The organism is Pseudoalteromonas sp. MTN2-4 (assembly GCF_042848605.1).
Lineage (GTDB): Bacteria > Pseudomonadota > Gammaproteobacteria > Enterobacterales > Alteromonadaceae > Pseudoalteromonas.
Genome location: NZ_BTGK01000003.1, coordinates 403,700 through 461,370 on the forward strand (window position 1 = coordinate 403,700; position 57,671 = coordinate 461,370).

A 57,671-nucleotide genomic window follows, 5' to 3' on the forward strand; every position below is an offset into this window, starting at 1 on the left:
AGCAATCGCAGTCTTACCAACGCCAGCTTCGCCCACAAGTAAAGGGTTATTCTTTTTACGACGACATAACACCTGTACTGTGCGTTCAACTTCTTGATCTCGGCCTACTAATGGGTCTAACTGTCCCGCTTGTGCCATCGCGTTCAGGTTAGTAGTGAAGTTTTCAAGTTTAGTCTTCTCTTCACCTTGTATGTCATTTGAGTCTTCACTATTAATATCTTCATGTTCATCTTCATGATGCTCGTCATCTGACTTAGCTACACCGTGAGAAATGTAGTTCACTATGTCTAAGCGGCTAATATCACTTTTTTTCAGTAAATAGACAGCCTGACTTTCTTGTTCAGAAAAAATTGCGACTAATACGTTCACACCTGTAACTTCGGTGCGCCCAGATGATTGCACATGAAAGACAGCTCTTTGTAAAACACGCTGAAAGCCCAGTGTAGGCTGCGTTTCTCTGTCATTTTCACTTTCTGGTAATAATGGTGTTGTTTCATCGATAAACTCAGAAAGCTCTCGTTTGAGCGTTTCTGTATCAACACCGCATGCGCCTAATGCTTCACCTGCTGATGGGTTATCTATTAATGCAAGTAATAAATGCTCAACAGTCATAAATTCGTGACGACGTGTTCTTGCCTCACGAAATGCTGCATTTAAGGTAATTTCAAGATCTTTGTTTAGCATAAGCAACCCCCAAACGAGATTTATATCGGTTATTCCTGCTCACAACTACATAGCAGTGGATGTTCATGGTCGCGAGCGTAACGATTTACTTGTTCCGCCTTAGTATGTGCAATATCGGAAGGATATAAGCCACATACTGCCTTTCCCTCGTGATGCACGCGCAGCATCACGTCAGTTGCTTTTTCGCTATCCATATTAAAAAACGTCATTAATACTTCGATTACAAAGTCCATTGGAGTGTAATCATCATTATTTAAAATGACTTTATACTTGCGAGGTGGGCTTAGCTTTTGCCTTTGCTTCTCTCTAACTGTATCGATTACACCAGAATCTTTAATACCACTCATAATAAAATATAGTCTTGTGTTGTTAACTCAAGCAAACTTGAATTGAAAAATAAATTTTTTGTTAAAAATTTGTCTAAAAGCCTTGACTGATTGCTCATTTAAACTACAGTCGTTATTAGATTGTCTAATCTATGGGCAGTCTAGCAAATTATAAAGTTTAGATTAACTAAATTAGTCAACTTATAGAAGGATGTGGAAGTATGGCTTGCGGAAAAGTCAAATGGTTCAATAACGCCAAAGGGTTTGGTTTCATCGTAGAAGACGGCAGTGAAGAAGATATCTTCGCCCATTACTCAACGATTGTGATGGATGGATACAAAACACTTAAAGCCGGTCAAGATGTAACCTTCGAGTTGCAACAAGGTCCAAAAGGGCTTCATGCAACGAACATCGCTCCTAGAGAGACTGAACTCGCTTGATGTTATTATCTCATTAATAAAGCGGGTTTTAACTCGCTTCACCCCCTTCTCATTTATTTTCTCTTTCCAACTTTAAATTTTTAAATTAGCCCATATATAAATTGCTTGTTAAACTAGTGTCTATTTTCAGGCTTGTTAGTTATGCCTATTTAGGTTTACCCAATTACTTTGATTAACCTTTAAGATGTCACCGCCAATGGTGCATATAGACTTTTAGAGTAGTTATAACTATCAAACTTGCTATATAAAGTTGCCTTAGGCAACATAGCATTCCCATTGCGTTTTGATAGGCACTCTGTGCCCCTGATCTAGGAATGATAATGACATCTAAAATTATATATACAAAAACTGACGAAGCACCGGCTTTAGCTACATACTCGTTGCTTCCAATCATTCAAGCTTACACTAATGCTGCAGGCGTGGAAGTTGAAACTCGTGATATTTCACTTGCAGGTCGTGTAATTGCAAACTTCCCTGAGTTTTTAACTGAAGAGCAGCGCATCGGCGATGCACTTGCAGAACTTGGTGAATTAGCTAAAACGCCAGAAGCTAATATCATCAAGCTTCCAAACATCTCTGCGTCAGTACCGCAATTAAAAGCAACAATCAAAGAGCTTCAAGAGAAAGGTTACGCACTACCTAACTACCCTGAAGAACCAAAGTCAGATGAAGAAGCTGCTATTAAAGCAACTTACGACAAAATCAAAGGTTCTGCGGTAAACCCTGTTTTACGTGAAGGTAACTCTGACCGTCGTGCGCCAGCTTCTGTAAAAGCATATGCGCGTAAAAACCCTCACTCAATGGGTGCATGGGCAACTGATTCACAATCGTATGTTGCTAGCATGACTGACGGTGACTTCTTTGGTTCTGAGCTATCTACAACTGTAGAAAATGCAACTGACGTTCGCATCGAGCACATTGCAGAAAATGGCGACGTTACTGTACTTAAAGCAAGCACACCTCTACTTGCTGGAGAAATCATCGATGCATCTCGCATGCGCGCCGCTGACTTACAAGCTTTCCTAGAACAAGAAATCAATGCTGCTAAAGAGAAAGGCGTACTTTTCTCTCTACACATGAAAGCAACGATGATGAAAGTGTCTGATCCAATCATCTTTGGCCACGCTGTAAAAGTATTCTACAAAGATGTATTTGCTAAGCATGGCGAATTATTTGAAGAGTTAGGCGTTGATGTTAACAACGGTCTTGGTGACGTTTACACTAAAATCGGGCAATTAGACGACGCAAAGCGTGCTGAAGTTGAAGCTGATATTCAAGCGGCATACGCTGAGCGCCCTAGCATTGCTATGGTTGATTCTGATCGTGGTATCACAAACCTACATGTACCAAGTGATGTGATCATCGATGCGTCTATGCCTGCTGCTATCCGTACAAGCGGTCAGATGTGGAATGCTGAAGGTAAACAACAAGACACTAGCTTTGTTATTCCGGACCGTTGTTACTCTGGTGTTTACCAAGCAACTATCGACTTCTGTAAGAAAAATGGTGCTTTCGACCCTCGTACTATGGGTACAATTCCTAACGTTGGTCTTATGGCTCAAAAAGCAGAAGAGTATGGTTCGCATGATAAGACATTCGAAGCTGCTTCTGCTGGTACTATTAGAGTTGTTGATACTGACGGCAATGTTCTTCTTCAGCATGACGTTGCAGAAGGTGATATCTGGCGTATGTGTCAGGTTAAAGATGCACCAATCAAAGATTGGGTAAAACTTGCTGTTAACCGTGCTCGCGCTACAAACACACCTGCTGTTTTCTGGTTGAATGAAGCTCGTGCGCACGACGCTCAGCTTATCAAAAAGGTAAATACATACCTTGCTGACCACGACACAGCAGGTCTTGAAATTCTTATCAAAGCACCAATTGAAGCAACTGAATACTCACTTGCTCGTATGAAAGACGGTCAAGATACGATTTCAGTAACAGGTAACGTATTACGTGACTACCTAACTGACTTATTCCCAATTCTTGAACTGGGTACAAGTGCGAAAATGCTTTCAATCGTTCCTCTAATGAACGGTGGTGGCTTATTCGAAACAGGTGCTGGTGGTTCTGCACCTAAGCACGTTCAACAGTTCGAAAAAGAAAACCACTTACGTTGGGATTCTTTAGGTGAGTTCTTAGCACTTGCGGCATCACTAGAGCACTTAAGCCAAGTGAACGGTAATGCTAAAGCACAAGTGCTTGCTGATACACTAGACGCAGCGACTGGTAAATTCCTAGATGAAAACAAGTCACCGTCTCGTAAAGTAAACGAACTTGATAACCGTGGTAGCCACTTCTACCTATCTCTGTACTGGGCACAAGCTCTTGCAGCGCAATCAGACGATGCTGAACTACAAGCGTTGTTCGCGCCAATCGCTGAAGAGTTAACAGCTCAAGAGCAAACAATTGTTGAAGAACTTAACGCTGCGCAAGGCGTAAGCAAAGATGTTGGCGGTTATTTCCAGCCAAATGACGAGCTTGCTTTTGCTGCTATGCGTCCTAGTGAAACTTTCAATGCAGTGTTAGCAAAACTAGCTTAATACTAATTTGTATGATTAAGGGCATCGTTTGATGCCCTTTTTTATAGGTATTTTACTTAGTAGCAAAGTTATAATTTGCTACTATGCACACATCAATGTTTTTAACTCTTATAAACAATGCAAAATCGCGCACCTAATCGCAATAACAAAACATTCCAAAAAAAATCTCATAACAAAAAACCATTTAATAAAAAACGCGTGGTTAAAGAAGCGCTTCCTGCAGATCAAGTTAAAATTGTCCTGTTTAATAAACCTTTTGATGTACTTTGCCAGTTCACCGATGATCAAAACCGTGCGACTTTGGCAGACTTCGTCAGAGAAAAAGGCGTATACGCTGCAGGTCGGTTAGACCGGGACAGCGAAGGGTTATTACTCTTAACAAATTGCGGAAAATTACAACACACTCTGACGAATCCGAAAAAAGACACAGATAAAACCTACTGGGTGCAAGTTGAAGGTGTGCCAAGCGATGAGTCAATTTATGCACTTAATAAAGGTGTCGAATTAAAAGATGGCCTTACAAAGCCTGCAAAAGTCAGAATTATTAATGAGCCTAATATTTGGCCTCGTAACCCTCCAATACGAGAACGCAAAAATATTCCGACTACTTGGCTTGAAATAACCATTTCTGAAGGAAAAAACCGCCAGGTTCGTAGAATGACAGCCCATATTGGCCACCCTACACTTCGCTTGATACGCTATCGTATTGGAAAATACACTCTTGATGGCATTCATAATGGCGAATATAAAGTGCTTTAGCGTTAAACGCTAACTTGGGATTCAGCCTCTTAAAATATCGTGCTATACTCACGCCTTTCAAAATCATAGAGATTAACAGCAAAAAATATGAGCGATAATAGTCAGATTAAAGTCATCGTTGGTATGTCCGGCGGTGTAGATTCTTCAGTTTCAGCTTACTTATTAAAACAACAAGGCTATCAGGTAGAAGGTCTGTTCATGAAGAACTGGGAAGAAGATGACAATGACGAATATTGTGCTGCTGCTGAAGATCTTAAAGATGCACAAGCTGTCTGCGACAAATTAGGTATTGAACTTCATACCGTAAACTTTGCAGCTGAGTACTGGGACAACGTTTTTGAATATTTCTTAGAGGAATACAAAGCCGGCCGCACGCCAAACCCAGACATCATGTGTAATAAAGAAATCAAATTCAAAGCTTTCCTAGAATTCGCTGCACAAGCACTCGGTGCAGATTACATTGCAACTGGTCACTATGTTCGTCGTGAAGAGCGCGATGGTAAATTTGTGATGCAACGTGGCCTTGATGACAATAAAGATCAAAGCTACTTCCTTTATACACTTAGCCATGAGCATATTGCACAAACACTATTCCCTGTAGGTCAAGTTGAAAAGCCTGAAGTACGTCGTATTGCTGAAGAGCAAGGTTTAATTACACACGATAAAAAAGACAGTACAGGCATCTGCTTTATTGGTGAGCGCAAGTTCAAAGACTTCCTGCAAAAATTCCTACCTGCGCAACCAGGAAAAATTGAAGACACTGATGGTCATGAAGTGGGTGAACATGAAGGTTTAATGTACCACACACTTGGTCAGAGAAAAGGCCTATTGATCGGTGGCATGAAAGAAGGCAGTGGCGAGCCTTGGTATGTGGTTGACAAAGACTTAGAGCGTAACGTGTTAATTGTTGGTCAAGGCAAAAACCACCCTCGCCTATTTAGTAACGGCCTTAACGCAAATCAATTACATTGGGTTGACCGAGTTGGACCAAAAGGCACAACACGTTGCACAGTAAAAACCCGTTATAGACAAACTGACATTCCATGTACTTTGTTGGTTGGTGAAGACGGTATGGCAAGGGTTTTATTTGATGAGCCTCAAAAAGCAGTAACCCCTGGTCAGTCAGCAGTATTTTATGCTGATGACGTCTGCTTAGGTGGCGGTATCATCGACTCGGTGATCAAATAATGTCGACAAGTTATGTTTTACCGCTGGCGGCCATGTGTCAGATCAGCAAACTTGTTCAAAAAACAGCAAAATACGGCCAGTTTAATGAAGCTGAAGTCAGTACTTTTCTAAAAAGTATCGTTAACCTGAACCCAGCTCACCCAGAAGACGTCTATGACGATAAATGGGTGATCAAAGACGGTTATAAAACGCTTATTCAACAGCTCTCCCCAGAAGGCGAAAAAGATGTTGAGCTGGTTAAATATGTTGGCAGTTTGATGCAATTAGAACGTGCACTTTCAGCAAACTCAAAAGCGTTAGATGAGCTGGCAAGTCGCTTGAATCAAGTTGAAAGACAACTATTACATTTTGATATTTGCGACAGCACCATCGTTGCTGCTTTTGCTGATATTTACAGCCAAGTATTGAGTCCCCTTGGACAAAAAATTCAAGTATTTGGTCAACCAGATTTATTAAAACAACCAAGTTACCAACATAAGATCCGAGCGCTGTTACTAGCTGGCATTCGTAGTGCCGTGCTTTGGCGCCAACTTGGTGGTAAGCGACGTCAATTTTTCTTTGGCAAAAAGAAAATTATCGAAATCGCTAAAAATAGTATTTAAAAAAATCGTTCAAACAAACCAATTAGTTTAGGAGAAATTATGGAGCTTTCAGCGTTAACCGCTATCTCTCCAGTGGATGGCCGCTATGGTAGTAAAACTACTGAATTGCGTGGCATTTTCAGTGAGTTCGGCCTTATCAAGTACCGCGTAACTGTTGAAGTACGTTGGTTACAAGCCCTAGCTAAAGCACAAGGTATTGATGAAGTACCAGCTTTCAGTGACGAAGCAAATGCGCTTTTAGACAGCATTGTTGACAACTTTAGTGAAGCAGATGCTGCGCGCGTTAAAGAAATCGAGCGTACAACGAACCATGACGTTAAAGCGGTTGAGTATCTTCTAAAAGAAAAAGTTGCAAATAATGCAGAATTAAATGCAATCAATGAATTCATTCACTTTGCATGTACGTCTGAAGATATCAATAACCTGTCTCACGGTTTAATGTTAGCAGAAGCGCGTGACAAAGTACTTTTACCTTACTGTGATGAGCTACTTGCGGCAATCAAAGCAAAAGCTGTTGAGTACAAAAGCGTACCTATGATGACTCGTACACACGGTCAGCCAGCTTCTCCTTCAACAATGGGTAAAGAGTTTGCAAACGTGTATGTTCGTTTACAACGTCAACGTCAGCAAATCGCAAACGTAGAATTACTAGGTAAAATCAATGGTGCTGTAGGTAACTACAATGCGCACTTGAGCGCGTACCCTGATTACGACTGGCATGCACATGCAGAGCAATTCGTAACTAGCCTTGGCTTAACTTGGAATGCATTCACAACTCAAATCGAACCACACGATTACATTGCTGAGCTATTCGATGCAATCGCGCGTTTCAACACGATCTTATTAGACTTCGACCGTGACGTTTGGGGTTACATTGCACTAAATCACTTCAAGCAAAAAACAGTTGCTGGTGAGATCGGTTCATCAACTATGCCGCACAAAGTTAACCCTATCGACTTTGAAAACTCAGAAGGTAACCTAGGCCTAGCTAATGCAATTTTTGCACACTTAGCACAAAAACTTCCAGTATCTCGCTGGCAGCGTGACCTAACTGATTCAACAGTTCTTCGTAACCTTGGCGTTGGTATGGGCTATACACTAATTGCGTATCAAGCAACATTAAAAGGTGTTAGCAAACTAGAAGTAAACGCTGATCGACTTCTTGAAGAGCTAGATCAAAACTGGGAACTGCTTGCAGAACCAATTCAAACAGTTATGCGCAAATACGGTATCGAAAAGCCTTACGAGAAGCTTAAAGAGCTAACGCGTGGTAAACGTGTAAACCAAGAAATCATGGCTGATTTTATTGATGGTTTAGAATTACCAGATACTGTAAAAGCTGAAATGAAGCTAATGACACCGGCTAATTACATCGGCCGTGCTGAAGCATTCATTGACGAATTAGTGTAATTACACACAAATTTAGTTTATAAAGCGAAAGGGTTTCCTTTCGCTTTTTTTATGGAAAAAATATGTTTGATTTAAAAATTAAAGCATTAACTCACGCCGAGTTTCTAAAAGAATATTGGCAAAAAAAGCCGTTATTAATCAAAGGTGGTTTTACTGATTTCGAAGATCCGATTGAGCCAGAAGAATTAGCGGGTCTTGCCATGGAAGATGACATTGAGTCTCGTCTTATCACAAACCATGACGATAAATGGGAATCTTACCATGGCCCATTCGAAGACTTTTCATTATTAACAGAAACTAATAGTACCCTACTTGTTCAAGCAGTAGACCACTGGCACCCTGTTGCTGCTGAATTGTTGGAGCCATTTCGATTTATTCCTAACTGGCGAATTGATGACTTGATGATTAGCTATTCAACGCCTGGCGGCGGTGTTGGACCTCATTTAGATCAGTATGATGTGTTCATTATTCAAGGTGAAGGTAAAAGACATTGGCGAGTGGGTATGCCTGACCCAAACCTTAAAGAGGTTGCACAAAATAAGAGTCTCCTGCAAGTTGAACAATTCAATGCAATCATTGACGAGGTCCTTGAACCTGGTGACATTCTTTATATCCCACCAGGTTGCCCGCACGAAGGCTATGCTGTTGAGAATGCATTAAACTACTCTGTTGGTTTTAGAGCGCCTGACACAAAGGATTTCTTAAGTAATTTTGCCGATTATTTGATTGATAATGAGCTTGGTAAAACGCGCTATTCAGACAAAACACTTACACTCAGAGAGTCATCTGGCGAACTCAATACTGGTGAAGTTGAAAAAATACAATCTCTCATGCTTGATGCGATTCAAGACAAAGAAGTAATCAAGCGTTGGCTTGGTAATTATTTAAGCCAGCCTAAACATGATATGGATTTATTACCATTAGGTGAACCAATCTCATCAGATGAGTTAGCTAACTACTTATCATCACATGTAATTAACAGAGCGGGTGGTGTTAGAACCTTTTACCAATTGTTTGAAGACTCGATACTTCTAAGTATAAACAGTGAAACTTTCTCACTACCAATCAACATGTTAGATGCGGCCAAATTACTCACAGACTTAACCTATTTTGAAGCTAGCAAAATTATTCCTTCAGTCACATGTTTGGAGTTTGCTGAAATGTTAACTAAGCTTATCAATGAAGGTTACTATTTTATCCAACAAGAAGAATAAAGATCCTGTATGTGCAAGCAAGCCTGACAATTAATTACTTTGAGTGCCTAGGCTTGCACATTTGATTTGAATCTTACTGGAGGACACATGGTTTACCATGTAACTAAAGTTAATTGGTTTGAGCATCAAACGCTATTAACTGAGCTAAGAGAAAAAGTGTTTGTTTATGAACTAAACTTACCTAAGAAAGTTGAGTTTGATTCACTCGATAAAAAATCTGAACACGCAATCATTTACGATGACAGTGAAACACCCGTTGGAACTGGTAGGCTATGCCCTAATGGCTTAATAAGTCGCGTTGCCATTATTAGCCAGCATAGGAACAAAGACGCCTTTTATTCTATTCTAAATTACTTAGTTGTTATTGCGAAAGAAAAAGGCTTGAATAATATTTTCATTAATTCGGTACTTGATGAAGTACCTGCTTTTGTTGAGTATGGTTTTTCAAAAAAAGGAGGGGTATTCATGGAGGCAGGAATACCAAGGCAGCAGTTATGCTGCCCTGTAAATAACTTCAATGCAGAACCTTTTACGATGCTACATTAGCCCAAAGCTGTTCGTTCTCAAATAACTCGTATAAGCCATGTGCTCTGTTAACAAGCAAGTTTGCGAAGTCTACTTGAGTCTTGTCGATAGGTTTACTTGCCATAATCCCATCAGCCTTCAGTTGCCACTGAAATGAAAAATGACGTAACACATCTCTTGCATTTTCTGCTGCACTAATTTGTACTGCATCAGTCGGCAAACGACCAGTGATAACCCAATAGGTGTTGCCATCATTGCCTTTTATTTTCCATACGGCGCACAGTGGTGGAAGAATCCTACATTCCTTCTCTAGAATGCTAACAGGGAGTACACCTTTGTCTGCTAAAAACTTTTGTGCATTACCTAAACATTCTCTTTGCCATTGATTAATTTGCGCTTCGGTCAGTTCAACCGGTGCTTTTTTTTCTTCAGACATGTTGTTTTCTCATAATTTTTCTTGCAGTCACTCTACTTCCTAACAACATCTTGTCAACATATGCGGGCAGAAAAATTTATTTATTGATTTAGTTGCACAAAAAGCATTCATTGCAGAGCTTGTCTATCATCAAATTATATTGCTTCTTGCAGCCAAACTTTTATTATTAACCATTGCCTAAGACTTTCGCTGGATCAGTTTTTGTTGCTTGCCATGCAGGGTAAATACTGGCTAAAAGTGCGAGTATTAACGTTACGCCTAAAGTGATGGCAATGTCGGTCCAAATCAGTTTTGATGGAAGAAATTCGACAAAATAGACACCTGAAAGTGGATTTTGTGTTCCCTCACCATAAAACCAGATAAAAAATTCAGGCAGATAAAGAGAGATTAAAACACCTAGCGCACTGCCAACTAGTGAACCTAGTAACGCATTACCAACACCTTTGAAGGCAAAAGTAGAAAAAATAGTACTATCTTTGGCGCCCATTGTTTTGAGTATTGCGATATCCGACTGCTTATCTTTAACTTCCATCACCATAGACGAAACAATGTTAAAACTCGCAACAGCAATAATCAAAATCACTACTAAAAATACAATAGTACGAACCATTTGAATATCTTGATATAGACTGCCTTGTGTTCTAAACCAACTATTTACATAAACTAAATCAGGTAAACTTCTGCCTGCAGACATAGCGATAGTATGAGCTTCAAATACATCCGTCACTTTGACTCTCAAGCTTGTAACTTGATCTGGTTCTAAGCTTAATACCGTTTGTAAGGACTCTAAGCTAATAAGCGCCATAGATTGATCTATCGGGCCACCCATTTTAACCATGCCAACTAAGGTCACTTTTAAGCGTTTAGGTGCTGACAGCATTGATTTCGCATTTTTGTTGGCGATTAATAAAGTAAAACTATCACCAACCGAAAGGTTCAAGCTTTCAGCAATTTGAGCACCTAAAATTACTTCATTTTGTGCCAAGTTCTTTATACTGACATCTTTTATAAACTTACCGACGCTTGAAACATCTTCATGTGACCGAACATCAACCCCTTTAATTTGAGCAGCTTTTAACTTACCTTTAAATTGAACCATACCAGTCACGTTTATTTCTGGTACAGCTGCAAAAACGCCCTGTTGCTGCTCTAGTATATTAACTTTTGATTGCCAATCATTGATTGGTTCATATGGCGCGTCATAGGTAACATGAGAAACGACAGATAAAAGCCGCTTTTCAAGTTGCTCTTCAAAGCCATTAATGACCGACAAGGCCACGATTAAAACACTCACCCCAAGTAAAACGCCTATAGTAGACGCTTTGTTTAGGATTGAAGCGAAACCCTTCTGCCTAGATTGACTAAAGCGCTTTGATAAAAACAGGCTAAGCATGACTAACCTCAGTCAACACGCCGTCATTTAACTGCACACTTCTGCCAAGTTTTTCTGCAAGCTCCAAGTCATGTGTAACAATGACAAAACTAGTCTGAAGTTGTTGGTTAAGCTCATTTAACAAATCATAAATTTTAATGGCATTTTGCTTGTCTAGATTACCTGTGGGCTCATCAGCCAAAACTAATGCAGGTTTTGTAACGAGTGCGCGAGCGATAGCCACGCGTTGACGCTCACCGCCAGATAACTCAGATGGTTTATGCTCAGCCCTATGCCCCAAGCCCACTTTCTCTAGCATACTTAACGCTTCAGAATGCGCACAATTTACTTTGACACCTTGAATGAGTAGCGGCATAGCAACATTTTCAAGTGCAGTAAATTCCATCAATAAATGGTGGAATTGGTAGATAAACCCCATGTGTTTATTTCTAAATTTAGCTTGCTGATTTCTTGATAGGTCAGCAACATTTGTACTTTTAATTTTTGCATAGCCAGTTGTTGCATGATCTAGGGTACCAAGAATATGTAATAGGGTACTTTTACCCGAACCAGAGCTGCCAACTATTGCAAGCATTTGTCCTTGCTCTAACTGTAAGTTTACACCTTTCAAAACTTCAACTTTGTTCTTTCCATCTTGGTAAACTTTGCCTAAGTTTTGACAATCAATTACTAAATTACTCATATCTTAAAACCTCAGCAGGCATTACTTTCGCAGCTTGTTTTGCTGGATAAAGGGTAGCTATAAAACTTAATAAAACACTCAATGTGGCCATGATAATTAGACCTGTTATTTCGAACTTAACGGGTAAAGTCATCCCCCCCAATAAAGACAAGCCGACCAGTGACATCACTTCGTTGATATAATTTGCCAGTAATAAACCAGCAAATAGTCCCAATAATGTACCGATAACCCCATTGTAAAGTCCTTGAACCATAAACACTTTCGATATCATCACGGGTGTAAAACCTATGGTTTGTAATATTGCTACTTCACCCTGTTTTTCTTTGACCATCATTGAAAGGCCCGAAATAATATTGAAAATTGCGACTAATACAATAAGACCTAGCAACAGAGACATCACTCTTTTTTCCATTGCAACGGCCGCAAACAAAGCCCCCTGTTGCACTTGCCAGTCAATGCTGATGTAATTTGATGTATCTAGACTAGAAAGCTCTTTATAAAAGTCTTCAAGAGAAAAAGCATCATGTAGTGAGACACTGATATCTAATTGAGATTTAGACTTTTTCCGCATTAACCTTGCTAGGCTTTTACCATTTGCGAAGGCAAGTTGTGTATCGGCTTCACTTCTTGAATTATAAATTAGGGCAACAGTAAATAGTCTTTGTGAAGGCACTCTCCCCATAGGCGAGTAAGTTGTCACCTCAGGCATTATGACTCGAATCTGGCTACCGACCTGAGCTTTTAAACTATTTGCCAAATATCGGCTAATAGCTAATTGATACTTACCCGATTGAAACTGCTTCACACTACCAGACTCAATATGACTCTCTAACTGTGAGGTCCCGCCTTCAAAAACCCCCTGTAATCTAACGCCTAAAAGTTCTTCATTGGTTTGTAGAATGACATCTGAGGTCAGATAAGATTGAACACGCTTAACTGTACTTAAATCGGCTAATTGGGTCTTTAAACTATTAGAGGCCTTTATTTCATCTTCAGGCTTTAGCTGCACATGGGGGATCATATCCAGCATGGCATTTTTAAGTGTTTGCTCAAAGCCGTTCATCACAGAGCTCACTGTTATCAAGGACATAAGTCCTAATGCGATACCTGCAATAGAAAAAAAAGAAATGAATGAAATAAACGCATTTCCTTTGCTCGCTTTGGCATACCGAAGCCCAACAAAAAGGCTAACTGGTTGAAACATATATAATAAATTAAACTTTCATTTTCTACATGTCTGCATACTACCACAAAGTCACATGACATATATAAATACTAACTTGTAAAAAAGTTTGTAAATCCGATAGTTAAAAAGAAAATTTGGTGTAAAATGCGTGAAATCTCGCGGTATGGAAGTTCTATGTTATCTCTATCTCGATATAAGCATATGAATTTAAAGGGCGATTTATTTGGTGGTGTGACCACTGCCATAATATCTCTCCCGCTTGCCCTCGCGTTTGGTGTTGCTTCAGGAGCCGGTGCTGAAGCAGGTATGTGGGGTGCAATTTTAGTCGGTCTTTTCGCTGCCTTATTTGGTGGTTCTACTTCCCTGATTTCTGAGCCAACTGGTCCAATGACGGTTATTATGACCGCAGTTTTGACCGCAATGATGGCTAAATATCCTGAATCGGGCCTGGCTATGGGCTTCACAGTAGTGATGATGGCCGGTGCTTTTCAAGTGTTACTAGGTACCTTAAAGCTCGGTAAATACGTAACACTAATGCCCTACTCTGTTATCTCGGGGTTTATGTCAGGTATTGGTGTTATCCTCATCATATTACAGCTTGCACCTTTATTAGGCCACCAAGCTCCCGCTGGAGGCGTCACTGGCACTTTAGGTCACCTTCCTGAACTCTTACTAAATATTCAGTTTTCAGAGTTGTTATTAGGCGCGGCCACATTAGCAATATTGTTTTATTTCCCTAAAAAATATCGACAATATGTGCCAGCTCAATTAGTCGCACTCGTTGCAGTGACCTTAGTTTCAGTAATCATTTTTGATACTGATAGCATTCGTAGGATCGGTGAGATACCAAGTGGCCTACCCTCTATAGTTATCCCGACTTTTACTGCTGATCAATTTCAATCAATGGTAATTGATGCCCTAGTGCTGGGTACTCTGGGTTGCATTGATACTTTATTAACAGCCGTTATCGGAGACAGTTTAACTCGAACTGAGCACGATTCTGATAAAGAGTTAAGAGGTCAAGGTGTTGCAAATATCATCTCTGGCTTATTTGGTGCGTTACCTGGTGCAGGTGCAACTATGGGCACAGTGGTAAATATCCAAGTCGGTGCGCGTTCTCCTTTGGCGGGTATTTTCCGAGCACTGATTTTAATGACGGTTGTCTTTGTAGCCGGAGGCTTGACCGAACCAATTCCCTTGGCTGTTTTAGCGGGTATTGCCGTATATGTTGGTATAAATATTCTTGATTGGAGCTTTATTCAAAGAGCACACAAATTAAGTATATCTCAAATGGCAATTATGTATGGTGTAATGTTACTCACTGTATTTGTAGACCTCATTGCCGCTGTAGGCTTAGGTGTCTTTATTTCAAATATTATGGTGATTGAACGACTTAGCCGTGTGCAATCAGAACAAGTTAAAGCCATTAGTGACTCTGATGACGATGTTCCAATGAATAAATCAGAACAAGCATTATTTGAACAAGCGAACGGTCAACTGCTCTATTTTTACTTATCGGGTCCCATGATATTCAGTGTCTCTAAAGCCATTGCGCGTCAACATCGCGATATAAGTAAATATAAAGCCATGGTTTTAGACTTGAGTGATGTGCCAATGCTTGATGTCACTGTAAGTCTAGCGCTTGAAAATGCGATTACTGATGCGTTAGATGCAGACTGTAAAGTCTTTATCTACTCTCCAAACTCAGAAACTTCTGATCAACTCCATCGTTTTCAAATTAACGAAAAACTTGGTGAAAATGCATTTTGCAACTCTAGAAGTGATGCATTAGAACGCGCGTTGGAATCAATGTAGATTTAAACGTTTTGGCACAAAATAGATTCTTTGTGTCAAAACGACTTTCAAAAACCTCTTCTCTTATAAATTAAAATCAAAAACCTTCTAACTGGCATTTGCTTTGCTTGTATAAGTCTTTGGAATATTAAATTACTGCACAAAACGAATTATTGACTTAATTGTTTATTAATTGTTGACGAAACCGACGTAAAATACGACAATAGGATTAATTTCGCTTTCAAAGTTTGTTGTAAGCAGTTTTTAAACTTGGAGAACAACTATATGAAGTTATCTTTATTAGCAATGTCGACGCTTTTTGCAACGCAATTTGCAATGGCTGATAATTTAGTTACAAACGGCTCGTTTGAAGAAAATGTGATCAACTCTAAATGGACATTGTTGAATTCAGTTAACGGATGGGAGCGTGAAGGCGCACGTTTTGAAATTCAAACTTCAAGACTGGGCATCATTAATGCGCAAGACGGCAATCAGTACATTGAGTTAGACTCAACGGCTAACCACAGTGTATATCAAAATATTGCAACTGAAGCTGGTCAAAGTTACGAAGTTTCTTTCTATTATTCTCCTCGTATCCAAGGTAATAGTTCAACAAACAAAGCTGAAGTTAAATGGAATGGTCAAACTGTACTAAGCCTTAATTCTACAACTCGCGGTTGGCAGTCATTTAACGTCACTGTATCCGCTGACTCTGATTCATCTGAGTTGCGTTTTGTTGGTACAGGCAAGAACGATAGCCTTGGCGCATTTATCGACAACGTAAGTGTGACTAAAAAGCAAGCATGCCACACAGGTATTTTCGGTATTAATAACTATGGTGACCTAGAAACAGGATACGTATACAAATTCGATCTTGAATCTAAAACTTATAGTGTAGTTGCTGGCGCACAAAACACTGCATCTAACATTGCAAGCCACAACGGCAAGTTATATTTCATGGAACAATTAGATTCAGATACTAAAGCATCTAAGCTTTGGTCACTAGATCTTGAAACAGGTTCTCAAACCGCTGAAGCAGATGCCACTTCATGGCCTATCTATCGTTCTGCAGTTACAGCTGATGGTCAATCTCTGCGTGCTACCAGCAAAACATACATGTACGACTACGACTTGCAAACTGGCGAGAAAACCGTTTTAGGTAAAATGCGTTATTCTGGTGACAAATTCTCACACGGTGATGTTGCCTATTCTGCTGATAACAACACACTTTATGTGTTAACTGGTAAGTCTCTTTACACGATAGATGACAGTACTATGGCGCTGACATTAATCGGCCATCACGGAATTAATTGGGCATCTGGTTTGGCAATTTCTGACAACGGTGCTCTATACGTATCAGGTCGTGTGTCAGGAGAAAACGCAAAAATTTACAGTGTAAATCCTCAGACAGCGGTTGCAACCTATGTGATGGATGCACCTGAACACATTAATGACTTAACGTTTGTAGACAACTACTGCAACTAAATATTCATTAGAAAATAGCCAGTTTTTACTGGCTATTTTTTTGCGCCAAATCTACCTTAAAATTCCTTTCAAAACCCTATCTATCGAGCATAAAGAGTTTGTTAATTATGTAAAAAGGCCCTAATTATCCTTAAAGGTTGATAAACTGCAACTCGTAGCTTTAACTTCAGTTCCACAAAGAAGCCTATTACTTTTGGTTCTGCTAACAGCAGTTTAAACTCCTCTACACTTGGATCAGTTTCAACCTCAATCTATTTGAAATAAACCCAGTAACATTGCTTAAAAAGAAATCTACGCCATCAGACTATAATCTTCAGAAAAATAAAGAGAATTTACAGATCTATTTTGTGTGAGTGCAAGCCGTTTTAATTAAGATTAGCCGCTGTCATTTAATTTTTTATTTACAGCTTAGGTTATTCAAGTTTGGGCTTAACATTCTTAATTGGTTACTTTAATGAATTAATAAACATAAAAAAGCCCCAACAAATGTCAGGGCTGAATTATAAATTTTTATGTTTAAGGGCTTTGTGATTAATACAAACTTGCTTGGCTTTACTTAATCGTATTACCTATTTCAAAGCTACATTTACAAATACCGCAGTCATTAATACAGGGCATACAAAACGAACATATTGCGCAAAGTAATAATGGAAACCGCTACTTGCTTCTAAAAGCTTATTGCCTCTTTGCCACATCCAGCCGACTGTCAAAAAGTAGAACAGTCCCATTAAAGGTAATTGATATTGTGTGAACACACTGATAATCAAACCAAATAGCCATTCAAAATTAAGTATAATCGTCGTTGAAACCAACATAATCACTAGAGTTACCCAAATTGTGGCACTTTTTCGTTTCAAACCATGGTTTTCCACTAAAAAAGAAACGGGTATCTCAGTAGAAGATATTGTAGAAGTTAATGAAGCAATAGACATAAGTACGAAAAAGGTTAGACCTACAAATAGGCCTATTTGCCCCATATTCATAAATAGCTCTGGCAATACAGCAAAAATCAAGCGGCCTTCCCCGATCAGTTTACCATCTTGAAAAACCTCAACGCCACTTTGCTGCGCAACAAATATTGCAGGAATGATTAATAAACCTGCAAGAAAAGCAACACCAGTATCAAGCAAGGCAACACTCGCAGTTAATTTAGGTAAATTTTCATTTGGTTTTAAATACGAGCCATAGATCATCATGCAGCCAACCCCTAATGAAAGTGAGAAGAAAGCTTGACCCATAGCAGCAATAACCAAATCAGGATCTGTTACTTTTGAAAAATCTAGTACTAAATAAGCCTTAAAGCCTTCTATAGCACCGTCAAGCGTTGCCATATAACCAATTAAACCTATAAGTAATAACAATAATAAGGGCATTAATCTTCTCGACCATGCCTCTATACCAGACTTAACACCTTGCAAAATGATACTGGCAGTAAGCAACAACATAAGCGGGGTGAAAATGAAATTCCGCAATGTTGAGTCACCTTTTAAGAATTCTGCGAGTTTATTTAGTTCTAATAGCCTTGCAAGTGGTTCAAGTGAAAAGGACAGCATCCAACCAGCAACGATCGAATAAAAACTTAACATCACAATGGCACCACATAGGCCAACATAACCTGCAGCAGCACCCACTTTAGGATTGCTATCCTGCCATGCTTGTTTAAGTGCTTTAACTGGATTAGATTGTGCTTGGTGACCTATGTACAACTCAGTGTACAAAGCTGGTAATGCCAAAAGAAATATAACCACAAAGTACACTAATAAAAATGCACCACCACCATGGTTTGCAGCTTGGGTAGGAAAGCCCCAAATATTTCCAAGCCCTACAGCAGCACCAGCTGCTGCCAAAACAAAGCCTAGGCGACTTTGAAAGCCATCACGCAATTGAGCCATTTTGATATCTTTATGTTTTTGTTATAGACACGTGAGTATACGCAAGTTAAAACCCTTTGCGAAGCAACTGAGTTTAATAACATAGAGTTTATAGTTATGGTACTGACACTTTCTATCAAAAATTTGCATTAAAAAAGCGAGCTGAGTATTAATGCTCAGCTCGCTTGATAGAATTTAACAATGAAACGCCTTCTTAACACGCTTCTAGCAGTTGCGCATGTATCGACTGAACAACGTTATCTGATTCACTTTGTTCAACTAAAAAGCACAAATTGTGTTTACTTGCACCATGGCAAATTAATCGAATGTTAAAGTTTTTAAGTACATTCATAAAATTCACTTCGTGTTGACGAAGCTGGATCTCAGAACCAATCAGGGCAACCAAGGTCAGATTTGTCTCTACAGTTACATGACAGAATTCACTCAACTCTTCTAAACACGCTTGATCAAGTTCAGGTCTAGATGAACTCAATGCATTATCAAGTGTGATGGCAACACTGATCTCAGAAGTAGTGACCAAATCCACCGAGATATTATATTTACTTAAAATGGTAAAAATGCGTGCCAAAAAACCACTCGCCAACAACATTTCTGGGCTTTTAAGTGTCAACAGTATTTGGTTCTTTCGTTGTGTTACAGCTCTGATCCCAGCTTTTGATTCGGTTTCTTTTTCAATCCAAGTACCACCGGCTTGAGGTTCGCGACTAGAACCAACAAAGACCGCTATACCGCTTCGACTCGCAGGCAAAATGGTTGCTGGGTGTAATACCTTTGCACCGAATGTGGCCATTTCAGCCGCTTCATCAAAGCTCAATCGAGCAATCGGTGACGCTTTTTTACATAAACGAGGATCTGTGCTGAATATGCCTACAACATCTGTCCATATCTGTACGCTTTGTGCACCTATCGCTTCCGCCAATAATGCGGCGCTGTAATCTGAACCACCTCTGCCTAGCGTGGTTGTTTGCCCATACGTATCACTGCCAATAAAACCTTGTGTTACTAATACTTTGTCTGCAAGTTGTGGCAATAAATGCTGCTCTGCTGCGTTTGCAGTTGCACTCACGTCAGGCGTCGCTTTCCCAAACTGGTTATCAGTTTTAAGTACTTGGCGTACATCAAACCTATCAGCAGCAACCCCTTGATTACGTAATACTTGAGTGAATAGAAAAGAGGATAGTCGCTCACCGAAGCTAAGCATTTCATCACATTGCTGTGCACTTAACGCAGGTAGTTCAGCAAGCTGTTCAAACTCGCTAATTGTCTGAGAGAAGCCGATTGCTAAGTCTGCATCTAGTGTCAGTTTTTCTAAAATGGCGTCCTGGATATCAAGTACAGCTTTAACCAGAGTTTTACGCTCTGCTAAATCAGCTTTTTGCTGAGTTAGTGTCACTAGGTGATTAGTAACACCTGCACTGGCACTCACTACTACAATACGTACTTGATTATCATCATGAATAATTTGTGCACAGCGATGCATTGCTTCAAAATTGGCGACACTTGTACCACCAAACTTAGCAACTGTGAACTGGGAAGTCATTTTATCTCCTTTATGAACACTGTGTGTTCAACATCAATAAGGAGAACTCGGCAAGAATATACGGATAGATTTGATATGCTCATTGCCAGAAGCTCTCCACCATAAATCGGTGACAGTTCCGAGGATTCAGCCTCGTAAACCGAAAAATAACAGCGACGTACTGAAATTCTTCTCGGCGAACACTTCCCTCACTGACTGTCATCGGTATACGTCACCTCAAACCAGCTACCTAAGTTTCGCGCCTCTTCTGTTTATTTTGCGTAATCTAAGCTGAACTTAGGCAAAATAAAACCCGCACAAACGCAAGTTTGTGCGGGTTTTTAAAAAGTAACTTTTAGACGTCTAGGTGTCAAGTACTGTTTTAACTAATTTGTACTTAAAGCTTCTAAATCATCATGCCTGCGTAATAAGCACCTACATAACCTACTGAATAAGCTATAAGTAGATAAAAGAACATACGTAAGTAGCTAACAAATGTAAGAGCTTTAACCTTGTTCATTGCAATAATGCCTGCGGCAGAGCCGATGATTAGCATTGAACCACCAACCCCCGTTGCATAGGTAAACATTAGCCACTGCTGTGTAGACATAGTGATATCAGCTTTTAAAAGTGCCGCAGTTAAAGGCACGTTATCTACTGCTGCAGACATAATACCAACAATATAATTCGCATACTCGGGTTTAAGGTAATCATACAACTGAGTGAATTTAACTAAGAAACCCACTTCTTTTAGTGCACCTACCACAAGTAAAATACCAACGAAGAACAGCAGCGTGTCGTATTCTATCTCGCGAATGTAGTCAATAATTTTACGGTTTACGTCTTTTTTACGCATTAAGAACTGAGCAACTAAGAACATCAGAGACAAGCCAAATAACATGGTTAATAAAGGTGGCACTTGATACTCAACACTCAAGAATAAAGTTGAAAAGACCGTTAATGCAAAAATACACGCTATTGTTACATCCGTTTTCTCAATCCGACGTGTTTGTTCTTTTTCAAACACAATCGTTTCATTCATGCCAAAAGACAGCAATGTAGCCAACACGACTACGCTCACAATCGCTGGAGTCACGAGCAATAATAAGTCTGGAATGGTTACTTTATCGGCAAGAAATATCATAAGTGTTGTCACATCGCCTGTGATCAATGATACTCCTCCTGAGTTGACACTAAATATGATTAAAGTTGCATATTTAATAAGCTTCTTTGGGTCTAATTTCAGCGACATAACAACAGCTAATGAAATGAGCGTTGCTGTAATATTGTCTGAAATTGACGAAAATACAAAAGCGGCAATGCCAACCAGGAACATGAGTTTACGTTCGCTGATTTGTGATGGCATGACACGGTGCACGATATTTTGTATAAAGCCTTTAGAGTTTAGATAAGCAACGAAAGTCATGGTGGCCATTAAAAATAGCCACAAGGTTGCTATCTCTAATATGTTGTGGTTTAGCTCATGTTGCACATTTTCTGGGCTTTGACCATGTATCGGAGAGATAAAGGCGATAATCCAACATAAAGTACCAAAAAAAAGTGTAGTTTTGGCCTTGTTTACATGGATTATATCCTCTATAACGATGAGCACAAAAGCTATCGCTATCAGTGTTAGGATTATAGTAGTAACCATAATGCGTAAACAACCTGTGTTTAAAAATTAACAAAAATGGTGGGTAACGTAAGTCGGCGCAGATTCTAGCATTATAGGTATATGTAAGCTATCAATATAAGTATAAAATACGGTCTTTTTTCACAAAAAAGACACAAAGTGGAAAAATATGATCCCAGCGAATAAAGTTTTAAATACGCTCACTGAACACTGGTCTGCCATTGAGCTTTTGTTTAAACGTTTCAAAATGACTGATTTCAGCATCAAAGACGTTCAAAACATCATAAAAAACAAAAATCCTCATTGGAAAAGTGACAAAATATTCAAGGAAACTAATAAATTATTAAATCAGGAAATAATCATACCACTGGCTAAATCGTCACAATTAGAAATCAACAGAGCGATTGCAGAGTTCATCAGTTTTTTATTGCAAGAAGAAGACTTAGGACTCGCTGCAGAAATAACGGTTTTGGTTACTGATCTGGAACGACTCGGTAACCGCCTAGCACAATCCGGTGAAGATGGAGACTTTACTGAGTTACGTCGCTTTAGCCGCATTATGGACGAGCGAGTGCGTAAAATCGTCAAGCTGTTTAAACACAATGAAAACGCCATCTTTAACATTGTAGAGCAAGCAAAGTCTGATACTAGCCATGTTTCACTTCAAAAACGTTATAAAGCCGTGATAGAGGCATTCGACGAATATATTGAGCCTATGCTGGAAATGGTCGATATTCGAGGTGACTTTCATCGCTGCTTTAACCGCATAGAAATGCAAATTAGTGCTCAGATAGAACACATTGAACTCTTTGGCCGTGGAAGTGTTGATAAGCGCATGCTAGAACAACTTCGTACTCGTATTCTTGATATGCACCTAGTTGGTCGAGAAAGTCTGCGTAAGAGTGCTGATATGCTGATGCCATTGCGAGAAGAACTAAGACGTAACAACCTGATTACCCGTCAGGCATCTAAAGTTCTAGGTCTTATTCGTAAAAACGGCGTTGATCGAACAATTAGTGCCGTACAGCCTGAGTTTGTCTCTGATATTCAACGTTTTTCATTAGGCCAACAACGCCACATGGTTGCCTATATGGCAAGCCTAGTAGAATTTGAGCATGACGAATACGAACTCCCTGATCAAACCGACGTACCAGCCTATCAAAGCCCAAATATTCCAGATTACAATAATGTAAGAACAACTTTCGCAAAAACAGGCAAAAAACGAACGGCGATTTTAGGTTTCTTATCTGAACAGTACCCAGATCTCGAAGCCGATGAAATGCTGTTTTTATATCAAAAGTTAATCAACGATACAGATCTCGAATTACAACAGGACGAACAGCGTACAAGCGTTTCTATTTCGGGACAGACATTCAAACTGTATCCATTTAATGCCGCCAACAAGCAAGAACAAAAGAATGACAAACATTAATTTAACTGATTTATCAGAATTACAAGCCATCAATAAAAAATTGGTTAGCGGGTATCACATCAGCGAGCAAGACACCACCTTATGGCAGCAACTAGACCAAAACATTGATGCTTACCAAGCCTTATTTACTGCGCTAGGCCATGACCTTATTCATGATCCCCGAGGCTTTTACTATTTAGGTAGTGACGAGAGCACTCCAAACATGGGGAAGATTTCTCGTGCCATTGCATTAACTATCTATATTCTTATCGAGCATTATGCTAACCAAGGTAAAGATCCCCTTCGTGCCCTATTTAATAACATCGGCGACTTAGAGCTAATGCAAACGTTGGTACAAATGAATAAACATCTGTTTGACCAGCTCGAAATTTTTTCAGGCTCAGAACTTCGCAAAGACGTGTATTTACGCATGGTGCGCTTAGGGCTGGCTAAAGAAGTTGAGCAAGGCTTTATATTACTCGCGCCAGTTTATAGATATATAGATGCATTAATGGAAGTAAATGATAATAACTTTGACGAACTCGAGGAAGAAGTATGAGTAAGTTATATGGATTAAGTAAGCTTGCACTGTTAAATACGGCGGGCTATGCAAAATGTGTGATCCCGCTAAATAAGAGTGCCTCTATTTGTGCGCCGAACAATACTGGTAAAAGCTCGGTGATTAATGCGCTGCAATTTCCGTTGATCAACGACCTGCGTTTAACTGAATGGGATGGTCACGATTTAGAAGAAACACGTAAATTCTACTTCTCAAGCGATCAAAGTTACATTTTACTTGAAGCCAATCTACCCCACGGTGATGTCGTCATCGGTGTTGCAGGTTTAGGCAAGATTGCAGGTTATGCCCACCAGTTTTTCTGCTACCCGGGTAAGCTAGATTTAAACGACTTCACGCAAGACAAAAGTATTATTAAATATACCAAGCTGTTCAATCACCTTGAGAGCAAAGGCAAAAAAGCGGTCGAGTTAAAAGCACAAGAGCTAAATGCCCTACTCATTGGTGGCGCAACGCAATTTGATGGTGATATTAACTTGAAAATGATCCCATTAAATAACGTGCAGGATGCGTCTATTTATAAAGAGATTTTCAGACGAATTTTGAACTTGCATAAGTTAGGTGCTCAAGACGTAAAACGCTTTATGCTGCGTGTATTTGAACGTCATATGTCAAACTCAAAAGTCGATTTTTATGAAGTATGGCGTCGCGCTTTTGATAAAGTAAACCACTCTCGTCGCGAACTTGCTGCCCTTGAGTCAATGCAAGAGCCCATTGCAGCCCTTGAACAAATGCTAGATAGCGAGAGCGGTATAAAAGGTAAACTTGCCGCCTACGCCCCTAAAATTGATATGTCACTGGTTGAATTTGCCGATTATCAAGAATCACAAATGAGTGAGCTTGAAGCTCAACTAGAAGACATAGAGCAAGAAAAACACGACTTCGAACAAAAACAACAACTTTACTTACAACAGTCAGGCGACATTGCCCGCCGCCAAGCACAAATTGAGCAGTGGTTTATTGACTACTCGGCCCTTAAAACTGAGTTTGAATTAACCAATCACGCGACCTTAAAAACCAATCTGCAATTACTTAAAAAAGAATACGAGCAGTTGTCGTTTTCTATTAATAGCGCTCAAGGGCAAAGCTTACATACCCTTGATTATCGTATTAACGAGAACAACAAGCAGATCAAGAGTCTGAAGCTGCAACTTAAAAACCTTGAGTTCAATTTGTTTACTCGTATGCGTGAAGATCTGTCTTTAAAAGAAGTAGAAGAAATTTCTCGTATTTTGAATCCAGATATTCTGAGCTTTGCGACGACTAGCCAAGGTGAAGTTGACATTCATGACGAAGACGCCTTCGGTGAGTTCTTAGCCAACTTATCTAACAGCGTAAAAGGTGGTGAATTAAAACTGCCTGGTGCAACCATTAAGCTTAAAAAGCTCAGCCCTGTGCAAATGCAAAGTGGCGAGAACAAAGCGCAATTAAAAGCGCAGTTAGAGTCTTTACAGCAATCGTTAGTCGAGCTCAAACAACAGCGTGAAGTTGCAGCAAACGTTGTACAAAAGCAGCAAGAGCGTGATGCCTTATATGACGAACTAATGGCGCTAGAAGCAACACTTAAACGCTTTGAACAATACCAAACCATGCTGCAATCTGTTGAAGCACAATCACTTCTCAAAGAGCAATTAGATGCTGAGCGAGAGCAAGTAGACAGCTACCTTCAAGATATTCAACGCAACGCCAGCTCAATCTCAGATAGGCGTTCAATTATCTTATCGAAGCAAGACTTAATTAAACGTCAAGGGGACCGATTAAAACAGGTTAAATCTGAGCGTATTGATCACACACTAGACATAGTGAGCGCGCAACAAACGCCTTACCCTGTTGAGATAAATCTCGATTTCGATAACTTGGCTGATGTGATCCATCAGTTCAATAAAGATTGCCATGAGCTGCGTAACCTAGCTGTCAACGTGCGTAATACCTATTTGCATATTTACAATGCGGGTATCACTAAGTTTGATAATGAATCCGATGAATTTACTAAGTATCAGAAACTTATCAGCGCATATCATAATATTGACAATGAACGTGACGCGGTTGAGAAACAAGCACGTGTTGCCCTGACTGAGGTTGCTGCAACCATTAAAGGCCTTCGTGAAGATTTAGATCGTTTACGTCGTGAAATGAACAGCTTTAACAAAGGGATCAGTCAACATAGGATCTCAAACTTACAAGCGTTTAAGATCAACGTGATCCCTCGTAAGATGCTGGTTGATTCTATCGATACCATTATTAGCACGTCTGACAGTTATGAAAAAGGTGACAACCTTGATCTGTTAAGTGACTCACCTACTGACGAAAAAGCTGTCAATGCAGCAAAAGATCATTTAATCAAGCTCGCAAGCGAAAAAGCCGGTTTAACACTTACCGACCTATTCGATATCCGTTTTGAGGTGGTTAATCGCGCCGGTGAGACTGAGCATTTCGATAAAATCGATTCTGCTGGTTCTAACGGAACACGTATTACAATCAAGCTGTTATGTGGTATGTTGTTCATTCGTTATCTATTATCAGATCAGGAACAGACTTTGTATCGTATTCCTATCTATATAGATGAAGCGGCAGATATCGACCCGCAAAACCAGAAAGCCATTATAGAAACTGCATTGAGTTTCGGCTTTGTACCAATTTTTGCTTCGGTTAAACCGCAAATCAGTTGTGACTACTTAGTGCCAATCCGTAGTGTAAAAGATGGCAGTCAGAACTGGGTTGACGAAAAAGATTGGATTGAAGTGGAACATTCTGAGGCCAGTTAGGTCTCAGAAAGCAAATAACATTATCAACTGGGATGGAAGCCAGAAACTAGGAGAACGCTATGTTAAAGCATTTATTTATTGCAGTATTACTCACACTCGTTGCGGCTTGTGGAAGCACACCGGATTGGGATTATGACACCTCGGTTGAGTTTGCTAACTACAGAACATTTTCATGGTCAGAACATGCTGATATTAAAAATCACAGCAGTGACTATCAAATTAATGACTTAATGGAAAAACGCATTCGTAAAGCCATTGTTGACAATTTATCTTCACAAGGCTTCAAGTTTGTGGAAGCTAAAAACGCCGATGTATTAGTAAATTATCATGCGTCTGTCGATCAAAAATTAGAGTCAGACACAATGCAAACCACCTACTCTGCTCGTTGGAATTACTGGGGCTGGGGTTATCAAACTCAAACTACAACACGTGAATATGATATCGGCACTCTTGTAGTTGATATTGTTGATGCTAAATCAAATCAACTGGTTTGGCGTGGTGCAAAAGAAGGTCGCTTACGTAACAAACAAACGCCAGAGCAACGCACTGAAGCGATTAACAAAACGATAGCTGAGATTTTAAAGAACTTTCCACCAAAAACTCAGTATTGAAATAAAATATAAGTAAATAATTTCGAAAAACCACAATGTTACATTGTGGTTTTTTTATGATTATTAGCAGCCGTTTCTAGAAGGTAATAGCTGAGGTATACAAAAAGCATCACATTGGTCACTTGGTTGATTAGGGTCAAAAAAAGTTAAAATAGTACCGCCATTGATTTGAGGCGTCTGTGCTTTTGCAATGCTCTTTTCGTTAAAAGAAAGGTTTTTTACTTTTTTCTTTGATAATTTTAATTTCATCTATTTATCCTTAATAGTTATTATTTTGCTTGAAAGCAAATTTAAGATAACTTATTTAGGAACAAGCTTCAACAGCATTTAAATATTATCGTTTTGTCATTTTAAATAACAAAGCCAGCATGGCTGGCTTAAAATATCGTAAGCTTTCGAACCGCTTTGATTATTTTAGTTTGTTTTTATACTTCTCAAACCACGCAAGAATATTGCCGACCTTTTGAATTAAATTACTTGGTCTCGCTGCGATACCATGGGATGCCTTTGGTATCCTTACCATTGCTGAGTCAACTCCTCGAAGCTGAAGCGCTTGATAATACTGCTCAGTTTCACTCATGGGTGTCCTATAATCAACTTCACCCGTCAACAACATGGTTGGCGTCTTCACATTCCCTACTAATGATAGAGGCGAATGTTTCCATAAATGATCTGCCTGCTCCCAGGGCACGCCTGGCATCCAATACTCTGCAAAGTAAGGATATGCATCAGCTGTCAAAGCAAAACTCAACCAATTAATGACAGGCTTAGCAACAACCGCAGCTCTGAATCTGTCTGTATTTCCTATCATCCATGCTGTTAAAACACCACCACCAGAACCACCCGTTACGAACAAGTTATTTTTATCAATAAACTCTTTACGAACCATTCCATCAACAACATCCATTAAGTCATTATGATCTTCAGATGGATATTTATGGTGAATTAAGTTTGCAAAGTCTTCACCATATGAAGTACTTCCTCTTGGATTTGACCAAACAACTACATACCCTTTAGCAGCCATTAATTGCACCTCGGTACTAAAGTTTGGACCGTATGCAGTGTGAGGACCACCATGGATCTCTAGTATTAATGGGTATTTTTTACTGCTGTCGAAATGAGGCGGTAACGCATACCAAGCTTGTATTTCACGACCATCAACAGACGATTTAACTGTTAAAGCTTTAATGTTGGCTGTTTTTTTGTGACCCAGTAAATCCTCGTTTAAATTCGTGAGCTTTGTAAGTCTTCCACGTTTAGAAAGCAATGCAAGATCAGCGGGTCTATGTGAATTAGCTTGTGTAAAAACAAGCTGATTATCATTAGTTACAGCGAACTCACCTGATGTGTAAGGCCGACCTAGAGATTGGCCACCTAATTTTGCCAATTTGGTCTTTATTTTTCCTTTAACTGACACATAACCAATATATTTCTGACCATGGTCATCGTAACTAAAGTAGACTCCTTTGCCTTTACTATCCCACTTTGGAGCGTTAATTGGCCTATCTAAGGATTTTGTTATATTTTTTTGCCTTGTACCATCTATATTCATGATGAATATATCGTAATTTTGACTCGACATTTTTTTATCATTAAAGCCGAGAAACGCAACGCGCTTGCCGTCAGGACTTATTAAAGGACGTGTCTCCAGTCCTGGTTTAGATGTGATATTAACTGTCTCACCAGTCTCGATGTTGATTCGATAAATATCAGACTCTCTCGACCTAGACTGCCAATCTTCATGCCTATCAGCTGAGAAAAGGATATTTTTACTGTCAGGTGTCCAGCTTAAAATGCCTTCGTGATTATATTGACCCTTTGATATTTGTCGGACTGTGCCACCTTCTGAAGGCACAACAAATATATGTCTATTACCCTTTGGTAATATGCCTACGCCATCGCTTCTATAGCGTTTCTGATCAATATAAGTTGCTGTACCAGCCCATTTTGCACCTTTTGGCTGCCTTGGCATCTCATTGAAAATACCTTTGGAAGGCATTTTTTTAAACATTGTAAAAGCAATCCACTGTCCATTTGGGGACCAGCTAATATTGCTAATACCACTTTGAACCTCTGACACTCTAGCTATATCACCTGTGTCTAACCACTTTACATAAAGCTGGTTATCTCCTTCAGAGTTGCTGACATATGCAACACGTTTACCATCAGGAGAAAATTCTAAAGATCTATATTGAGACTTACCTGATAAAAAAGGTCTATGAGATCCATCTTTTATATCGAGTGACCATAAGTTAGTTCTGATCCCATCGCTCATGATATCCATTGCACGGCGTTCATATATAATCATACTGTTATCAGGGCTCGTTTTAGGTGACGCTGCATACTCAATATTAAATACGTCTTCATATTGCCACACTGACTTATCATCTGTTTTAGCTGACATTTCAATGCTAAATGTACTTGCTAAAAAAAGTGTCACTGGGAGTGTGATTTTTGACTGCATTTCAATTCCTTAAATTAACATCTCAAATAATTTGTTTCGCTTCATACGTAATTCACAAAGTGTAATCCTCAAATGAATATACTTCATTGCATTTTGCAATGAGAACGATAGACTCAACAAATACAATTGATAACTAATATCATTTAAAGAGTTAGTTACATATTTTTACTTTTTATAGGTGAAAATGAAAATGTTACAATATAACATAATGAAAGTTTTTCAATCTAATCTCGTCAAGGATCCATAATTAATGGCATTACTATTTCCAACGCTAGCTGTTTTAGCGTCTACAGCATCAGTACCAATTTCTGAACAACAAGAAGTAGAAAAAATAGAAGTTAAAGGTGTAAGGTCTCGGCTAATAGAGTCTGGCGCTTTAAAAGATGATATTTCTAAAACTGAACTCTTATCAGAAGATTATATTAAAAATACACAATCATCGAGCTTGGCTGATGCGATTAAAAATGCCATTGGTATTCGTGTTTCAAATGAATGTGCTATGTGTGGTGCCAAACGTATCATGATTAATGGCCTCAAAGGTGAGCATACCAACGTACTTGTTGACGGCATACCTATGCACACCATGATCTCTGGATTCTATGGTATGGATTCTGTTGCAGCAGCGGGTATCGGTCGCATTGAAATTGCTCGAGGTGCTGGTGCTTCTCTTACTTCACCAGAGGCAATTGGTGGTACTGTAAATCTAGTAACCAGTGATCCGAGTGAAGAAAAGGTAGAACTAGACATTGCCACTGGCAGTAATGGCTATCGACTCGTGTCTGGCATGGCAACGGGCATTAGTGAAGATGGTCGCACTAAAACTATTTTGATTGGGCAATACGACAATAAAGACCAATTCGATGGCGACAAAAATGGCGTTAGTGAAAATCCAGCCCTAACAAATCAATCTCTAACTTTGAGTTTGTCTCATGATATAGATTATTCAAATAATATCCGAGTTCGTTTAAATCAAACTCAATCTGAGGTATTTGGCGGTCCAGTATTAGGAGATACAGCAACCAGCGTTTCTGCAACTTTAGCGAGTGTCAACCTTGGCGAAGCTGATAGCCTATTTGAAGGCAATGATGTAAGAAATCGCTATGTTGGTAATGCATGGGAAACCGCTGAATGGGTAAAGACAGATCGTGAAGAAGCAAGCATTAGCTGGCTACATGAGATTTCTTCTCGATTAAATATAACCTCAAGCCTTGCCTATGTCGATCATACGCAAGACTCATTTTATGAAAGCACAGATTATTATGCTGAAGATACGATGTTCTATACGTCAATTCGCTTTAATTATGACTTAAACGACAAGCATTTATTAACGTTTGGTATCGATCAGCGCAAAGAAGAAATGCGCTCGGCTTCTGCTGCGCTTGAAGGGACTGAAAACTATGTCTCTGATAGTTTTGACTACGATACAACAGGTTTATACATCCAAGATACTTGGTTACCAAACGAATATTTTGAAGCTTCGGCCGCCATCCGCCTTGATCAAATAAAGGCTGATTTTGTTGACTCTAGCAAGCCAGGTGTTGAAATTGACAAAACCATTATTTCTCCGCGTGTTGATATGCGTTATTTCCATAATGAAACATTAACTTCACGCTTATCATTTGGTCAAGGGTACCGTGCTCCCCTCTCATTCTTTGAAAGCGATCACGGAATTTTAGATTCTGGTAAAGGTTTCTTGGTCGAAGTGAATCAGCCTGAGCGCTCAAAATCAGCTACTTATTCACTGAGCTACGAAAAAGAAACATTGACTGTTACTGCCTCTGCAGCACATACAAAAGTCGATCATCTAGCAACACTCTCTGAGAATGAAGAAGGTACGCCGCTTCTTACTCAGCTAGCAGAAACAGCGGCCGTCACTGCAATAGATATCTCTGCTAATTATCAGGTAAATGATGATCTGACTATTTACGCAATTGCAGAGCAATATCACTATGACGATACATTCAAAGCATCATTCGGTATTGCACCAATAGAGAAAAGAGCGTCGATTAGTTCTGACCTACACTTTAAAGGTTGGGAGATTATCTCAAGTGCAACCTGGGTAGCGAGTAGAGACCTCACTGAGTACGGCTATGAGGGTTTTAACGACACACGAGCGCAGTTTGCAAAACCAACTACGGCTGAAAGTTACATCACTGTAGACATGAAAGTATCAAAAGCAATGTCTGAAACATTCACATTATATTTTGGTGCCAGTAATTTATTTGACTATAACCAAGCAGAGGATATGGGCAGCCCGCTTATGTTTGACGCCGAAGGTGGCTACGATGTTGTTTACATTCACGGCCCACTTCGCGGAAGAATGGCATACGCTGGTTTAACCTATGAATTTTAAAACAGCCTCTGTACTGTTTTTACTGTTTTTTGTTCATAAAGCTCATGCATTTGAGTTTTATGAACTGGCTATGCTGCGTCTGAATGACGCAGCATACGGTAAGCAAGAAACATTATCTCAATTTAAAAACCAGCCCATCATTGCGTCATTTTTTATGCCAAACTGTAGTTGGTGCGAAAAACAGCACAAAGCTTTAAAATTGCTCAAGACTCAATGCCCCGAAGTCAGAAGTATAATGATAGGTATCAATGGTAATAACAGAGACCTGAAGCGCGCTTTAAGAAAGAAGCATAATGATTTTCCGGCGTTTGTTGGTCACCCTGAAATAGTTAAGGCTCTAGGAGGAAAACCACCAGTTCCAATGGCTTTAGTTTTTAATAAACGCGGAAAATTAACTTTTTATACCCAAGGTTACAACTCTGCAAGCACGCTTGAAAACCTAGTGAAAGAAAACCATGTCTCATCGTGTAAAAATGAAAGGAGAACCAAATTACTTTGATTTTACTTTCATATTAAAAAGAATTCAGGTTTGTTTTATCTTCTTAAATAAGGTTACTATGAGCTGCCTTACACCACAGTCAACGTGAGTTTGGGTTGTAGCAAAAATAAAAGGTTATTAGGTAAAGATAAGCGCAAAAGCAATACTCAGAGTCTATAAACAAAATCATTGCTGAGATTTTGACAAATTTCCCGCCAAAACCTCAACATTGCTTTAAAAAAGTGAAAGAGCCCTTTAAGCTTCTTTAATCTTCCTTTTGACAAGTACTCGGTCCAACTACAGATTTGTTGAACTGAAACTTATCTCCAATATTTTTGTATCTTAATTCGGCCATTTTTTTCGTCTTTTCAAAATTATCTTCTACCTTGTATGAAGAACCATGTGTTGAGAAGATGATGTAATTGTTAGCTGGTGAAATATCGAAGTACAAATCACCAATATAATTAATCATGCCCGCTTTAATTTCAAACTCACCCATACACTCTAAATCAGGTTTTACCAACCCTGAGCCTTGCATATAAATTGCCTCATCAAAAAGGTGGGTGCCAGCTGACATTGGGAATAAGAAGAAATTATCTTCTAACCTCATGACAAAACTATAATTATCGAGTATTTTGTTTTTATTCTTCGTTAAAAACTGGGCGGTGCTTGCATGCCCAGTTTTCATAATTCTTGCCAATACTAGTCCCTGCTCTTCATCTAGAGGCTTAGACGGGTCATATTTAACTGCAACACACCCTGATAGGAAGGTTAAGATCATTATTATTAATAGGTTACTTTTTAACTTCATCACTTGTTTTCACAATCCAAACAAAAAAAGCATCATAATTAAATTAAATAGAACTTAAAAGTTACTATGTACCTTAATTACGTTTTTTTAGATCTAACCTGAGAATATCAGCTGAGCTTTTACTAACTTCTAGTAAAATTGTATTCCCTTTAATTTCAGAAATTTGATTACAAAATTCGGCACAGAAAATTTGTATGTCTCTATTCAAAATCTCATTGGCCTTATTAGGTTGTTGAAATCGATAGTATGCTAACTGAGAGCTTTGGTTCTGGCTTTTTAAATAATAAAACCCGTCTTTTTGAGGATAAAGTCGTTTGATAGAATCTTGATAGCTTAGTAGCGAAGTATTATTACTGTGATTAAATATCTCACTGCCCTCAAAACTAAGTAAATTATCATTGTTGTCTAAGAAAACCTGTTTATTTGCCAACTCAACATGCAAGTTTTGAGATACTTCAGCAATTAAATCAAATCTGTTCAGATTGTCATTATGAGTACCTTTATCAACAAATAAGATTGCTTCTGAGTATTGGTACCATGCTTTTGGCACACCTATTATTTTATCTAGCCATTGCAAAGAATGATGGGTTTCTTCAAGATGAATAATAAAAGGTTTATTGTTGATGCTACTCACAAGCCGATTACCTTGTTTATCCCAAAATGCCTGTGTTAAAGCATATTCATTTTCTTTATTTTGAAATACTAGGCGTTCTTGACCCGTTGAAGTGTCCCTTATAAATATTTGCGGCAAGCCATTTTTGAGAGATATATAAGCAATACTAGAACTATCGGGTGACAAACTCGGTTTCATATCAACCGTATTCGAATCTACAACTTTTACCGGTTCTGCCAGCGTATGAAGATCTGTTTTAAGAATGTCTTGATCTGATTTTGCCTCAATAAAATATAACTTACTTTTAACGATTTGAGGGTAAACAAGGAAGTTATAACTCTTATAGTCAAGTGTTGTTATGTCACCTGACAAATTTAATTGTTTCAGCTGACTTCCATTACTTAAAAGCAGAGCATTTTCGTTCTCAAACCAGGATAAAAAATGCCAGTTGTGATCAACCTCAGCAATGGTCGTTATGCGCATAGAGTTCAGCTCTAAGCTCTTCACTTCAGAAATGCCAGCCTTATTAAATCCTAATATGGCAAGACGAGACTGTGATTGAGAAAGGGAAATTTTATATGGCTTATAATCATCATTCGGCTCTAAGAGTACCTCTGAAAGTCCCGTATTTAAATTGTGTTTATATAAGCTCACATTACGACTGTGCTCAGAACTGTTTTTATTAGCCAGATAATAAAGGTTCTGTTTATCATCAATAAAAAACACACTATTCCAAGTGATATCTTGGCGCTGAAATAATATTTGCTCCGAAACTGGTTTTCGTTGTGCATCAAGTAAAATACGACTAAAGGAGATGCTATTTTGTTCTTTTGAGGAATAGACAATACTATTTAAATGAACATCCCATGCAAGATATGTATAAGCTTTAGCCTTTTGACTTAAAGGCCACTCCTTTTGTGTTACAAGGTTTTTCAATAGTAATCGACGCTTACTAGAACCACTCTGAATATAAGCCATATATCGACCATTTGGACTAACCTGCATATAACGTTCTTTATCATTGCTAGACGTTATGGGACTCAGGTTTAAAAGCTGGATATTTGACTTTTGAGGTTTGAATAAACCTACACTAGAAACCGCAACAATACATACGATTAAAAATATGAGAGCAAGGTGTAATGACTTTTTTTGAAGTAATACAGGCTTTTCAGCTTCTAAACTTGAGTCTTGCTGCTGTGTTTTTTCATTAGCACTATCAATCAATTTAATCGAGGCTTCTAAACTATATCCTCTTTTGGGGTGGGTTTTAATTAGCGTTTTATCTTCATCGGATAATGCTTGTCTCAGTAAAGCTATATTTCTTCTAACTGAGTTAGGGCTGTAAATAGATCTGGGCCAAACTTTTTCAAATAAAACTTCGGCGCTATGAACCTGTTTAGGTGCACCACAGAGTACCCTTAGCAAATCCATTACTTTTGGCTCTATTACTTCTATTTTTGTATCTGTCGAAATCTGTCCGGTGCCAAAATCAACTCTAAATTCATTGATAGAAATTTTTTCTGGTAAATTTTTATATGACGAATCCAATCTTATCTCTTTGTAATTATTAGTTATATTTTCCTTAAGCCTTTTTTAATCTGTTCTTAATGGCTTCATCATCGCCTGCTTGCAAATAAAAAAGTAAAACAGTCACCAAGGCAGACAGCCATATTAATCAATTAAATACAAAAGGAATACAACATGAAGCGATCTTTTATTGCACTTTCTCTGTTAGCAGTTGTTAGCAGCGCCTCAGTTGCTGCAGAAAATACCCTTAATCACAATAAAGTGGCAGATACTTTTTTAACCGTACTGAATAGTCAAAACCTGTCTAAAATAGAAAACTTCGTTGTTTCTCATTTCTCAAAAGATGCGCTTTCACGCTGGGAAGGTACGGGCAAAGACAGATATGTTGGCTACTCAATGAATAAAGCACTTTACCTTGGTAATTTAGAAGTCATAGATTCTAAATTGGAAAAAACAGACAACGGCTTACAACATATTAGTACGCTTTATTCTAAAAACATTGATATGCAATACCGCATGGTAATCTATTTCAATAATGAGCAACAGCGTGCTATAACAGATTGGTATATTGGGGAAAACCCAAAAGACACCTCTCATCTTTCTAAATTATCGGATGATAGATTTGTCGAAGAAGTAAAAAGCTACAGTACCAGATTGGCGAATAACGGCGCGTTTTCTGGCGCTATTTTACTCGCTAAAGGTGACAAAGTGCTCTTCTCTGCTGCACACGGATTAGCTTCAAGACGTTACGATGTGCCTAATAATTTAAATACGAAATTCCAAATTGGTTCGATGAATAAGATGTTTACCAGTACTGCTATTTTGCAGCTAGCTGAACAAGGTAAAATGTCACTAGACGACTCTATGACAAAGTATATTGACCCAACCCTTTTAGGTGAAGGAGATTTCTCAAAAATTAAAATTAAACATTTGCTGAGTCATACATCGGGGATCGGTAACGGAGAAGGCTTTAATGCAATTCAAAATAAAGTCCGATCATTAAAAGATATAACCCCCCTACTTGCTTCCATCGATACGACCTTTGAACCTGGTTCAAGATGGAGGTACAGCAATAACGGTATGATGCTGCTTGGGAAAATCATCGAAAATGTGACCGGTGAAAGCTATTTCGACTACATTAACAAATACGTTTATGCCAAAGCAGATATGCGTAATAGCGGCAGTTTTGATTTAGACGTGCCCGTCAAGAACACGGCAAGGAACTATTGGTTTTCAGTAGAAACCGGCCAAATAACCGAGAATTTAATGTTTCAATCTGTAAAAGGTGGTCCTGCTGGTGGGGGTTACTCTACAGTGTCAGATCTCCATAAGTTTGCGATTGCACTGCAAAATGGCAAATTGATAGGCAAACCTCTCGCTCAACAAGCACTAAGTGCAAAACCTGAGCTTAACGCAAATAACTGGGGGTATGGCTTTTCAATAAGAGGCGACGAAGAAAATACCATTATTGGTCATAACGGCCAACACCTAGGTATGACTGCACGTTTAAATATTTATCAAGAAAAAGGCTATATCTTAGTTGTGTTGGGTAATTATGAGTCATCAGCTTGGCCTGTTATCGCAAAAGTCAACCAACTTATGAAACGACTGTAACTATCCTTCACATCACCACAAGCAGCTAGGATTTTATCCTAGCTGATTCAACGCAGTACTATTTAAAACCCAAACCACAAAATTAACGTATTTAGTTATTAACAAAACCAAATTTTTGTTTGAAACTATTTAAACGAAACATTTCGCCCATATATTGATGAATATTGAACTTTTAAACAAATAATCGTACAAATTACTGATTGGCTTTATTTTTGAGGGGTCTTATGAAACGAGTCGTGTTGTTTTTGATTACAAACCTAGCGGTGATGATCGTTTTAGGTGTTGTCTTATCCATCCTAATGAGTGTCTTTGGTATTAGCAACCGAAGTCTCGGTGGGATTTTAATGATATCTACGGTGTTTGGTTTTGGTGGCGCGTTTATTTCACTATTTATGTCGAAATGGATGGCCAAGAAGTCCACTGGAGCTTATGTCATTGAGCAACCTAGAAATGAAACTGAACATTGGTTAATGACAACGGTTGCGCGTCAAGCTGAGCAAGTAGGTATTAATATGCCTGAAGTGGCAATTTACGATAGCCCAGAAATGAATGCGTTCGCAACTGGTCCGAGTAAGAACAATAGTCTTGTTGCTGTTAGCACAGGACTCATGCACAATATGACACGTGACGAAGCTGAAGCCGTTCTAGCACATGAAGTGTCTCACGTTGCAAATGGCGATATGGTTACCCTGACTTTGATACAAGGTGTTGTAAATACATTTGTTATCTTCATCTCTAAGGTACTTGCAGGTATCGTTGATAACTTCTTAAACAGCGATGAAGAAGGTGAAAACAGTGGTGGTAGTTGGACTTATTTCATTTTTGATATGATTTTCCAAATCATCTTTGGCATTTTAGCTTCAGTCGTAGTGGCCTACTTTAGTCGTAAACGAGAATTTGCTGCAGACAGTGGTGCAGCGCAATTAGTTGGTGCACATAAAATGCGAGCAGCACTCGAGCGCCTGCGTACCAACCATGAATCACAGCTTGAAGGCTCAATGATGGCGTTTGGTATTGCATCTGGTAAGAGCATTGCTGATATGTTTTCTTCTCACCCGCCACTTGAACAACGTATTAATGCGTTGAGATAACCGTCAATAACATTAAAAAAGGAGTACTAGCTAGTACTCCTTTTTATACTACTTCTCAGTCTGTCTTATTCAATGTCTGAAATAAGCGCAGAATTAACAACTAGGTTACGCACACCATGAGCGTGGTCTTCGTTGAAAACGTTGTGTTTACACCACTCACCGACTGTCTCGATATTTACCTTAGCAACACGTGGGCGAACGCTCCAACTCACTTGTAACGGCGAACCTTGCTCATTGTAGCTTGGACCCGTTGTTGAACCCGCATATTGTACTGGCGCACCTGTATAGTTAGGAATATTCAGCGCTTGGTAGTAGCCATTTTGCTTACTAAACTTTGTTAGAGCAGCAAAATCTAACGCATTTTTGTCGTTTACAAGCACATAAACTTGCGCTTCTACACGTAATTGCGGGTTAGCAATTGAGTCACTTAAACAAGCACCCAGTGTTGGACCTGGTTTTACTTGTGCTGTTGTATGAACGTAATGAAGTTCAATGGTGTCGCCCGGGAATAGACCGCCCGTTTTAGAAGGACAAATTTGACCTTTAACTGCTTTTAGCTCTTTCTTTGAAAGTTCACCGTTATAAACAAATCCAGTTTCAAAACCTTTGCCATTTCCATTGCCAGCATATCTAGTGAATTCGCCGCCTTTATGCTCAGCATTTTTATGGAAGTGGATGTTACACAAGTTCATTTCTTTATGAGAAGGCGCAGTATTAAAAGCGATGTTGTTTTCTCCCTCTAAAGTATCAATATCGCGCGGAGATTGCGGGCCAAAACCTTTACCCTCTGTATTTTTAGCAAGGTTAGCTCGCTGCTCTGCGATTACTTTATCTGATACATCTGCCATGACAGCAGATGAAGTAGATGTGATGATACCCATTGCACATAGTGTTTTTAATTTCATATTTCTCTCAGTTATTAATGATTAAAAATTTAGCAATAAAATTATTAGCAATATAAATAGAGACTTATGAGTTAATTATATCTAAAACCAATGAGAAAGACCTTTTTTAGGTATGAAAATATATGTAAAAAACAAAAGATTAGAAGCTAAAATAATAAGTTTTCAACTATCGCTCGATGTTTTTTGCTCTATGCTTAAATAAAAGTTGATGATGGTGTTCTCAATGAGGCGAATTACGTTTCTACTTTCTTTTGCTTGCCTGATTTTTTCACAGACTATTCTTGCACAAAACTGTAAAAAGATTGGTGTAGTAGCTAGCTGGCCTCCTCTAACCGTTTTCGATAGTACTGGAGCAACAGGTCTTGATGTTGAGATTGTAAAAGCAATATTTGATCAAGCCGGTTTATGCTACAAATTTGTGCGACTTCCCTCCAGTGCAAGAACTTTTGAAGAAATGGGCAAAGGTATCATTGATGTTTCCACCATGACTAGCTTTACAATCGAAAGACAAAAGTATGGGGTTTTCTCAGAAAGCTATCGAGATGAGAAAATGAGATTAATATCTCTGTTTAAACCAAGGCCTATACAAAACCTCAAGGAAATTCTCAGAAAAGATCATACCATTGGTTTAAGCATCGGGTCTTACTATGGAAAGGAATTAAAAAAACTACTCGAACACAAAAAATTCAAAGAGCAGTTTGTGAGCTTGGCAAGTGCTAACAGCCGCATCTCAATGCTGGTTAAAAACCGCGTCGATTTTATTATTGATGACACTATCAGTGCGTATTACTATAAGACAACACTCGGCCACGACAACATTAAAATATGGCCTTACATAGTGCATGATAACCCCGTCCACCTTCTACTTAGCCATAAATCTTTCACACCATACGAAGTTAAAATAATTAATGGAGCAATAAACGAGTCACAACCTAAGATTGATGCCATTATTATGAGTTATTTAGTTAACAATTAAGTTTTGATTACGGGTAAACTGGTTAATCCTGATTTGCCATGCCTTTCAAAAACATCAAACGCTTTCTTTCGTTTTCATTAGGTTGGTAGTGCGTTTTGTTTATACCTGACAGGTCAACATCATCGAATACCAATTTTTCAATCTCAGAGTTACCAAATCGAGATAGCTCTGCGGGGTGTGTAGAGCGCTTCTCAATAGTAAAAGTGGCCAGCTCAAATTCACTTGTGTTTGGCAGTACACTTTGATGTGCTCGCAACAAAGCCTGTTTTTGTCCTACTTCTAATTTAGCTTCAGAAACTAAAGAGGCGATAGGTTGCCCACCTGAAAATAAATTTGCTCTCACTCTGTAAAGGCCTGCTCTCTCAACCTTAATATCTATAGGGAAAACTAGGTCAGCGTTTTCAACAAATGGTTTTGATCCACCTATAATTGCCGCACTTTTTTGGTTGTAATTAATTTGAGCAACAAGGGGGATTTCATCACCATTTACATTAACTAATGCGGTGATCTGCAAGTTTGCTGGGTAGTCACTATTCCCTTTAATTTGAGCTAAGTATCCATCTTCTGAAGATTGCATCGTATGGTTAGACAAGGTCTTACGCGTGTCAGCATCCTGCACCTTCAACTTCACACCATATATATTGCTACCTTTGATAAGAACCTTAATAACCTCAGGTGCAACAAAATGATATTTCTCAAGCACCATGGATATTTTGGCATTATTATCTTGCGTGACCATAGTCACTGGCTCGAAATAATTTGGATTTAACAGACTAAAGTCATTTAAGGAAAGCGGCTGAGAATAAGGCGGAAATTTTATCGTTTGCTCGTATTTAATTGCGATAATTTTAGCAGATTCAGCAACTGACTGATCAAAGCTGGTAGGCATAGGCTTGTTAGTCTCTGGAATGGTTTCTTGCGAAGATTCCATTTCATCAACTTGGTTGATTACATTTGCTGCCTTTATCGATTTATGTGATTGATTTACAATGTTTTGTTTTGAACCTAAAAAATACCAAATGCTTATACAGCTAATAGCAACGAGTCCAACGACGATTTTATTCTTTTGCATAGTGTTGACCATATAAGGCCGTAAATTTATACGGCCTTAATAACATTACTCAATTTTAAAATTTATAACGTGTTGTAAATCAATTTAGACATACTTTGAGAGTCAGATTGACTCACATATTTGTAATGTGTTTTAAAGATCCAAAACCCATAATCTTGCTGATAAGTAGAAAATGAGATTGTATCGCCATTATCCAATCTTAAAGCGTCATTTGCCGCTGTCACCTTTCCTCTTTGCTTGTTCAGAATGATAGATAAATGATCATAGTTATCAGACATCAACATTGGATAGTGATTTGGCATAAAGCTTGTCACTGCATCACCTTGTGATGAAATTTTGCCATTAAAAGCAATGCTTGAAGAGCAGCTACCGAAGTCACCAGCTTTGCTAGCTCCACAGCTTGAATGCGAAGCTACTACGCTATCATCTTTGCCTTTTAAAAATAACTTTGTCGCACCGAGGAATAGATCGCCCTCACCTACGAATCTAAGTCTTGGTGCTCGATCACTCGGTAGCGCAGCCAATTGACGCGCGTTATTTACTTTAAGGTCGTTCAAAACACCTAATTTATCGGTTAATGGGCCGCCCAACCAAGCATACAAAGCAGCTTCTATCAGGGGGTTCCAAGATGTTGCACCTTGAGTCACATTCACTGCCAAATCAGCTAATTCACTGCCGCCACCAGCACCTGCAATATCAAATGTTGCAATGATATTGAGCGGCTTAAGTCCAGCTGAACTTAACCAGTTTGCTTGGTTATCAATTATATAGCGTGCGACCAAATCACCTGTTGAGTGTGTAACAAGTACACAACCTTGATCGCATACGCCACGTTCACTCATCGACTTTAGTTTTGGCCAAACGTAGTCTGTTGCGATTTTACCTTTAACGCGTTCAAACGAAGGCCAATCTATTCTTTCATCAGCCAAAGCGCCCCAATAATCAGCCCAATAGCTTTCGCCATCATTGATAACTGTATTTGCCGAGCCGAACAACAGCTGTTGTGGTTGAAAACCATGAATTAAAACGGTTTTATAACTAGTTGCACTTGCAACATTAGATAGTGTTAAAGCCCATACTGCAAAAACTAAGCTTGTTATTTTCATTGTGTTCAGATTGCCCATTGCAACCTCCAAGTTTCTTGCAAAAATAGCCTTATTTCGATTACCCGAAATAAGTTTTCCCGTGCGAAATCTGGTATGACATCTGTCCAGACTCAATTAGAGTATTAGATCGAAATATATACAATTGCAATATCTCATTTACAATTATTCACGTTTTATGTCTGGAACTTGAAAGTTTATTGAAGATACTTGGATGCAACTGACTCATAAAAATAGAAAAATTAATGAATCTGAAATTGAGGATTTTCCGTAGAAACAAAAGTTATTTTCATAGAATTTAAAAAAAGTATGGATTTATTAGAGCATGAAGTTTCACGCATAATCGAGATGGCGTGGGAAGATAGAACACCATTTGAAGCAATTAATACCTTATATGGTTTAAATGAAACGCAAGTCGTTAATTTAATGCGGAAAGAAATGAAAGCCAGCAGCTTCAAAATGTGGCGTAAACGTATGGCGGGTCGTGAAACTAAACATCTTAAGTTACGCAACCCTGACATCTCACGCGGATATTGTAAAACGCAATATAAGCATCGCTAGGGTTTGCAATGCATAGATTACTTGAGAAGTTCAAAGCTTAAAATCTATAACTTCTCAAGATTACAATAAGTTGCTTTCTCAAAATCACTGACGTTAATCGCGATATTCTCAATATTTGGAAATAGTGCAGCAAGTTTAGAAACAATAATCTTAGAAAGCATAGCTTTTTGTTCGGTAGTTCTTCCCTGCATGATGTGTGCAAATACATGAATGAAATCAGCACTTTTATTACCAACTAAGTATTTTTGATAAGGATTAATCCTTACCTTAATTTCATTTTCAACAAATAAGTCAGAAGAATTCGCTGCGTGATGAATGCTTGCCATCAAATCTTCTTCTGTATAATTATCAAGGATAGAGTTTGAACAATCTAATATAAAGTGAGGCATGAATAGTCCTTATTATTTCATCTATAAATTTAGTAAGAGATGTTATCTCACCTAGCCTGTTTAGCTAAAAAAAGAAAAGCGCGATTAACACGCGATTTGTGAGTTAGTTTATAAAAGCCTAAAAGCTCGAGTCTGGCTCACTCAAAAAAGCGATTTCTTCTTGGGTAGATTCTCTGCCTAAAATTTCATTACGATGTGGATAACGGCTAAATCTGTCTATGATCACTTTATGTTTAAGCTCGAATTCTAGGTTATTTTCGTTGCCATGTGCTGTATAGAGCTTAACTGCTTCTTCATGAATACGTTTTGACTCACTGTGCATGAATGGCAGGTAAAAGAAGCTACGTTTCTCAACCTCAACTAATTTATCAAAACCATTTTTAATGGCTTGCTGAGCAAGTGCCAAGGCGAGCGGATCTGCAGCAAAAGCTTGTGGCGTATCTCGATGTATATTCCTGGAAAATTGATCGAGTACAATCACTTCTGCAAGGCTAGACTCTGCATTCTCTCGCCATTCAAACAACTCTCCGTGAATCGCTTGTTGATGTAATACGCCAAAGCGTCGAACAATTTCAGTATCAAACGCTAAATCTTTTTGCCACCACATCTTTGGCGAGATTTCATTAAACCAAAAATCGAGTACTTGTTGGTACATAACGAACATCCTAACTAACTATTTATGCTTAACTTTATAACTCTTTTCTTCTTAGCACAAAGAAATGATAACCAAACTGCGACCCATAATGTGATTGATAAATATCGAGCTCTCTTTGAATATCTTTGATTGCTTGTGACTCTGGCATACTGGCTTTTAGCGCATTCACCCTTGCTTGCAAGGGCTGCAAATAGTTTTGCCAAGCTTTGTCACTAATTGTGAAGTCATCTAACACCTCAAAACCCAGCTTTTTAGCTTGCACCAAACGCGTATCAACGTTTGTCATTGCTGGATATTCAGTCGACCAAAATGATTGATACTTTTCATTTGGCTTCGAAGTTAGCCAAATTAAATCACTGACAATAATCAAACCATCTGCCTTGAGCACAGTTTGCCAGTGCTTTAGAGCTTCTTCAAAACCCATAATATAAACACAACTTTCGGCTAAAATGGCATCAAAACTATGTGCCTGAAATGGCAGTTCAGACATGCTCGCACACATTGGAGTAACTTGTTCAGCGTAACCCTTGCTTTCAATCAACTCTGCTAAGTTTGTTACCTCAATTGGTTCATTATCGATGGCTGTGATCTGAGCGTTAGACTGTTCTGCCAATAAACAAGTTGATAAACCTTTACCACTACCTATTTCTAAAATGTTATAAGCTTTACTCGGAATATGTGAAGTCGCTTTGAAGGTCTCACTGTCGACTCCGGGCCCCCAACGCGTCAAAGGTTAAAAAACGGTTAGAAAGTCTTGCATATATTGATCGTGTGTATTCATATCTTTTGATAACCACCTTATTCTTTGCGCTTCTTTTTCAGTGAAGCCCTGCTGTAATAACCATTCATAGTGCGCTTGTGGCACAAGTTCTTTTAATTACGCATGAAAATCACGATTAGAACTTTCCCCCAATAAACCAGAAAGTAATTTTCTCGCTTTCTGTTTTTGCACTATTTCTTCATTTAACAAGCACAGTCTTTCACTTAAAATACCTTTATCTATTTTGCCATTCAGACAGGCAATACAACCTTTAAGTGATAATCCACCAGCTTGTAACTGCATGGTTAAAGTTAAACGCTGATCATCCAATTCGGTGTAAACCCGATAACCATTGTCTAAACGTTGACCTCTAATGACACCTAATTTCTCGAAGTACAACAAGGTCGTTCTTGATACACCTACACGTTTTGCAAGTTCGGAGATTAAAAACATATAAGCCCATTCTGAGTGTATAAATTAAAGCGTAATTAAGTATTAGCTTGTTTCGATGATGAAAGCATAAAGTGTAAAGTAGTAGACAGGTCAAACAAAAAAGCCAAGCGAAGCTAGGCTTTTTCACTTATCACGCAAATTTATTCATAACTATAACTTAACGTCACACCCGAATAGGCTTTATAGGCTTTTACGCCAAAGTGCCACTCGCCTGCTTTTGGGTTTGTAAGCGTGCATGTCTCACTGTTGCCGTCTTTATAAGGACGACATTCATAACTGGAACTATTGGGTGCAGAACCACTTTTAACATATAAGTCCGCATCGCCCGTGCCACCAGAAATAGTGACCGTCATTTTGCTTACACCACTGGGTAAAGTGGCGCTTCGATATTGCCATTTATCTGTACTCGCAGACAGGTTTGTAAAGGTATCAGACCCGCCATTACCTCCACCGCCATTATTGCTATAGGTCGCTTTTATGCTCACACCGCTAAATGCGCTGTAGCCTTTGACGACCACATAGTATTTACCCGTTTTCACAGCATCGATACTACAAGTTTCATTATTACCATTTTTATAAGGACGGCAGTCGTATGTACTTGACGTTGGTTTGCTGCCATAACGCACATACATATCGGCATCACCAGTGCCCTCAGACATTTCGACTAATAAAGCACTTTGACCAGCAGGCACGTCAATATAAAAACCGAGCTCTTGCGATTTGCTACCGCTGATATTTGTTGCAGCAACACCATTTGTTAACTCCGTATCACCCACAGGTGGATCAATCACACCAATATCAACTTTAGTTAATCCGTTTGTCGCTTTAACTAAGTTAAGTACATCTCCTGCCCCTGAGGCATACCACCAATTAACATTATTAGGTAGCAAGGTTGGATTTGCATCGCGATCAGCTTTGGAAAGTGTGTTTGCAGTAGAGTTAAATTGTGCAGTTCTCACATCAAGCTTATCACTTGATACCGTCAGCACTTTGAATTGTTGAATACTGGCAAGATCAATCGTCCAAGATTTAGGATCGTTAGCACTACGGGCAGGCGCCCCCCAACTTCCTTCCCCTACAAACACAGTACCGCCACTGGTTGTACTCGTAAAATTGTTACCACTTGGTTTCAGTGCTTGTGTCACTTTGTTGATGTGCGTATCAGATTCAACCACCAAATTCATTTTATGGTTATAGAAATGATTTGCCCACCAAGTATGCAAAATGGTGTTGTCTGATTTACCTGAATAATGCGGGAACATTGGCTTATGGTATTGTGCTACACGCCAACTTGCTGAGCCACCAGAGCTTTGCAGATCTTGTTGCAGCCAATTATTCATTGCCGTTGCATAACTCGACCAACCCGAGTTCTTATATTGAGAATTTAACGTATAGACACGTAATAATGGCGAAACGTTAAATGCACCATAGGTATCTTTCGCATCACACACATTATTGTTGTCGTAATCCACACCAAACACCTGGCACAGTGTTTTGTAGTTATCATCTTCATGATTACCATGTGTGGCAACAAACGGGTAGATCCGTTTGTAACTCAGCCCGTCGATGCTATCTGAAGAGAAAGTAAGTTGCCAATCATTGAGGTAACTGCTCATTTCAGAAGCGGTGTTAGCATTAGTATAATCGCCGCCATGCATGATAAACAGAGGACGGATCTTGGCGACTAACTTATTGCCATTTTGTCGATTCGTCCACCCAGTACGTGTATCTCCACCAGCAATTGCGACAAAGGGGGAGTTGTCATTGGGGGCTGTTTTGAACCATAGACGTTGACCGCAGCCCGAATCATCACAGACGCGATAATACACGGCTTTATTCGCTGATAGCCCTGTGAGCTTTACAAATTTACTTTGTAAAGAACCATCAAAGCTATGGCTAGCTGTCACGTTCTTTCTTTGCCATAACGACTCATCTGTCGACACACCATATTTGACATAATGATTTGTGCTGCCATCAGGTGTGAAGCCGATAGTCGCTTGACTTTGTGGGGCGTTATCCCAAATGAGACGATGATATTTACTACCTGCTTGCACGTTAAACGCACCAAGCAAAGCAAATGATATAGCGACCTTGCTATAATTTTTCATAGTTGTTCCTTAGTATTGATATTGCTGTTAAAAATCGTCTTATACCAATCCTCTTAATTAAATGATCTCTTTTAAGGGTTGGTATATTGACAGGTTTATTGTGCATTAGCCTCCTTAATCGAATTGGGTAATTCGGAAGTGACTAACATCACAAATGCAGCATTTCTGTAGGGAAGAGTATGAAAACGCCCTTGATAAAAATCGACTGCAATCGCTCCTTTCTCTAGATGGCGATAATGCCCTTCTAAAGGTTGCTCTGCGTCTTGTGTCCAATAATCGCCCGCTTTTATATGGCGAAAATAATCAGTAGAAAGCATTGCTTGCTGAGGTTTATCTTGAGTTTGTAAAATTGCTTCTACTTCTTGTTTTGTCGGTAAGCGCCAGCCTGTTACTTGGCAAAGCCCGTGTTGATTGGTTTTACGAACCAAGTCTTGAGTATCACATCGTTCAGACTCAAAATAACAATCGCCGCTATTTTTTACGCCAATTTGGTCGTCGAACCACGAATAACTCCAGTAACCATCATGAATGGATTCATCGTCACGCTTCACTTCCCATAACAGATTTTCTTTTTCATCATAAACACAGGCCCAAGGCCCCTTCCATGCAGTTATCAACTGACCGTCATTACTGACTTTATAAAATCTATTTTCTAGGGGTATACTCGGCTCACGCTGAATTAAATGCCCAGCAGCTAAGCAAACCATAAAAAAACAGATAGAAAGTAATAATCGTTTAAGCATCATAACTTTCCTTTTTGCCTAAGCGCCGAGTAATTCAATTTCAATGGCCTCTGGTGACGAGTGTGTGCGATTTGCGCATGGTCAAAAGCGGCAACCCACAAACAAACGCCCTGCTCTAAAACCACGTCATATTCAGAACCTGTTTTGTTCCTTCTCGCGACTTCTAAAGTCCAATATCCATCTTGCCAATGACCTTTAGCTGTCACATCACCTCTATCTCCTTCAAAGCGGTTCGAGCGGTAAAGCACTGAACTTAATAAAGTGCCTTCAGGGTAAGAATCGAGTAATGCCGCATAAGGGATACTTGAAAACCAGGGCATAACGGCTTGCTCAAGATCTTTATCTGCTCCTTGGTACATTTGCTGATATTCAGGTAAAGGCAAACGCTTAGGGGTGACTTTGTCTTTGCCATACCAAAGCCAATTCATTACATAGGCGCCACTTTCTTTACCATCCGCAAAGTAACCTGCTGTGTACCGCCTATCTCCGGGTTTTGCTATTTTGGGCTTCGCTATTACATTGTCATCCATTTGTACCATGTCATTAGTGCGAAGAGCTTTCCAATGCCAAAGGTCACGCACTCTGCCATCGAGCGCACCATGGTAGCCTTTGCCATGCCAATTAGCCGGCTTGCCTTTGATAGGTGACTTTCCTAAATGAGCCGTGCCGTCACCGCCATGGTCACAACTCTGACTAAGCAAAACTGCAAATTTATCTTCGTAATAGCGAGTTTCATTGAATGTATGGAATCCTTGCTGCTTAACTTGCCACTGTTGATTTAATTTAACCAATGGCAGGTGGGTTAGGCTTTTAGTCTCATCTTGCCAACGAAATAAGAAGTAGCTCTCGACATCGTTGCTGGCAATCTTTATTTCTACGGGTGTATGCCCGTTATTAAAGTTTGCCCCGCCGTAGGTGTTAATTGTTTTCCATTTGATGTTTTGCCAAAAAGGCTCTGAATCTTGCCCATCGATTGCAATAAAGTCTGAATGTTCAAGTGGTAACACCTGGAAGCTTAGAGATTTATTCTGATCAAAAATAAATACGCCAATACCTGCCAGCAAGCAAAAACTAATGAGATGCCATTTAAGTCTCACAATCGCTTTTATTTGGAAGAGTTTACCTACTAATTTTTTGCCTAGTGTTAAGAAGTATACGTAACTATGCAATATCAAGAAGAATATGATCGCTAAAGCACTCAAGTAATGAACGGTTGAAAGCCATACATTGGCTAAGTCTAACCATCGGGTAAATCCCGAGATTAAACAAAAAAGAAGAACGATATAGCCAAACCAATTTACTGATCGGTGATACTTATTATTTGTTGTTTTATGTTCAAACCTTAAACGGTAAAGAATAAAACAGGCACTCGCTAAAGCAAGTGTAACGCCAGAATAATAGTGAACTGTGTGCATTTTACCTTGCGGCAAAATAGGAGCTAGAAATGAAAAGTGATCATACTGTAACAAACTGACTCTCAAACCTGTTGTCAAAGAGAGTGTTACGGAAATCAGAACGATTAAATGCAGAATAATAAAAAGGTGTCGATTGGCTCTTTTCACTTGCAAACTGTTTATCCACTTTGCTGTATCAAAATTGGAGCCACACCCTAAATGAATTAATTTACAAAAAAATTACATTTCTCTTATATTTTTATGTGTAATAATTCAATCACACCTAAACAAAATGGAATAAGTGACAAAAAAATAGTTAAATAATCGTTAACTGTTGCCAAATACCCCTAATTCCCCATAGTATTCAAATAAATCATCTACAATAAAAATAATAACCCGGGAGGTGATATTTATGAGAATGCGCCAAAAGTTGATTACCAGTTTTGTATTAACCGTGATTGTCCCTATCTTAGCAATTTCAATTGTAAGCATTTCGCAAACCAATACCGAATCTTTAGAGCGCTTCATCGATAGCTCAAACAGTGAGATACGACAAGTCGAAAACACCTTCAATTTATTTTTTGATCAAATGAAAAATAATGCGCGATTTTTAGCGCAAAGTAGCACTGTTACTTCTGTTTCTGAAAACACATCTACTTACTTAGATGCCGAAAAAATGATGGATCCACGTTCAGCAGGAAAAGAAGAAGCTGAAATTTTTGAATTGTTTGAATCGTTCGGTCAAACGCATGAAGAACTCCTATTTGTTTATTTAGGCACCCAATATGGTGGTTTTATTCAATATCCTGCCGAACCTTTAGGAAATTACGACCCTCGTAAACGTCCTTGGTACAAACAAGTTACGCAAAATCCAAGTGAAGTCATTGTTACTGAGCCATATCAAGGTGTAACAGGACAGGCTATGGTGAGTGTGGCAACGGCAATTAAAAAGTCCGGGCAAACGATAGGTGTACAGTCGTTAGATGTCACCTTATCTACACTCACTGATATTGTGGGCAACATTCGTTTAGGTGGAACTGGGTACTTAATGTTATTGGATGGCCAAGGTACAGTCCTAGCAGACCCTAAAAACCCTGATAACAACTTCAAATCAATTAACAAATTAAACTCACCTATTTTCAATGCAATTAAAACCAACAAAAACCAACCTTTGATCAATATCGAATCAAGTAATAAAACCATGGTTGCTCAGTTGTATCATTCAGAGGAATTAAATTGGACGTTTGTCGCAATCATTGATGAAGACGAAATTCTTTCATCAGCTTACAACATGTCTTATAGCATCAGTATCATTGCTGTGATTATGTTAATCGTATTTGTCATTATTGCAGTGGTGTTAGCTAATAAAATTGTCTACCCAATCGAAATGGTATCAGAAGGCTTAAAAGAAATAGCACAAGGCGAAGGTAATTTATCGAAACGCCTTAAAGTGATTGGTAACGATGAAATCAGCGAACTTGCCTCATGGTTCAACCAGTTCTTAAACTCAATAAATGAATTAGTTAAAGACATTCAGAACAATGCAGCCACTTTAAACGACGAAGCGCAAAGCTCAAAATCACGTATCAGTGAGATTCGACAACGCTGCCAAACGCAACTAGACCAAGCGCAGCAAGCAACACATACTACTGAATCTGTAGAAAGCATGGCCATAACCATTAGCCAAAACTGTGGTGATGCGTTGAATGCGATCGAAACGACTGATTCTCATGCTCAAAACGGTAATGATTTGATTAAGCAAACGGTTTCACAAGTTGCACAGCTTCATGGTTCTTTGGGCGAATCAGCTGGTGCTATGAGTGACCTAGAAAAGCAATCAAATAACATCACCAATATTCTAGAAGTAATCAGAAATATCGCAGAACAGACTAATTTATTAGCACTCAATGCCGCTATCGAAGCCGCCCGTGCAGGAGAACAAGGTCGAGGTTTTGCGGTAGTTGCCGACGAAGTTAGAACACTAGCCCAACGTTCTCATGATGCGACACAAGATATTGAAAAAGTACTAACCGAACTGATTGACCAAACAAGAAGTGTTTCACAACAAATGACATCTAGTGTCGCTGATTCAGAACAAGCCATTGAATGCTCGGAACAAGCACATCAAAGTTTTGACGAAATCGCTGAATCTGTTCGTTTAGTACAAAACTTTATTGCGCAAATTGCTGAGCAAGCAAAACAGCAAGGTGATACAGCAAGTGAGACTAAACATACTATTTCTGGGGTTAATGATTCAGCTCAGCATGTAGGCGAAGCTGCTGATAACCTCTCTTCTGGAGCAACTCAGTTAGTAGAACTTGCACATAGCCTTAACAGGCTTGTTGGTCGATTTGATATAAACTAACTAAATTGAGTGAAGCCTTCTTTTAGCTTCACTCAATTCTTATACTGAAATGTTTAATCACGCTTTCTCTGTCTTGTTTTAATTTTTCAACCAGACCTTCAGGTACTTCTGTGTCGGGAGCATATTTGGTACTCCATACAATCATATCTAACAGTATTGGCAGCATATCAATGCCCTTTTCTGTCAATTTATAAAGTTTTTTCCTTTTATCTTGCTCACTAGCACGTTTTGAAATAAGCCCTTCTTGCTCAAGCTTTTCTAAACGCGTGGATAAAATATTAGTCGCCATTTTTTCATCAGAATTTTGTAAATCTGAATAAATTTCTTTTCCAAAAAAGAGCATGTCTCTTAAGATCAACAAGCTCCATTTATCGCCTACCAAGTCTAGCACTTTCGAAATTGGACAGTCAGAACGTTTCATAAGTTATTTCCTCATTTGTAAATTCCATTGTAATTTAACTTGCATTTTGAAAGTTAAATACATACAGAGAAATTCATATGACATCGCCTAAAATTCAATTTAATAAATTAGTAAAACCACACTGGACTGAAGACGACAATCGAAAAGCATCACTAGCTGTAGAGTTTGTTCAGCTTCTTATGAATGATCATCACTTTGATGAAGTGTTAGCTATTATGGAAAAAGTGGTTATTAACAACATAATCAAACCATCGCTGATGGTATTGAAGGTGTTATTTCAGCAATCAGAACACTGACAAAAAATGCCCCAGAACTTAGTTACTATGTTAAAAACATTTTTGTAAATGGGAATTATGTAATCTTGCACTCTCATGTCAATTTAAAAGCGAAACATCGCAATAATCTGAAACAAGGATTCAATATCATTGATACATGGAAAGTCGAAAATAACGACCTCGTTGAGCACTGGGACGCAGTGCAAGGGATCAGTTTTTCTATGCGTTTATACGCCCTACTGACCGGCGGAAAAATACTAAACAAAAATGGGATCTTCTAGACACAACTCAGGTTTGACATATTTTCCGATTGTTTTGATTAAAAAATTCTTATTGATAGCCATTAAGCTTAGTAACTCAATTTACTTTTTTAGCAAAAAGTGTTCTTATTTTTAATACAAATTAAAATCTTAACTTTAGGTATTTTATGCTTTTTTCGACCACTGAAACCATCCCAGGAAAAGAAATAGAAAGTATCGTTGGTGTTGTCACTGGCAACGTCGTTCAAGCAAAACACATTGGCCGTGACATCATGGCTGGCTTAAAGGGAATTGTCGGTGGAGAGATCCGAGGCTACACCGAAATGTTAAGTGAAGCGCGAGACATTGCGATTGAACGTTTAGTGCAAAGTGCGGCTGACAAAGGTGCTGACGCCATCGTCGGTATTAGATTTACAACCAGTACCATTATGGATGGTTCTTCTGAAATTATGGTTTTTGGTACAGCAGTTAAACTTAAACCATGATTAATCAGCAAGACATTACTTTAAGAGACTTTGTTATTTCTGACAAAACTCAATTGATATCAGTATTAAATCACCCTGATGTAACTCGCTATTTATTTAGCAAAATACCTTCTCCTTACACAGAAGAGGATGCACACTGGTGGATCAACGAAGGTAGTAAACAGGGTTTAGTAAAAGCGGTTTGCTATCAAGGTAAATTTGTTGGCTGTATAGGCGTAAGCCCTGGTGAGTTTGAATACCAGCGCGCAGGTGAATTAGGTTATTGGTTAGATAATGCGTATTGGGGAAAAGGTATTATGTCCCAAGCTATCGAGTTAATAACTGCCGAAGTTTTTAGAACAACGCCTATTGTCAGAATTTTTGCCGCAGTATTTGAACCAAACATGCCTTCAAAGAAAGTGTTGCTTAAATCCGGATTCCACCAAGAAGCAGTTTTGAAAAGTGCGATATTTAAAGATGGAACATTTTACGATAATCACTTGTTCGTAAAGTTGAAAATCTAGATTAATTTATTGAGTTCAAGACTAAGTCAGCGTACATCACTGAAACTAATAGACAGTGTCAAAATTTTATCAAAGTAAAATGAAGCACTTGCAGGCACTTACAAATTCACAACCATTAAAAGGAGAATTAGATGAAAATAGATAAATACACCTTACTCTGGCTGGGCTCTATTGCCTGCTACCTTCTGATAACAGCAATCGGAGTACTAGATTTTGAGTTAGTTACTCTCGCAGCCATCTCAAATATCACAATGCTTCCTTTTTTGTTTAATTCGAAAAATGGTATAACCGAGTATCGAAAACAACAAATCGTAAAAGATCCAATTAATCATCTTACTTTTAACGACAACGCATTAAATATTGGGTCTGACAGCGTACCTGTGCAGCAAATCAGAAAGGTTGCAATGGATACTTGTGGAGAAACCAGTTTTTTTTCATTGCCTTATAATCAAATAAAACCCGGTGTTGTGCCAGCATTAGAATTTCCATCAGAGCAATTTGAAGATGTGAAATCTCACTTGAAGAAAGGCTTACCAGAAACTGTGATTTTTATTTCTTAATGGCTAACAAGGACAGTCGTATTCATCATTTTTCAAAAAATCACAAAACAACGAAATAAACTTGATACATTAACTGTCTTATTCTGCTCGGATATGAGAAAAAGGCCTGAATATTGAAATCAAGCGTTCTGACATTTATTGCGCTTATTGCATTCGCAGGGAACTCTATATTGTGCAGAATTGCATTAGGCGAAAAACAAATAGATGCCGCAGGATTTACCGTGGTCCGTCTAATTTCTGCCGCTATATTCTTATATTTTTTGGTTTTCTTTAACAAGCGTACTGATAAGTCACCTCTGAATTATGGTAGTTGGTGGTCATCAATTATGCTGTTTATCTATGCAATTTGTTTTTCTTTTGCCTATGTCACTTTAGATACTGGCACAGGTGCATTAGTACTTTTTGGTTCAGTACAACTTTGCATGTTAACTATTTCTAAGTTATCAGGAGAGCGCTTCTCATCGCTTACATTGTTAGGCTTGTTGACTGCACTTATCGGGTTTATCTATCTGGTATTTCCAACGTTGACAACTCCCTCTCTCATTGGGTTTGTTCTTATGTCGTTATCTGGGGTCGCGTGGGGTTTATATACACTTGCAGGTAAAGGAGCAAAACAACCAAGAGCAGAGACTTCTATGAATTTCATCAGAGCTCTGCCATTAGCACTTATAGCACTGCCATTCGTTGACTTCAGCAGTATCACAACTAAAGGTCTAATCGTTGCAATGATATCTGGTATTGTCACATCAGGTATCGGTTACATAATTTGGTATAAGGCTTTGCCTTTGTTAACTGGCATACAAGCGGCTGTCTCTCAGCTACTAGTACCGGTTATCGCTGCTATTGGTGGTCTTTTGTTTTTATCGGAGCCTATATCAACACGCCTTATAATAGCTTCCCTTCTTATTTTAGGGGGCGTTTTATTAGTCTTGCTTGAGAAATCTAAAAAATAAATCACCATACTAATTTTTCGTTATTAAACCATGAGAATAAATTGTAATATTCCGACTTTTAAGCTGGACTTCATATGGCTTGGTTATATTTAAGTATTGCAATTATTTCAGAAGTTATCGGCACACTGGCTTCAAAAGTATCAGATGGTTTTAACAATCTTACTGCAAGCGCTATTTGTATTATTGCCTACTGTGTTGCTTTTTATTACCTGTCTTTAGTTGTAAAGGAAGTGCCTGTTGGCGTTGCATATGCAGTTTGGTCTGGGGCAGGCATTGTCCTTGTTACAGCTTTGGGAAGTATCTTCTTTAAACAAATGCCTAATATTCCTACTTTATTAGGTATGGCATTGATCATTTTAGGTGTTATTATTATCAATATCTTTTCTAAAAATACGACTCACTAAATAAAAGTTGGTTCATCACTCAGTTTAGTTTCTTAGTCATGTCTTTTTAGCGCAACCATAATCTCTTCACATTTTTCAGCTAGTTTATTGATAATCTTCGAATTTGGAAAATGTTATGTTATTTACTAAGCTACTCGCAAATAGACTGTTTTTGCTTTTTATCAGCCTTATTGTTACTGGCATCATTGGTACGTTGATGGTCCATGAACTCGAACTCATGTTTTCCGAACTTAGCCATGAAACTTTGGCCCAGCTAAAAGAAGATGAAGAAGGTATCGCGATCTTGCTGGTCGGATTCGGAGTACTTTTAGAAGGCAGACATATTTTACAAAACTGGATCGCAGGCCATGAAGTAGAAGCGACTGAAACGACTCATTTATGTGAATATTATGGGTTTATTTTACTGGCTCTAGGCCTTTTCATTGAGATATTTGACCAAATCACTAACTTAATTCATAGCCCACAGGTGGTTTTTTGGACTGAAGTATTAGTTAACTATCCTATTAATCTTTATGCGATGTTCTTGTTATTCAAAATCATTGTTGCTCTTGCAAATCCACAAGCTGATGCGAAACTTGCTCATTAATTCAAATACGATAGCTGTGAGTGAATTTCGCAGCTATCGTTCAGTTTAGCCCATACTAGAAAAGACAGCTTCCATTTTATCTTTTGCATTTGCAATGCTGACTTCTTTACTAGGCATATTCAAACCCTCAGCATAAATGAACTCAACGTCTGTAATCCCTAAAAGCGCAAAAAACGATTTAACATGTGTAGTTTGTGAGTCATTATCAGTCCCTGCATAAATTCCGACACGTGCAGCTAACACTACCACTTTTTTATTTACTATCAGGCCAACAGGGCCTTGTTCTGTGTATTTAAACGTCACACCCGCTCTGGCGATTCTATCCATCTAAGCTTTAAACTGTGAAGGCACACCAAAGTTATACATAGGTAAGCCAATAACCAGTATATCGCTTTGTTGTACTTCTTTTATCAAATTATCAGATAAATCAGCCAGTGATTTTTGTTCATCGTTTCTCTGCGCTTCAGGCGTCATCCAAGCAAGCATTTCTGTTTGCTTCAAGTGTTCCATCGGCTCTTTAACTAGGTCACGGTGTGAAACTGTTAACTCGAACTTTTTTGACAATCTGTCGACAAACTCATTGCTCAAGATATAAGAATTTCCAGCGTCATGATTAATTGATGTGTTAATTTATAACCTGAGTTTTGGGTAATAAATCTATCTCCAGCGGCTATTTTTAATGCTTACTGCGTTGAATTAACTCGCAATAGACTAGCTATTGACTCGTTAATTCGCCTTGTTAGCCCTAAAAGATTCCGGCTGCAGGGTTGAACAAATTTACAAATTCAATATCAATAAACTGCTAAATCTCTTAACCAAAGCTCAGGTTAAAACATTTTTCATCTGTATTTACCTTAAATCATTCCATTAACACCAGTCTAAGCTGGGCAGCAAAGGTTAAACAGCTATAAATTTTGAACACTCTAATCAAAATTTTTGAATAGATTAAAATGGTATTTTGCATCTATGCTGTAAATAGTTAATCACCTGATTTGAGCTACTTATGACATTAAAATTATCCGCAAAAGAGCATGATATCGGTGGTCTAAACGTAAAACGTTTACTTCCCCACATGAAAAAGCGCATGGTTGGACCATTTATATTTTTCGACCACATGGGCCCGACTTCATTTTCTCAAGGTGAGGGAATTGATGTTAAACCGCATCCACACATTGGTCTTTCTACTTTGACTTATTTAGTTGAAGGTAAAATTTTACATAAAGATTCATTGGGTAATAACTTAGAAATCGCACCTGGTGATGTGAATTGGATGACAGCTGGCACAGGTATTACCCACTCTGAGAGAGAAAGCGTCGAAACAAGAGCAAGCGACCATAGTCTAAACGGCTTGCAATCTTGGATTGCCTTACCAGCACAGCATGAAGATATTGCGCCTTCATTTACGCATGTGAAGCGAGAAGCCCTACCGCAAATAGTTAAAGATGGTGTTATGACTCGCCTTATAGCAGGTGATGCATATGGCTTAAGCTCACCAATTAAAACTTATACAGAAATGTTTTATCTAGATGTAATTGGTGCTCAAAGTAAAACAATTGACGTACCCAATCCAGACTTTGAAACCGCACTCTATGTTTTATATGGTCAAGTCATTGTCAACGAAGAGACTATCTCGCCCTATGAGCTTGTATTATTAAATGATACTGAAACAACGATTGAGTTTTCTAAAAACAGCCGTGTTATTTTACTGGGTGGA

The 57,671-nt window shown here is 38.8% G+C and carries 54 protein-coding genes, 1 pseudogene and 1 riboswitch (2 of these 56 running past the window's edge); of the genes and pseudogenes, 30 read left to right on the forward strand and 25 right to left on the reverse strand.

Annotated elements, in window-relative coordinates:
* Positions 1-684: the beginning of an ATP-dependent Clp protease ATP-binding subunit ClpA gene (gene clpA, locus ACGHEH_RS10645; protein WP_390444982.1), read on the reverse strand. Its footprint begins 1,584 nt before the window's first position; only the first 684 of its 2,268 coding nucleotides appear in the window; its start codon is at positions 682-684; the stop codon falls past the left edge of the window.
* Between the two features lie 29 nt (positions 685-713).
* Positions 714-1,031 (reverse strand): ATP-dependent Clp protease adapter ClpS, encoded by a 318-nt coding sequence (clpS, locus tag ACGHEH_RS10650; RefSeq protein ID WP_390444984.1) that lies wholly within the window; start codon positions 1,029-1,031, stop codon positions 714-716.
* Positions 1,032-1,231: 200 nt separating this feature from the next.
* On the opposite strand from clpS, the gene cspD reads away from it, so the two are divergent.
* The 8 genes from cspD (at position 1,232) to ACGHEH_RS10690 (ending at position 9,712) form a co-directional block, all read left to right on the forward strand.
* Complete coding sequence (cspD, locus tag ACGHEH_RS10655) at positions 1,232-1,450, forward strand: cold shock domain-containing protein CspD (protein WP_138482390.1); 219 nt, start codon at positions 1,232-1,234, stop codon at positions 1,448-1,450.
* A gap of 320 nt (positions 1,451-1,770) precedes the next feature.
* A complete protein-coding gene (locus ACGHEH_RS10660; RefSeq protein WP_390444987.1) occupies positions 1,771-3,993 on the forward strand; it encodes an NADP-dependent isocitrate dehydrogenase in 2,223 nt (740 codons plus the stop codon).
* Between the two features lie 117 nt (positions 3,994-4,110).
* Positions 4,111-4,752: a pseudouridine synthase gene (locus ACGHEH_RS10665; protein WP_390444990.1), complete on the forward strand. Its 642-nt coding sequence runs from the start codon at positions 4,111-4,113 to the stop codon at positions 4,750-4,752.
* An 87-nt stretch (positions 4,753-4,839) separates the two neighbouring features.
* The gene (gene mnmA / locus ACGHEH_RS10670) at positions 4,840-5,940 is read left to right on the forward strand and encodes a tRNA 2-thiouridine(34) synthase MnmA (protein WP_390444992.1); all 1,101 of its coding nucleotides are present in this window, start codon (positions 4,840-4,842) and stop codon (positions 5,938-5,940) included.
* Entirely contained in the window at positions 5,940-6,542 is a 603-nt protein-coding gene (gene hflD, locus ACGHEH_RS10675) for a high frequency lysogenization protein HflD (protein ID WP_349287342.1), read from the forward strand. Before mnmA ends, hflD begins: the two co-directional genes overlap by 1 nt.
* A 39-nt stretch (positions 6,543-6,581) precedes the next feature.
* Positions 6,582-7,952, forward strand: coding sequence for an adenylosuccinate lyase (gene purB, locus ACGHEH_RS10680; protein WP_349287343.1), 1,371 nt, complete (start codon positions 6,582-6,584; stop codon positions 7,950-7,952).
* A gap of 62 nt (positions 7,953-8,014) precedes the next feature.
* Complete coding sequence (locus ACGHEH_RS10685) at positions 8,015-9,166, forward strand: JmjC domain-containing protein (RefSeq protein ID WP_390444996.1); 1,152 nt, start codon at positions 8,015-8,017, stop codon at positions 9,164-9,166.
* An 87-nt stretch (positions 9,167-9,253) separates the two neighbouring features.
* A complete protein-coding gene (locus ACGHEH_RS10690; RefSeq protein ID WP_390444999.1) occupies positions 9,254-9,712 on the forward strand; it encodes a GNAT family N-acetyltransferase in 459 nt (152 codons plus the stop codon).
* On the opposite strand, the gene ACGHEH_RS10695 is transcribed toward ACGHEH_RS10690, so the two are convergent.
* From ACGHEH_RS10695 to ACGHEH_RS10710, 4 genes are all read right to left on the reverse strand, one after another.
* Complete coding sequence (locus ACGHEH_RS10695; protein ID WP_390445002.1) at positions 9,696-10,127, reverse strand: DUF4826 family protein; 432 nt, start codon at positions 10,125-10,127, stop codon at positions 9,696-9,698. The two genes, ACGHEH_RS10690 and ACGHEH_RS10695, sit on opposite strands and share 17 nt — an antisense overlap.
* A gap of 166 nt (positions 10,128-10,293) precedes the next feature.
* Positions 10,294-11,520, reverse strand: coding sequence for a lipoprotein-releasing ABC transporter permease subunit (locus tag ACGHEH_RS10700; RefSeq protein ID WP_390445004.1), 1,227 nt, complete (start codon positions 11,518-11,520; stop codon positions 10,294-10,296).
* Positions 11,513-12,202: a lipoprotein-releasing ABC transporter ATP-binding protein LolD gene (gene lolD / locus ACGHEH_RS10705; RefSeq protein WP_390445006.1), complete on the reverse strand. Its 690-nt coding sequence runs from the start codon at positions 12,200-12,202 to the stop codon at positions 11,513-11,515. Before lolD ends, ACGHEH_RS10700 begins: the two co-directional genes overlap by 8 nt.
* On the reverse strand, positions 12,195-13,406 hold the full coding sequence (locus ACGHEH_RS10710; protein ID WP_390445009.1) for a lipoprotein-releasing ABC transporter permease subunit: 1,212 nt from the start codon (positions 13,404-13,406) through the stop codon (positions 12,195-12,197). The genes lolD and ACGHEH_RS10710 overlap by 8 nt, the downstream gene beginning before the upstream one ends.
* A gap of 156 nt (positions 13,407-13,562) precedes the next feature.
* Between ACGHEH_RS10710 and ACGHEH_RS10715 the strand changes: the two genes are divergently transcribed.
* Entirely contained in the window at positions 13,563-15,203 is a 1,641-nt protein-coding gene (locus ACGHEH_RS10715) for a SulP family inorganic anion transporter (RefSeq protein WP_390445011.1), read from the forward strand.
* A gap of 264 nt (positions 15,204-15,467) precedes the next feature.
* Entirely contained in the window at positions 15,468-16,667 is a 1,200-nt protein-coding gene (locus tag ACGHEH_RS10720; RefSeq protein WP_390445013.1) for a DUF642 domain-containing protein, read from the forward strand.
* 569 nt (positions 16,668-17,236) lie between these two features.
* Here the strand turns inward: ACGHEH_RS10720 and ACGHEH_RS10725 are convergent.
* The 3 genes from ACGHEH_RS10725 to nhaD all read right to left on the reverse strand — a co-directional run bounded on the left by ACGHEH_RS10725 (position 17,237) and on the right by nhaD (position 21,732).
* Positions 17,237-18,559 carry a sodium-dependent transporter gene (locus ACGHEH_RS10725; RefSeq protein ID WP_390445016.1) on the reverse strand — a complete coding sequence of 441 codons (1,323 nt, stop codon included), beginning with the start codon at positions 18,557-18,559 and terminating at the stop codon, positions 17,237-17,239.
* A gap of 193 nt (positions 18,560-18,752) precedes the next feature.
* Complete coding sequence (gene lysC / locus ACGHEH_RS10730; protein WP_390445018.1) at positions 18,753-20,099, reverse strand: lysine-sensitive aspartokinase 3; 1,347 nt, start codon at positions 20,097-20,099, stop codon at positions 18,753-18,755.
* Positions 20,100-20,180: 81 nt separating this feature from the next.
* Positions 20,181-20,354: riboswitch (Lysine riboswitch) on the reverse strand.
* A gap of 130 nt (positions 20,355-20,484) precedes the next feature.
* On the reverse strand, positions 20,485-21,732 hold the full coding sequence (nhaD, locus tag ACGHEH_RS10735; RefSeq protein WP_349287354.1) for a sodium:proton antiporter NhaD: 1,248 nt from the start codon (positions 21,730-21,732) through the stop codon (positions 20,485-20,487).
* 148 nt (positions 21,733-21,880) lie between these two features.
* Here nhaD and ACGHEH_RS10740 point away from each other — a divergent pair, with 148 nt between their 5' ends.
* The 4 genes from ACGHEH_RS10740 to ACGHEH_RS10755 are packed head-to-tail and all read left to right on the forward strand — an operon-like array spanning position 21,881 to position 27,075.
* Positions 21,881-23,143, forward strand: coding sequence for a hypothetical protein (locus ACGHEH_RS10740; RefSeq protein ID WP_390445022.1), 1,263 nt, complete (start codon positions 21,881-21,883; stop codon positions 23,141-23,143).
* Positions 23,130-23,681 carry a hypothetical protein gene (locus ACGHEH_RS10745; RefSeq protein ID WP_390445025.1) on the forward strand — a complete coding sequence of 184 codons (552 nt, stop codon included), beginning with the start codon at positions 23,130-23,132 and terminating at the stop codon, positions 23,679-23,681. The genes ACGHEH_RS10740 and ACGHEH_RS10745 overlap by 14 nt, the downstream gene beginning before the upstream one ends.
* Positions 23,678-26,464, forward strand: coding sequence for an ATPase (locus ACGHEH_RS10750; RefSeq protein WP_390445027.1), 2,787 nt, complete (start codon positions 23,678-23,680; stop codon positions 26,462-26,464). The genes ACGHEH_RS10745 and ACGHEH_RS10750 overlap by 4 nt, the downstream gene beginning before the upstream one ends.
* Positions 26,465-26,523: 59 nt before the next feature.
* Entirely contained in the window at positions 26,524-27,075 is a 552-nt protein-coding gene (locus tag ACGHEH_RS10755; RefSeq protein ID WP_390445030.1) for a DUF4136 domain-containing protein, read from the forward strand.
* 63 nt (positions 27,076-27,138) lie between these two features.
* Here the strand turns inward: ACGHEH_RS10755 and ACGHEH_RS10760 are convergent, their stop codons facing one another.
* Positions 27,139-27,324: a hypothetical protein gene (locus ACGHEH_RS10760; RefSeq protein ID WP_390445032.1), complete on the reverse strand. Its 186-nt coding sequence runs from the start codon at positions 27,322-27,324 to the stop codon at positions 27,139-27,141.
* A 160-nt stretch (positions 27,325-27,484) separates the two neighbouring features.
* Positions 27,485-29,539 carry a S9 family peptidase gene (locus ACGHEH_RS10765; RefSeq protein WP_390445035.1) on the reverse strand — a complete coding sequence of 685 codons (2,055 nt, stop codon included), beginning with the start codon at positions 29,537-29,539 and terminating at the stop codon, positions 27,485-27,487.
* Positions 29,540-29,789: 250 nt separating this feature from the next.
* On the opposite strand from ACGHEH_RS10765, the gene ACGHEH_RS10770 reads away from it, so the two are divergent.
* Positions 29,790-31,892 carry a TonB-dependent receptor plug domain-containing protein gene (locus ACGHEH_RS10770; protein ID WP_390445037.1) on the forward strand — a complete coding sequence of 701 codons (2,103 nt, stop codon included), beginning with the start codon at positions 29,790-29,792 and terminating at the stop codon, positions 31,890-31,892.
* Positions 31,882-32,391: a peroxiredoxin family protein gene (locus tag ACGHEH_RS10775; RefSeq protein ID WP_390445039.1), complete on the forward strand. Its 510-nt coding sequence runs from the start codon at positions 31,882-31,884 to the stop codon at positions 32,389-32,391. Before ACGHEH_RS10770 ends, ACGHEH_RS10775 begins: the two co-directional genes overlap by 11 nt.
* Before the next feature lie 244 nt (positions 32,392-32,635).
* On the opposite strand, the gene ACGHEH_RS10780 is transcribed toward ACGHEH_RS10775, so the two are convergent.
* Entirely contained in the window at positions 32,636-33,184 is a 549-nt protein-coding gene (locus ACGHEH_RS10780; RefSeq protein ID WP_390445042.1) for a hypothetical protein, read from the reverse strand.
* A gap of 70 nt (positions 33,185-33,254) precedes the next feature.
* On the reverse strand, positions 33,255-35,342 hold the full coding sequence (locus ACGHEH_RS10785) for a winged helix-turn-helix domain-containing protein (protein WP_390445045.1): 2,088 nt from the start codon (positions 35,340-35,342) through the stop codon (positions 33,255-33,257).
* 153 nt (positions 35,343-35,495) lie between these two features.
* Between ACGHEH_RS10785 and ACGHEH_RS10790 the strand changes: the two genes are divergently transcribed.
* Together ACGHEH_RS10790 and htpX are read left to right on the forward strand one after the other, a co-directional pair.
* Positions 35,496-36,935: a serine hydrolase domain-containing protein gene (locus ACGHEH_RS10790; protein WP_390445047.1), complete on the forward strand. Its 1,440-nt coding sequence runs from the start codon at positions 35,496-35,498 to the stop codon at positions 36,933-36,935.
* Positions 36,936-37,159: 224 nt separating this feature from the next.
* Positions 37,160-38,026: a protease HtpX gene (htpX, locus tag ACGHEH_RS10795; RefSeq protein WP_390445050.1), complete on the forward strand. Its 867-nt coding sequence runs from the start codon at positions 37,160-37,162 to the stop codon at positions 38,024-38,026.
* Between the two features lie 65 nt (positions 38,027-38,091).
* On the opposite strand, the gene ACGHEH_RS10800 is transcribed toward htpX, so the two are convergent.
* Complete coding sequence (locus ACGHEH_RS10800) at positions 38,092-38,931, reverse strand: delta-class carbonic anhydrase (protein ID WP_390445053.1); 840 nt, start codon at positions 38,929-38,931, stop codon at positions 38,092-38,094.
* 223 nt (positions 38,932-39,154) lie between these two features.
* On the opposite strand from ACGHEH_RS10800, the gene ACGHEH_RS10805 reads away from it, so the two are divergent.
* Positions 39,155-39,907, forward strand: coding sequence for a substrate-binding periplasmic protein (locus ACGHEH_RS10805; RefSeq protein WP_390445056.1), 753 nt, complete (start codon positions 39,155-39,157; stop codon positions 39,905-39,907).
* Between the two features lie 22 nt (positions 39,908-39,929).
* On the opposite strand, the gene ACGHEH_RS10810 is transcribed toward ACGHEH_RS10805, so the two are convergent.
* Both ACGHEH_RS10810 and ACGHEH_RS10815 read right to left on the reverse strand, forming a co-directional pair.
* Positions 39,930-40,979, reverse strand: a complete 1,050-nt coding sequence (locus ACGHEH_RS10810) for a hypothetical protein (RefSeq protein WP_390445059.1) — start codon at positions 40,977-40,979, stop codon at positions 39,930-39,932.
* Positions 40,980-41,041: 62 nt separating this feature from the next.
* Positions 41,042-42,103: a hypothetical protein gene (locus ACGHEH_RS10815; RefSeq protein WP_390445062.1), complete on the reverse strand. Its 1,062-nt coding sequence runs from the start codon at positions 42,101-42,103 to the stop codon at positions 41,042-41,044.
* 288 nt (positions 42,104-42,391) lie between these two features.
* Between ACGHEH_RS10815 and ACGHEH_RS10820 the strand changes: the two genes are divergently transcribed.
* A complete protein-coding gene (locus ACGHEH_RS10820; RefSeq protein ID WP_390445065.1) occupies positions 42,392-42,643 on the forward strand; it encodes a TIGR03643 family protein in 252 nt (83 codons plus the stop codon).
* Between the two features lie 44 nt (positions 42,644-42,687).
* Here ACGHEH_RS10820 and ACGHEH_RS10825 read toward each other — a convergent pair whose 3' ends face one another.
* The 7 genes from ACGHEH_RS10825 to ACGHEH_RS10855 all read right to left on the reverse strand — a co-directional run bounded on the left by ACGHEH_RS10825 (position 42,688) and on the right by ACGHEH_RS10855 (position 49,166).
* Complete coding sequence (locus tag ACGHEH_RS10825; RefSeq protein ID WP_390445068.1) at positions 42,688-43,032, reverse strand: 5-carboxymethyl-2-hydroxymuconate Delta-isomerase; 345 nt, start codon at positions 43,030-43,032, stop codon at positions 42,688-42,690.
* Between the two features lie 118 nt (positions 43,033-43,150).
* Positions 43,151-43,687, reverse strand: a complete 537-nt coding sequence (locus ACGHEH_RS10830; RefSeq protein ID WP_390445070.1) for a DUF924 family protein — start codon at positions 43,685-43,687, stop codon at positions 43,151-43,153.
* Positions 43,688-43,721: 34 nt separating this feature from the next.
* A complete protein-coding gene (locus tag ACGHEH_RS10835) occupies positions 43,722-44,417 on the reverse strand; it encodes a class I SAM-dependent methyltransferase (protein ID WP_390445072.1) in 696 nt (231 codons plus the stop codon).
* 147 nt (positions 44,418-44,564) lie between these two features.
* Positions 44,565-44,900 carry a MerR family transcriptional regulator gene (locus tag ACGHEH_RS10840; RefSeq protein ID WP_390445074.1) on the reverse strand — a complete coding sequence of 112 codons (336 nt, stop codon included), beginning with the start codon at positions 44,898-44,900 and terminating at the stop codon, positions 44,565-44,567.
* 140 nt (positions 44,901-45,040) lie between these two features.
* Positions 45,041-47,008: a pre-peptidase C-terminal domain-containing protein gene (locus tag ACGHEH_RS10845; protein ID WP_390445077.1), complete on the reverse strand. Its 1,968-nt coding sequence runs from the start codon at positions 47,006-47,008 to the stop codon at positions 45,041-45,043.
* A 95-nt stretch (positions 47,009-47,103) separates the two neighbouring features.
* Entirely contained in the window at positions 47,104-47,754 is a 651-nt protein-coding gene (locus ACGHEH_RS10850) for a DUF1566 domain-containing protein (protein ID WP_390445080.1), read from the reverse strand.
* Entirely contained in the window at positions 47,751-49,166 is a 1,416-nt protein-coding gene (locus ACGHEH_RS10855) for an ethylbenzene dehydrogenase-related protein (protein WP_390445082.1), read from the reverse strand. The genes ACGHEH_RS10850 and ACGHEH_RS10855 overlap by 4 nt, the downstream gene beginning before the upstream one ends.
* 391 nt (positions 49,167-49,557) lie before the next feature.
* On the opposite strand from ACGHEH_RS10855, the gene ACGHEH_RS10860 reads away from it, so the two are divergent.
* On the forward strand, positions 49,558-51,510 hold the full coding sequence (locus tag ACGHEH_RS10860) for a methyl-accepting chemotaxis protein (RefSeq protein WP_390445085.1): 1,953 nt from the start codon (positions 49,558-49,560) through the stop codon (positions 51,508-51,510).
* A gap of 28 nt (positions 51,511-51,538) precedes the next feature.
* On the opposite strand, the gene ACGHEH_RS10865 is transcribed toward ACGHEH_RS10860, so the two are convergent.
* Positions 51,539-51,931 carry a winged helix-turn-helix transcriptional regulator gene (locus ACGHEH_RS10865; protein WP_390445088.1) on the reverse strand — a complete coding sequence of 131 codons (393 nt, stop codon included), beginning with the start codon at positions 51,929-51,931 and terminating at the stop codon, positions 51,539-51,541.
* A 77-nt stretch (positions 51,932-52,008) separates the two neighbouring features.
* Between ACGHEH_RS10865 and ACGHEH_RS10870 the strand changes: the two genes are divergently transcribed.
* The 8 genes from ACGHEH_RS10870 to ACGHEH_RS10905 all read left to right on the forward strand — a co-directional run bounded on the left by ACGHEH_RS10870 (position 52,009) and on the right by ACGHEH_RS10905 (position 55,957).
* Complete coding sequence (locus ACGHEH_RS10870; protein WP_390445090.1) at positions 52,009-52,227, forward strand: hypothetical protein; 219 nt, start codon at positions 52,009-52,011, stop codon at positions 52,225-52,227.
* A gap of 65 nt (positions 52,228-52,292) precedes the next feature.
* A complete protein-coding gene (locus ACGHEH_RS10875; protein WP_390445093.1) occupies positions 52,293-52,487 on the forward strand; it encodes a hypothetical protein in 195 nt (64 codons plus the stop codon).
* 146 nt (positions 52,488-52,633) lie between these two features.
* Complete coding sequence (locus tag ACGHEH_RS10880) at positions 52,634-52,951, forward strand: heavy metal-binding domain-containing protein (RefSeq protein ID WP_138482474.1); 318 nt, start codon at positions 52,634-52,636, stop codon at positions 52,949-52,951.
* The gene (locus ACGHEH_RS10885; protein ID WP_390445096.1) at positions 52,948-53,454 is read left to right on the forward strand and encodes a GNAT family N-acetyltransferase; all 507 of its coding nucleotides are present in this window, start codon (positions 52,948-52,950) and stop codon (positions 53,452-53,454) included. Before ACGHEH_RS10880 ends, ACGHEH_RS10885 begins: the two co-directional genes overlap by 4 nt.
* 131 nt (positions 53,455-53,585) lie before the next feature.
* Positions 53,586-54,014 (forward strand): hypothetical protein, encoded by a 429-nt coding sequence (locus ACGHEH_RS10890; RefSeq protein ID WP_390445099.1) that lies wholly within the window; start codon positions 53,586-53,588, stop codon positions 54,012-54,014.
* A 113-nt stretch (positions 54,015-54,127) separates the two neighbouring features.
* Entirely contained in the window at positions 54,128-54,967 is an 840-nt protein-coding gene (locus ACGHEH_RS10895) for a DMT family transporter (RefSeq protein ID WP_390445102.1), read from the forward strand.
* 74 nt (positions 54,968-55,041) lie between these two features.
* Complete coding sequence (locus ACGHEH_RS10900) at positions 55,042-55,371, forward strand: DMT family transporter (protein WP_390445104.1); 330 nt, start codon at positions 55,042-55,044, stop codon at positions 55,369-55,371.
* 115 nt (positions 55,372-55,486) lie between these two features.
* On the forward strand, positions 55,487-55,957 hold the full coding sequence (locus tag ACGHEH_RS10905) for a hypothetical protein (protein ID WP_390445107.1): 471 nt from the start codon (positions 55,487-55,489) through the stop codon (positions 55,955-55,957).
* A 45-nt stretch (positions 55,958-56,002) separates the two neighbouring features.
* Here the strand turns inward: ACGHEH_RS10905 and ACGHEH_RS10910 are convergent.
* Positions 56,003-56,587: pseudogene (locus tag ACGHEH_RS10910) on the reverse strand (FMN-dependent NADH-azoreductase).
* A 373-nt stretch (positions 56,588-56,960) separates the two neighbouring features.
* Here ACGHEH_RS10910 and ACGHEH_RS10915 point away from each other — a divergent pair.
* Positions 56,961-57,671, forward strand: the 5' portion of a protein-coding gene (locus ACGHEH_RS10915) for a pirin family protein (RefSeq protein ID WP_390445110.1). It continues 141 nt past the right edge of the window; 711 of the gene's 852 nt are visible here — the first part of the coding sequence; the start codon lies at positions 56,961-56,963; its stop codon lies off the right edge, out of view.

Coding starts and splice junctions, on each gene's coding strand:
- clpS (WP_390444984.1), bottom strand. CDS start 1,031: ATGAGTGGTATTAAAGATTCTGGTGTAATCGATACAGTTAGAGAGAAG.
- cspD (WP_138482390.1), top strand. CDS start 1,232: ATGGCTTGCGGAAAAGTCAAATGGTTCAATAACGCCAAAGGGTTTGGT.
- ACGHEH_RS10660 (WP_390444987.1), top strand. CDS start 1,771: ATGACATCTAAAATTATATATACAAAAACTGACGAAGCACCGGCTTTA.
- ACGHEH_RS10665 (WP_390444990.1), top strand. CDS start 4,111: ATGCAAAATCGCGCACCTAATCGCAATAACAAAACATTCCAAAAAAAA.
- mnmA (WP_390444992.1), top strand. CDS start 4,840: ATGAGCGATAATAGTCAGATTAAAGTCATCGTTGGTATGTCCGGCGGT.
- hflD (WP_349287342.1), top strand. CDS start 5,940: ATGTCGACAAGTTATGTTTTACCGCTGGCGGCCATGTGTCAGATCAGC.
- purB (WP_349287343.1), top strand. CDS start 6,582: ATGGAGCTTTCAGCGTTAACCGCTATCTCTCCAGTGGATGGCCGCTAT.
- ACGHEH_RS10685 (WP_390444996.1), top strand. CDS start 8,015: ATGTTTGATTTAAAAATTAAAGCATTAACTCACGCCGAGTTTCTAAAA.
- ACGHEH_RS10690 (WP_390444999.1), top strand. CDS start 9,254: ATGGTTTACCATGTAACTAAAGTTAATTGGTTTGAGCATCAAACGCTA.
- ACGHEH_RS10695 (WP_390445002.1), bottom strand. CDS start 10,127: ATGTCTGAAGAAAAAAAAGCACCGGTTGAACTGACCGAAGCGCAAATT.
- ACGHEH_RS10700 (WP_390445004.1), bottom strand. CDS start 11,520: ATGCTTAGCCTGTTTTTATCAAAGCGCTTTAGTCAATCTAGGCAGAAG.
- lolD (WP_390445006.1), bottom strand. CDS start 12,202: ATGAGTAATTTAGTAATTGATTGTCAAAACTTAGGCAAAGTTTACCAA.
- ACGHEH_RS10710 (WP_390445009.1), bottom strand. CDS start 13,406: ATGTTTCAACCAGTTAGCCTTTTTGTTGGGCTTCGGTATGCCAAAGCG.
- ACGHEH_RS10715 (WP_390445011.1), top strand. CDS start 13,563: ATGTTATCTCTATCTCGATATAAGCATATGAATTTAAAGGGCGATTTA.
- ACGHEH_RS10720 (WP_390445013.1), top strand. CDS start 15,468: ATGAAGTTATCTTTATTAGCAATGTCGACGCTTTTTGCAACGCAATTT.
- ACGHEH_RS10725 (WP_390445016.1), bottom strand. CDS start 18,559: ATGGCTCAATTGCGTGATGGCTTTCAAAGTCGCCTAGGCTTTGTTTTG.
- lysC (WP_390445018.1), bottom strand. CDS start 20,099: ATGACTTCCCAGTTCACAGTTGCTAAGTTTGGTGGTACAAGTGTCGCC.
- nhaD (WP_349287354.1), bottom strand. CDS start 21,732: ATGGTTACTACTATAATCCTAACACTGATAGCGATAGCTTTTGTGCTC.
- ACGHEH_RS10740 (WP_390445022.1), top strand. CDS start 21,881: ATGATCCCAGCGAATAAAGTTTTAAATACGCTCACTGAACACTGGTCT.
- ACGHEH_RS10745 (WP_390445025.1), top strand. CDS start 23,130: ATGACAAACATTAATTTAACTGATTTATCAGAATTACAAGCCATCAAT.
- ACGHEH_RS10750 (WP_390445027.1), top strand. CDS start 23,678: ATGAGTAAGTTATATGGATTAAGTAAGCTTGCACTGTTAAATACGGCG.
- ACGHEH_RS10755 (WP_390445030.1), top strand. CDS start 26,524: ATGTTAAAGCATTTATTTATTGCAGTATTACTCACACTCGTTGCGGCT.
- ACGHEH_RS10760 (WP_390445032.1), bottom strand. CDS start 27,324: ATGAAATTAAAATTATCAAAGAAAAAAGTAAAAAACCTTTCTTTTAAC.
- ACGHEH_RS10765 (WP_390445035.1), bottom strand. CDS start 29,539: ATGCAGTCAAAAATCACACTCCCAGTGACACTTTTTTTAGCAAGTACA.
- ACGHEH_RS10770 (WP_390445037.1), top strand. CDS start 29,790: ATGGCATTACTATTTCCAACGCTAGCTGTTTTAGCGTCTACAGCATCA.
- ACGHEH_RS10775 (WP_390445039.1), top strand. CDS start 31,882: ATGAATTTTAAAACAGCCTCTGTACTGTTTTTACTGTTTTTTGTTCAT.
- ACGHEH_RS10790 (WP_390445047.1), top strand. CDS start 35,496: ATGAAGCGATCTTTTATTGCACTTTCTCTGTTAGCAGTTGTTAGCAGC.
- htpX (WP_390445050.1), top strand. CDS start 37,160: ATGAAACGAGTCGTGTTGTTTTTGATTACAAACCTAGCGGTGATGATC.
- ACGHEH_RS10800 (WP_390445053.1), bottom strand. CDS start 38,931: ATGAAATTAAAAACACTATGTGCAATGGGTATCATCACATCTACTTCA.
- ACGHEH_RS10805 (WP_390445056.1), top strand. CDS start 39,155: ATGAGGCGAATTACGTTTCTACTTTCTTTTGCTTGCCTGATTTTTTCA.
- ACGHEH_RS10810 (WP_390445059.1), bottom strand. CDS start 40,979: ATGCAAAAGAATAAAATCGTCGTTGGACTCGTTGCTATTAGCTGTATA.
- ACGHEH_RS10815 (WP_390445062.1), bottom strand. CDS start 42,103: ATGGGCAATCTGAACACAATGAAAATAACAAGCTTAGTTTTTGCAGTA.
- ACGHEH_RS10820 (WP_390445065.1), top strand. CDS start 42,392: ATGGATTTATTAGAGCATGAAGTTTCACGCATAATCGAGATGGCGTGG.
- ACGHEH_RS10825 (WP_390445068.1), bottom strand. CDS start 43,032: ATGCCTCACTTTATATTAGATTGTTCAAACTCTATCCTTGATAATTAT.
- ACGHEH_RS10830 (WP_390445070.1), bottom strand. CDS start 43,687: ATGTACCAACAAGTACTCGATTTTTGGTTTAATGAAATCTCGCCAAAG.
- ACGHEH_RS10840 (WP_390445074.1), bottom strand. CDS start 44,900: ATGTTTTTAATCTCCGAACTTGCAAAACGTGTAGGTGTATCAAGAACG.
- ACGHEH_RS10845 (WP_390445077.1), bottom strand. CDS start 47,008: ATGAAAAATTATAGCAAGGTCGCTATATCATTTGCTTTGCTTGGTGCG.
- ACGHEH_RS10850 (WP_390445080.1), bottom strand. CDS start 47,754: ATGATGCTTAAACGATTATTACTTTCTATCTGTTTTTTTATGGTTTGC.
- ACGHEH_RS10855 (WP_390445082.1), bottom strand. CDS start 49,166: ATGCACACAGTTCACTATTATTCTGGCGTTACACTTGCTTTAGCGAGT.
- ACGHEH_RS10860 (WP_390445085.1), top strand. CDS start 49,558: ATGAGAATGCGCCAAAAGTTGATTACCAGTTTTGTATTAACCGTGATT.
- ACGHEH_RS10865 (WP_390445088.1), bottom strand. CDS start 51,931: ATGAAACGTTCTGACTGTCCAATTTCGAAAGTGCTAGACTTGGTAGGC.
- ACGHEH_RS10870 (WP_390445090.1), top strand. CDS start 52,009: ATGACATCGCCTAAAATTCAATTTAATAAATTAGTAAAACCACACTGG.
- ACGHEH_RS10880 (WP_138482474.1), top strand. CDS start 52,634: ATGCTTTTTTCGACCACTGAAACCATCCCAGGAAAAGAAATAGAAAGT.
- ACGHEH_RS10885 (WP_390445096.1), top strand. CDS start 52,948: ATGATTAATCAGCAAGACATTACTTTAAGAGACTTTGTTATTTCTGAC.
- ACGHEH_RS10890 (WP_390445099.1), top strand. CDS start 53,586: ATGAAAATAGATAAATACACCTTACTCTGGCTGGGCTCTATTGCCTGC.
- ACGHEH_RS10900 (WP_390445104.1), top strand. CDS start 55,042: ATGGCTTGGTTATATTTAAGTATTGCAATTATTTCAGAAGTTATCGGC.
- ACGHEH_RS10905 (WP_390445107.1), top strand. CDS start 55,487: ATGTTATTTACTAAGCTACTCGCAAATAGACTGTTTTTGCTTTTTATC.